53 protein-coding genes (1 of these 53 running past the window's edge) are annotated in these 57671 nt (G+C 49.2%); 19 read left to right on the top strand and 34 right to left on the bottom strand.

Annotated features, from left to right (window positions below; translation table 11 throughout):
• Both pheA and yjjX read left to right on the top strand, forming a co-directional pair.
• Positions 1-189, top strand: the 3' end of a protein-coding gene (pheA, locus tag P2G85_RS17570) for a prephenate dehydratase (RefSeq protein ID WP_275865370.1). 990 nt of this gene lie to the left of the window's left edge; 189 of the gene's 1179 nt are visible here — the last part of the coding sequence; its start codon lies beyond the left edge, outside the window; the stop codon is at positions 187-189.
• Between the two features lie 10 nt (positions 190-199).
• Positions 200-748 carry an inosine/xanthosine triphosphatase gene (gene yjjX / locus P2G85_RS17565; protein ID WP_275865369.1) on the top strand — a complete coding sequence of 183 codons (549 nt, stop codon included), beginning with the start codon at positions 200-202 and terminating at the stop codon, positions 746-748.
• An 80-nt stretch (positions 749-828) separates the two neighbouring features.
• Here the strand turns inward: yjjX and trpR are convergent, their stop codons facing one another.
• Complete coding sequence (gene trpR / locus P2G85_RS17560; RefSeq protein ID WP_275865368.1) at positions 829-1131, bottom strand: trp operon repressor; 303 nt, start codon at positions 1129-1131, stop codon at positions 829-831.
• A gap of 13 nt (positions 1132-1144) precedes the next feature.
• Positions 1145-3082, bottom strand: a complete 1938-nt coding sequence (locus P2G85_RS17555; protein WP_275865367.1) for a transglycosylase SLT domain-containing protein — start codon at positions 3080-3082, stop codon at positions 1145-1147.
• A gap of 320 nt (positions 3083-3402) precedes the next feature.
• On the opposite strand from P2G85_RS17555, the gene ettA reads away from it, so the two are divergent.
• The 3 genes from ettA (at position 3403) to P2G85_RS17540 (ending at position 6654) form a co-directional block, all read left to right on the top strand.
• Entirely contained in the window at positions 3403-5070 is a 1668-nt protein-coding gene (gene ettA / locus P2G85_RS17550; RefSeq protein ID WP_275865366.1) for an energy-dependent translational throttle protein EttA, read from the top strand.
• Between the two features lie 182 nt (positions 5071-5252).
• Complete coding sequence (locus P2G85_RS17545) at positions 5253-5621, top strand: PilZ domain-containing protein (protein ID WP_275865365.1); 369 nt, start codon at positions 5253-5255, stop codon at positions 5619-5621.
• 28 nt (positions 5622-5649) lie between these two features.
• Positions 5650-6654, top strand: coding sequence for a M23 family metallopeptidase (locus P2G85_RS17540; protein ID WP_275865364.1), 1005 nt, complete (start codon positions 5650-5652; stop codon positions 6652-6654).
• A gap of 79 nt (positions 6655-6733) precedes the next feature.
• Here P2G85_RS17540 and tyrA read toward each other — a convergent pair whose 3' ends face one another.
• From tyrA to nagZ, 3 genes are all read right to left on the bottom strand, one after another.
• Positions 6734-7861: a bifunctional chorismate mutase/prephenate dehydrogenase gene (gene tyrA, locus P2G85_RS17535; protein ID WP_275865363.1), complete on the bottom strand. Its 1128-nt coding sequence runs from the start codon at positions 7859-7861 to the stop codon at positions 6734-6736.
• Positions 7862-7887: 26 nt separating this feature from the next.
• Positions 7888-8961 (bottom strand): 3-deoxy-7-phosphoheptulonate synthase, encoded by a 1074-nt coding sequence (locus tag P2G85_RS17530; RefSeq protein ID WP_275865362.1) that lies wholly within the window; start codon positions 8959-8961, stop codon positions 7888-7890.
• Positions 8962-9173: 212 nt separating this feature from the next.
• The gene (gene nagZ / locus P2G85_RS17525) at positions 9174-10157 is read right to left on the bottom strand and encodes a beta-N-acetylhexosaminidase (RefSeq protein WP_275865361.1); all 984 of its coding nucleotides are present in this window, start codon (positions 10155-10157) and stop codon (positions 9174-9176) included.
• A gap of 100 nt (positions 10158-10257) precedes the next feature.
• Here nagZ and P2G85_RS17520 point away from each other — a divergent pair, with 100 nt between their 5' ends.
• A complete protein-coding gene (locus P2G85_RS17520) occupies positions 10258-11370 on the top strand; it encodes an anhydro-N-acetylmuramic acid kinase (RefSeq protein ID WP_275865360.1) in 1113 nt (370 codons plus the stop codon).
• 18 nt (positions 11371-11388) lie between these two features.
• A complete protein-coding gene (gene murQ, locus P2G85_RS17515; protein WP_275865359.1) occupies positions 11389-12315 on the top strand; it encodes an N-acetylmuramic acid 6-phosphate etherase in 927 nt (308 codons plus the stop codon).
• A 16-nt stretch (positions 12316-12331) separates the two neighbouring features.
• On the opposite strand, the gene P2G85_RS17510 is transcribed toward murQ, so the two are convergent.
• Positions 12332-12685 carry a DUF3179 domain-containing (seleno)protein gene (locus tag P2G85_RS17510; protein ID WP_275865358.1) on the bottom strand — a complete coding sequence of 118 codons (354 nt, stop codon included), beginning with the start codon at positions 12683-12685 and terminating at the stop codon, positions 12332-12334.
• Positions 12686-12821: 136 nt separating this feature from the next.
• Complete coding sequence (locus P2G85_RS17505) at positions 12822-13163, bottom strand: DUF2799 domain-containing protein (RefSeq protein ID WP_275865357.1); 342 nt, start codon at positions 13161-13163, stop codon at positions 12822-12824.
• A gap of 312 nt (positions 13164-13475) precedes the next feature.
• Here P2G85_RS17505 and P2G85_RS17500 point away from each other — a divergent pair, with 312 nt between their 5' ends.
• From P2G85_RS17500 to btsR, 3 genes are all read left to right on the top strand, one after another.
• Positions 13476-14960, top strand: a complete 1485-nt coding sequence (locus P2G85_RS17500) for a carbon starvation protein A (protein ID WP_275865356.1) — start codon at positions 13476-13478, stop codon at positions 14958-14960.
• A gap of 120 nt (positions 14961-15080) precedes the next feature.
• A complete protein-coding gene (locus tag P2G85_RS17495) occupies positions 15081-16745 on the top strand; it encodes a sensor histidine kinase (protein WP_275865355.1) in 1665 nt (554 codons plus the stop codon).
• 35 nt (positions 16746-16780) lie between these two features.
• Positions 16781-17509, top strand: a complete 729-nt coding sequence (gene btsR / locus P2G85_RS17490) for a two-component system response regulator BtsR (RefSeq protein ID WP_275865354.1) — start codon at positions 16781-16783, stop codon at positions 17507-17509.
• A gap of 39 nt (positions 17510-17548) precedes the next feature.
• Here btsR and ispH read toward each other — a convergent pair whose 3' ends face one another.
• The 6 genes from ispH to murJ all read right to left on the bottom strand — a co-directional run bounded on the left by ispH (position 17549) and on the right by murJ (position 25171).
• Positions 17549-18514: a 4-hydroxy-3-methylbut-2-enyl diphosphate reductase gene (gene ispH, locus P2G85_RS17485; RefSeq protein WP_275865353.1), complete on the bottom strand. Its 966-nt coding sequence runs from the start codon at positions 18512-18514 to the stop codon at positions 17549-17551.
• Between the two features lie 24 nt (positions 18515-18538).
• Positions 18539-18970, bottom strand: a complete 432-nt coding sequence (fkpB, locus tag P2G85_RS17480; RefSeq protein WP_275865352.1) for an FKBP-type peptidyl-prolyl cis-trans isomerase — start codon at positions 18968-18970, stop codon at positions 18539-18541.
• Between the two features lie 141 nt (positions 18971-19111).
• Positions 19112-19618 (bottom strand): signal peptidase II, encoded by a 507-nt coding sequence (gene lspA, locus P2G85_RS17475; RefSeq protein WP_275865351.1) that lies wholly within the window; start codon positions 19616-19618, stop codon positions 19112-19114.
• 73 nt (positions 19619-19691) lie between these two features.
• Positions 19692-22538 (bottom strand): isoleucine--tRNA ligase, encoded by a 2847-nt coding sequence (ileS, locus tag P2G85_RS17470; RefSeq protein WP_275865350.1) that lies wholly within the window; start codon positions 22536-22538, stop codon positions 19692-19694.
• Between the two features lie 64 nt (positions 22539-22602).
• The gene (gene ribF, locus P2G85_RS17465; protein ID WP_275865349.1) at positions 22603-23538 is read right to left on the bottom strand and encodes a bifunctional riboflavin kinase/FAD synthetase; all 936 of its coding nucleotides are present in this window, start codon (positions 23536-23538) and stop codon (positions 22603-22605) included.
• 70 nt (positions 23539-23608) lie between these two features.
• The gene (murJ, locus tag P2G85_RS17460) at positions 23609-25171 is read right to left on the bottom strand and encodes a murein biosynthesis integral membrane protein MurJ (protein WP_275865348.1); all 1563 of its coding nucleotides are present in this window, start codon (positions 25169-25171) and stop codon (positions 23609-23611) included.
• A gap of 293 nt (positions 25172-25464) precedes the next feature.
• Between murJ and rpsT the strand changes: the two genes are divergently transcribed.
• Positions 25465-25725 (top strand): 30S ribosomal protein S20, encoded by a 261-nt coding sequence (gene rpsT / locus P2G85_RS17455; RefSeq protein ID WP_164647432.1) that lies wholly within the window; start codon positions 25465-25467, stop codon positions 25723-25725.
• 103 nt (positions 25726-25828) lie between these two features.
• Here rpsT and P2G85_RS17450 read toward each other — a convergent pair whose 3' ends face one another.
• On the bottom strand, positions 25829-26125 hold the full coding sequence (locus P2G85_RS17450) for a metalloregulator ArsR/SmtB family transcription factor (RefSeq protein WP_275865347.1): 297 nt from the start codon (positions 26123-26125) through the stop codon (positions 25829-25831).
• Positions 26126-26250: 125 nt separating this feature from the next.
• Entirely contained in the window at positions 26251-27141 is an 891-nt protein-coding gene (nhaR, locus tag P2G85_RS17445) for a transcriptional activator NhaR (RefSeq protein ID WP_275865346.1), read from the bottom strand.
• 387 nt (positions 27142-27528) lie between these two features.
• Between nhaR and P2G85_RS17440 the strand changes: the two genes are divergently transcribed.
• Entirely contained in the window at positions 27529-28674 is a 1146-nt protein-coding gene (locus P2G85_RS17440; RefSeq protein WP_275865376.1) for a Na/Pi symporter, read from the top strand.
• A gap of 629 nt (positions 28675-29303) precedes the next feature.
• Here P2G85_RS17440 and P2G85_RS17435 read toward each other — a convergent pair.
• The 5 genes from P2G85_RS17435 to rppH all read right to left on the bottom strand — a co-directional run bounded on the left by P2G85_RS17435 (position 29304) and on the right by rppH (position 34636).
• Positions 29304-30155, bottom strand: coding sequence for a thymidylate synthase (locus P2G85_RS17435; protein ID WP_275865345.1), 852 nt, complete (start codon positions 30153-30155; stop codon positions 29304-29306).
• A gap of 9 nt (positions 30156-30164) precedes the next feature.
• Complete coding sequence (gene lgt / locus P2G85_RS17430) at positions 30165-30989, bottom strand: prolipoprotein diacylglyceryl transferase (RefSeq protein ID WP_275865344.1); 825 nt, start codon at positions 30987-30989, stop codon at positions 30165-30167.
• A 78-nt stretch (positions 30990-31067) separates the two neighbouring features.
• The gene (locus P2G85_RS17425; protein WP_275865343.1) at positions 31068-31859 is read right to left on the bottom strand and encodes a sulfite exporter TauE/SafE family protein; all 792 of its coding nucleotides are present in this window, start codon (positions 31857-31859) and stop codon (positions 31068-31070) included.
• A 6-nt stretch (positions 31860-31865) separates the two neighbouring features.
• Positions 31866-34112: a phosphoenolpyruvate--protein phosphotransferase gene (ptsP, locus tag P2G85_RS17420; protein ID WP_275865342.1), complete on the bottom strand. Its 2247-nt coding sequence runs from the start codon at positions 34110-34112 to the stop codon at positions 31866-31868.
• Between the two features lie 2 nt (positions 34113-34114).
• On the bottom strand, positions 34115-34636 hold the full coding sequence (gene rppH, locus P2G85_RS17415) for an RNA pyrophosphohydrolase (protein WP_275865341.1): 522 nt from the start codon (positions 34634-34636) through the stop codon (positions 34115-34117).
• 617 nt (positions 34637-35253) lie between these two features.
• On the opposite strand from rppH, the gene mutH reads away from it, so the two are divergent.
• Positions 35254-35928, top strand: coding sequence for a DNA mismatch repair endonuclease MutH (gene mutH, locus P2G85_RS17410; RefSeq protein ID WP_275865340.1), 675 nt, complete (start codon positions 35254-35256; stop codon positions 35926-35928).
• Positions 35929-35936: 8 nt separating this feature from the next.
• Here the strand turns inward: mutH and P2G85_RS17405 are convergent, their stop codons facing one another.
• Positions 35937-36248 (bottom strand): DUF6482 family protein, encoded by a 312-nt coding sequence (locus tag P2G85_RS17405; protein WP_275865339.1) that lies wholly within the window; start codon positions 36246-36248, stop codon positions 35937-35939.
• A gap of 154 nt (positions 36249-36402) precedes the next feature.
• Between P2G85_RS17405 and P2G85_RS17400 the strand changes: the two genes are divergently transcribed.
• On the top strand, positions 36403-37437 hold the full coding sequence (locus tag P2G85_RS17400) for an NADP(H)-dependent aldo-keto reductase (RefSeq protein WP_275865338.1): 1035 nt from the start codon (positions 36403-36405) through the stop codon (positions 37435-37437).
• A 75-nt stretch (positions 37438-37512) separates the two neighbouring features.
• On the opposite strand, the gene P2G85_RS17395 is transcribed toward P2G85_RS17400, so the two are convergent.
• From P2G85_RS17395 to xerD, 7 genes are all read right to left on the bottom strand, one after another.
• Positions 37513-37764 (bottom strand): DUF1127 domain-containing protein, encoded by a 252-nt coding sequence (locus P2G85_RS17395; RefSeq protein WP_275865337.1) that lies wholly within the window; start codon positions 37762-37764, stop codon positions 37513-37515.
• Positions 37765-38251: 487 nt separating this feature from the next.
• On the bottom strand, positions 38252-39586 hold the full coding sequence (locus P2G85_RS17390) for a sigma-54 dependent transcriptional regulator (protein WP_275865336.1): 1335 nt from the start codon (positions 39584-39586) through the stop codon (positions 38252-38254).
• A gap of 242 nt (positions 39587-39828) precedes the next feature.
• Positions 39829-41346 carry a lysine--tRNA ligase gene (gene lysS, locus P2G85_RS17385; RefSeq protein WP_275865335.1) on the bottom strand — a complete coding sequence of 506 codons (1518 nt, stop codon included), beginning with the start codon at positions 41344-41346 and terminating at the stop codon, positions 39829-39831.
• Positions 41347-41379: 33 nt separating this feature from the next.
• Positions 41380-42478, bottom strand: a protein-coding gene (gene prfB, locus P2G85_RS17380; protein WP_275865334.1) for a peptide chain release factor 2 whose coding sequence is annotated in 2 segments (ribosomal slippage) — positions 41380-42402 and positions 42404-42478 — 1098 coding nt in all. Because the reading frame shifts where the segments join, the coding sequence is not laid out codon by codon here.
• A gap of 172 nt (positions 42479-42650) precedes the next feature.
• Positions 42651-44390, bottom strand: a complete 1740-nt coding sequence (gene recJ / locus P2G85_RS17375; RefSeq protein ID WP_275865333.1) for a single-stranded-DNA-specific exonuclease RecJ — start codon at positions 44388-44390, stop codon at positions 42651-42653.
• A gap of 51 nt (positions 44391-44441) precedes the next feature.
• Positions 44442-45224 (bottom strand): bifunctional protein-disulfide isomerase/oxidoreductase DsbC, encoded by a 783-nt coding sequence (gene dsbC / locus P2G85_RS17370; RefSeq protein WP_275865332.1) that lies wholly within the window; start codon positions 45222-45224, stop codon positions 44442-44444.
• Between the two features lie 57 nt (positions 45225-45281).
• Positions 45282-46199 (bottom strand): site-specific tyrosine recombinase XerD, encoded by a 918-nt coding sequence (xerD, locus tag P2G85_RS17365; protein ID WP_275865331.1) that lies wholly within the window; start codon positions 46197-46199, stop codon positions 45282-45284.
• Between the two features lie 157 nt (positions 46200-46356).
• On the opposite strand from xerD, the gene fldB reads away from it, so the two are divergent.
• On the top strand, positions 46357-46875 hold the full coding sequence (gene fldB, locus P2G85_RS17360; RefSeq protein ID WP_275865330.1) for a flavodoxin FldB: 519 nt from the start codon (positions 46357-46359) through the stop codon (positions 46873-46875).
• A 77-nt stretch (positions 46876-46952) separates the two neighbouring features.
• Here fldB and brnQ read toward each other — a convergent pair whose 3' ends face one another.
• Positions 46953-48266 (bottom strand): branched-chain amino acid transport system II carrier protein, encoded by a 1314-nt coding sequence (gene brnQ, locus P2G85_RS17355; protein WP_275865329.1) that lies wholly within the window; start codon positions 48264-48266, stop codon positions 46953-46955.
• A 328-nt stretch (positions 48267-48594) separates the two neighbouring features.
• Here brnQ and P2G85_RS17350 point away from each other — a divergent pair, with 328 nt between their 5' ends.
• Both P2G85_RS17350 and srmB read left to right on the top strand, forming a co-directional pair.
• Complete coding sequence (locus tag P2G85_RS17350) at positions 48595-49314, top strand: tRNA1(Val) (adenine(37)-N6)-methyltransferase (protein ID WP_275865328.1); 720 nt, start codon at positions 48595-48597, stop codon at positions 49312-49314.
• Between the two features lie 104 nt (positions 49315-49418).
• Entirely contained in the window at positions 49419-50642 is a 1224-nt protein-coding gene (gene srmB, locus P2G85_RS17345) for an ATP-dependent RNA helicase SrmB (protein ID WP_275865327.1), read from the top strand.
• A 95-nt stretch (positions 50643-50737) separates the two neighbouring features.
• Here the strand turns inward: srmB and yaaA are convergent, their stop codons facing one another.
• Entirely contained in the window at positions 50738-51514 is a 777-nt protein-coding gene (yaaA, locus tag P2G85_RS17340) for a peroxide stress protein YaaA (protein WP_275865326.1), read from the bottom strand.
• Between the two features lie 108 nt (positions 51515-51622).
• Complete coding sequence (locus P2G85_RS17335; protein ID WP_275865325.1) at positions 51623-53059, bottom strand: sodium:alanine symporter family protein; 1437 nt, start codon at positions 53057-53059, stop codon at positions 51623-51625.
• Positions 53060-53781: 722 nt separating this feature from the next.
• Here P2G85_RS17335 and P2G85_RS17330 point away from each other — a divergent pair.
• Positions 53782-53967 (top strand): DUF3545 family protein, encoded by a 186-nt coding sequence (locus P2G85_RS17330; protein WP_275865324.1) that lies wholly within the window; start codon positions 53782-53784, stop codon positions 53965-53967.
• A gap of 242 nt (positions 53968-54209) precedes the next feature.
• Here P2G85_RS17330 and P2G85_RS17325 read toward each other — a convergent pair whose 3' ends face one another.
• The 3 genes from P2G85_RS17325 to nfo all read right to left on the bottom strand — a co-directional run bounded on the left by P2G85_RS17325 (position 54210) and on the right by nfo (position 56780).
• Complete coding sequence (locus P2G85_RS17325; RefSeq protein ID WP_275865323.1) at positions 54210-54761, bottom strand: hemerythrin domain-containing protein; 552 nt, start codon at positions 54759-54761, stop codon at positions 54210-54212.
• A 129-nt stretch (positions 54762-54890) separates the two neighbouring features.
• The gene (gene ung, locus P2G85_RS17320; RefSeq protein WP_275865322.1) at positions 54891-55577 is read right to left on the bottom strand and encodes a uracil-DNA glycosylase; all 687 of its coding nucleotides are present in this window, start codon (positions 55575-55577) and stop codon (positions 54891-54893) included.
• Positions 55578-55892: 315 nt separating this feature from the next.
• Positions 55893-56780, bottom strand: a complete 888-nt coding sequence (gene nfo, locus P2G85_RS17315) for a deoxyribonuclease IV (protein ID WP_275865321.1) — start codon at positions 56778-56780, stop codon at positions 55893-55895.
• Positions 56781-57105: 325 nt separating this feature from the next.
• Here nfo and grcA point away from each other — a divergent pair, with 325 nt between their 5' ends.
• The gene (gene grcA, locus P2G85_RS17310) at positions 57106-57483 is read left to right on the top strand and encodes an autonomous glycyl radical cofactor GrcA (protein WP_275865320.1); all 378 of its coding nucleotides are present in this window, start codon (positions 57106-57108) and stop codon (positions 57481-57483) included.
• Positions 57484-57671: the final 188 nt, after the last annotated feature.

Raw genomic sequence — 57671 nt, 5'->3', positions numbered from 1 at the left:
AAACTGGAATCGCGTCCTATCATGGGTAATCCGTGGGAAGAGATGTTCTACGTTGATCTCGAAGCGCATCTCGACTCAGAAGAAATGCAAAAAGCGTTGCTTGAACTGACCAAAATCACCAAGCACCTGAAAGTTCTGGGCTGCTACCCGAGCGAAAACGTCAAACCGACCCAGGTCAAACTGAACTAAAAGGACACCCATGAGCTCTGAGATCATAGTAGGCCAAAAGGTGGTGATAGCCTCACTGAACCCAGCCAAAATCAAAGCCGTGGAGAGTGCATTTTGCAGTGCATTCCCCGGGCAAACATTCGAGTTTACTGGTGTCAGCGTTGCGAGCCAGGTTGCCGATCAGCCGATGAGCAATGAAGAAACGCATCTTGGAGCCTTAAACCGAGTAAGAAATGCCAAAGCAGCACTGACTGATGGGGATTTCTACGTTGGCCTGGAAGCCGGCATTGAAGGTAGTATGACCTTTGCCTGGATGGTCATTGAATCGGACTGCGTCCGGGGAGAGTCACGATCTGCCAGCTTGATGCTGCCGCCTCTAGTACTGGAAAAGCTTCAAGATGCCAACGAATTAGGCGATGTGATGGACGAGGTCTTCGCAACCGATAATATTAAGCAAAAAGGGGGCGCGATCGGTTTGCTCACCCAGCACCAGCTGACGCGCAGCTCGGTATATCATCAAGCCCTGATCCTGGCCTTGATCCCCTTTACCAACCCGGATCACTTCCCGGTCAACTTATAGTCATAATTCGCCCTTAACAGGTAAACACATTAAGGGACGGGTCAGACAACCAAATAAAAAGGGCGGTATCACCGCCCTTTTTATTTTTTTTCATTATCGAGCAATGTCTTCAATGCCCGCTTGTCTGTATCAGATTTGGATTTCAGTTCATTCGAACCGCGAGTGATGGTCGCAATCCCTACCCCCAGCATCTGACTGATCTGGCGCTGGGATAACTCTCCTTTGAGTAGCTCATGGAAAATATTCACCCGCGCGATCAGGGCGTCCCTCTCATCTGGCGTCATCAACATTGTCAGCAACATCTCATGCTGCTGGTCTGCGACACTCGCCTTAATCAACTCAACGATCTGTTGCCAGTCTTTATACTCGGGGTCTTGTGACATCCAGTTACCTCTCTCAATACTTGGTATTGATCTCATGCTGATTCAAGAACGCACCGTCGATGCCCAGTAAATCACGATAATAGGTTTCAAACATTAATATGTTCTGTACATAACCTCGTGTTTCTTTAAACGGAATGGCCTCGATAAATGCATAGGCATCCAGTTTACCCTGGGTTCGCTCTCGCCACGTTTTTACTCGGTTAGGCCCCGCATTATAAGCAGCGAGCGCAAAAATACGATTATTATTGTAGTCCTCAAGTAATCCTTGCAGATATTGAGTACCGATTTCGATATTTTTCCCGACATTGTATAAATCGTCGCTATCCTGATAGCTCAATTGATACTTGTGCGCGGTGTACTTGGCGGTCGAAGGCATGATCTGCATAATTCCCCGCGCCCCAACCGGAGAGCGCGCCTCAACATCCAGTGCACTTTCCTGCCTGGCCAATGACATCAGGGTGATCGGGTCCAGACCATGTTTATCCGCATAAAAATTAAACCACCAGCGATGCGCGATCGGGAAGCGCAACTCGATGTTATCCCACATTTTGGCTTGAATGCTGGCTGTGACGGTTAAATGGTGCCAGCGCTTTGATGCCGCGTACGCCGCCAGCATGGATTTTTCATCTTTACTGACCCGTCCCAGCAAATACTGCCACTCACTTTTCGCCGCAGCAATTTTATCGACCGCAATCAACTCCTCAATCCGGACCAATGCATCCTGATAGGGCTGCAAGACTTTACGTTCCAGCTGAACTGAGCTCGAGGGATAGTTAAAGGACTGACCAATGCGATTAGCCGCTGCCACACTGTAAAAGTTACGCTGGCCCACCAGTTTACTTAAACGCTGCTTACCTTTTATTTCATCCCCTAACGCAATTTCACTGCGCCCGAGCCAATATTGCCAACGCAGTGAGGCCTGGCGTTCCGCGTCCAGCTTAGCGATCCACGCTCGCACGGCTTGCCAGTCTGCGTTTTGGATCGCTAGACGAATGCGCGTTTTTATCAAATCCGCGTCCGAGCTCTGCCCTATCACCTGATCTCGCCATACCGCCAACGCCTCCGATTCGGTACGGATCAGACGCAATGCAATATAGTCCGCCAAAGCCTGAGCTTGTTGCGCTGGGATCTGCTGCGCTTTGACTGCCCTGGCATACTGCGCTTGTGCCTGCTCAACGTTCTTTCTGGCCAGCTTCTTCAGTGCGTATTCCACTTGCGCACGATAGAAATCATCAGCTGGATGACGTTGAGCAAACTTGGCGACCTTCTCTGGTTGGTCAAACAGGGCCAGCATCTGCAGTGCCTGCTGCTGCGCCTTGTCTGCTTTTGGCAAAGTTTTGAGATAACGCATAAGGCGACCGTTACGAGCCTCAAATGCCAGCAGCATACGCTGCAAAATCAAGGCGTCGCTGCGTCGACCGGCCTCATTCCAGGCCTTAAACAGCGCATCGCACTCATCGGCAATATTCTGCCCGCGCAACCACATGCGCTCAGCCCCCTTAAACGCCGTCTCAGTGTTGCCAAGCTGATAATGAGTCCGGAAAAAAATACACTGGTAACGCTCGCCGACCGGCTCGCTACGCTGAAACTCAGCAATCGTCGACCAGGCTTGCTGGCGATAGAGATAGTCTAAATAAGGGGCACGAATACGTGTAGCGAACGGAAACGTCTGGTGTTGGTTGATAAACGCCTCTACCTGCTGCCAGGAGAGCTCTGGAAACTGCCGTAACAGTACCCGGTAATCGATATAGGGGGTGAGTGGGTAGTCGGCAATATTGGTTCTTATGGCATGATAAGCATCGATATTACGCTCATCGATCAGTTGCTGCGCCTGCTCATAGAACTCACGCTGCTTATTCAGGCTTAATGCTGCATCAGCCGAAAGACTGACACAGCACAACGTCATTGCGCAGCACATCTTCTTCGCCCACGGCGATAAATCAAATCTCATCGTTTCTTATACCCTCAGATGCGTCGATGCACCGACTTCGCTTGCATGCACAACCTAAAAGAGAGGAGGCAGAGCCCTGTATGCAATAGGCTCCGCGCGCTCTTCATCGTCACTACTTACCTGTCAGACATAGCGATACGATACACGTTGCAATAGCATCGCCAAATAACCAAAGTGTATACCTTAAAACTGTGAGTTTCCGGTCAACTGCAGATAAGAAAACCGACCAAACGCGAATTTCTTGCATTGCGGTAACAAAAGCCGGGCAGTTGGTATAAAATAGCCGCTTTACATGACAGTTAATTTAGGAACGATCGGCAATGGCTGAATACGTATATACCATGTCGCGGGTGAGCAAAATTGTGCCGCCCAAGCGTCAAATTCTGAAAGACATCTCCCTGAGCTTCTTCCCTGGTGCGAAAATCGGTGTTTTAGGTCTGAACGGCGCAGGTAAATCCACCCTGTTACGTATCATGGCAGGTATCGACACGGATATCGACGGTGAAGCACGTCCACAACCAGGCCTGAACGTGGGCTACCTGCCTCAGGAACCGGTTCTGGACGAATCAAAAACAGTTCGTGAAGTGGTTGAAGAAGCGGTTGCTGACGTTGCTGGTGCCATGAAGCGTCTCGATGAAGTATATGCAGCTTACGCAGAACCTGACGCCGACTTCGATGCGCTGGCCAAAGAACAAGGTGAGCTGGAAGCACTGATTCAAACCAAAGATGGCCACAACCTGGAGAACACACTAGAGCGCGCTGCGGATGCACTGCGTCTGCCAGAGTGGGATCAGAAGATTGCCCACCTGTCTGGTGGTGAACGTCGCCGTGTTGCCATCTGTCGTCTGCTACTTGAGAAGCCAGACATGTTGCTGCTCGACGAACCAACCAACCACCTGGATGCTGAGTCAGTCGCGTGGCTGGAACGCTTCCTGGTCGATTACACCGGTACGGTAGTGGCGATTACCCACGACCGTTACTTCCTCGACAACGCTGCGGGTTGGATTCTTGAACTTGACCGTGGTGAAGGTATTCCATGGCAGGGTAACTATACTTCTTGGCTGGAGCAGAAAGACGCCCGTCTGCAACAAGAAGCCTCACAAGAGAAAGCTCGTCAGAAAACCATTGAGAAAGAACTTGAGTGGGTTCGTCAAAACCCGAAAGGTCGTCAGGCGAAATCTAAAGCACGTATGGCACGCTTTGAAGAGCTACAAAGCGGCGATCACCAGAAGCGTAATGAAACCAACGAACTGTTCATTCCGCCAGGTGAGCGTCTGGGTGACAAAGTAATTGAAGTGAAGAACCTGACTAAGTCATTCGACGGTCGCGTTCTGATTGATGACCTGTCATTCAATATGCCTAAAGGTGCCATCGTTGGCATCATTGGTGCCAACGGCGCGGGTAAATCAACCCTGTTCAAGATGCTAAGTGGCACAGAACAGCCAGATTCAGGCACCATCGAAATGGGTGATACCGTAAAACTGGCGTCGGTTGATCAGTTCCGTGACAGCATGGACGATTCAAAAACGGTATTCCAGGAGATTTCTGAAGGCGCAGATATCATCAAGATCAACAACTTTGAAATTCCGGCTCGTGCGTACTGCTCTCGCTTTAACTTCAAAGGCTCAGACCAACAGAAAATCATCGGCGAGCTGTCTGGCGGTGAACGCAACCGTGTCCACCTGGCCAAGCTACTTAAAGCTGGCGGTAACGTGCTGCTGCTCGACGAACCGACCAACGACCTTGACGTAGAAACGCTACGAGCGCTAGAAGAAGCCCTGCTGGAGTTCCCTGGCTGTGCCATGGTGATCTCGCACGACCGTTGGTTCCTGGACCGTATCGCTACCCACATCATTGACTACCGTGACGAAGGCCAGGTCAACTTCTACGAGGGTAACTACACCGAGTACATGGACTGGCTGAAAAAGACCCTTGGCCCTGAGGCTGCAGAACCACACCGAATCAAGTACAAGCGTATTACCAAATAATCCTTGCTTGAATTATGCTCAAAGGTCGCTATCATGGCGACCTTTGTTGTTTGGGTCGCCAAAATGCTCTCAACGCAGGGCGAAGATACTTGAGCACTGCCGACACTTTTGCATAAAAAATGCACCATATGAGCACTCTTTGATATAGTATTTCGTTAATTTACTATTGATTGGAGAGGTTTATGACGGAACGCAGACGCTTTGCACGCATTATCCATCATGCTCCCGCACAGCTGCAGCAAGGTCAGTTGCACTTGGATGCCACTATCAGAGATCTTTCGCTGCACGGCTTACTGCTTGAATTGGCTGACACCGAGCCGCTCAATCGCCAATACCCGGTTACGGTTACATTTGCTTTTGCAGAATCGGAACAACGGTTAAGCCTGACCGCTGATATCGTGGATGCGGGGCCACATACCGCGCGGCTCAAAATAACTAGTATCGATATCAACAGCATTAGCCAGTTAAAACGATTTATTCAATTAAACATAGGTAATGATGAACTGCTGCACCGGGAGCTCGAACACCTCTCTGACTTAGGCTGCGAATGAGTCATTATCTGAAACAGTAACAATAACCATGTCAAAAAAAATCACAATGCAGATCCCGACCCGAAGAGGTGAACAGCACTTTCATTTGGGGCGAATCTCAGTCAGCGTAATCATATCCTCACTGCTTGCTCTGCCGCTCGTGGCCGGAGGGGCCTGGTACCTGCACCAGCAACAGACACAAAGCCAGTTATCACTCAGCCAGGCACTGACCCAGCTGGAGAATGAAAAAGCCGCTTTGGAAGCCAAATATCAAGAGCAACTCGATTCCAACCACTCATTGGCCCAATCGCTGAACGAAAAGAACAATCAGCTACAACTGCTGGGTAAACGGATATTTGACGTGGAATCAGTCCTGGGTATTACGGTCGAAGATTTCGACAGCGAAGACAATATCGCCCTTGAGGAGCGAATTGACGCCGCCGCGATCGATTCAGCGGTACGTGCGACCATGTTTCGTATGATCCCCAATGACAGCCCGATGACCTACCAACGTATTTCCTCCTCCTACGGCCGCCGGATCAATCCGATCAGCGGAAAGCGCCATGTCCATACCGGTATTGATTTGACCTGCAAGCCGGGTGAAGAGATATTAGCGCCAGCCGATGGTGTGGTGGAAACCGTCCGTCCGAGTAACAAAGGCTACGGCAACTACCTGACGGTCAGACACTCGTTTGGCTTTATGAGCTCCTACGCCCACCTAAAGCGCTTTAAAGTCAAAAGCGGCCAGTTTGTCAGCAAAGGTGACGTGATTGCCAACTGTGGCAACTCGGGTAACTCGACCGGGCCCCACCTGCATTATGAAGTACGCTTTTTAGGGCGAGCATTAAATCCGCAGTACCTGATGGATTGGACGCCAGAAAACTTCAATTACGTGTTTGAAAAAGAGAAAAAAGTCAAATGGGGTCCTTTGGTGCAATTAATTGACAACGTAGTGCGCCTGCAAATCAACCTGACCAACTCTCCGTATCAGGACACCAGTATCAGCACGGTCTCAAGTGAGGACTCAACCACAGCGCCAATCAATACCAACTAAGTGCATCGGTAACGATATTCTCCTCCACTGGAAACCAAAAGAGCAGCCCTTGGCTGCTCTTTTTTCGCTTCTTGATAAATTAGCCGCGATGAATATTGTCGTTGGCTTGCTTAAGCAGATTCTGACTCTCCAGCATAAACTGCTGGGAGTAATCGCCAAACCAGTCGCTGACCTGGTTGAAGCTCTCAACAAAACTCGCTTTGTCATGGCGCTCAAGTATTTGCAGTGCCTCACCAAAGCGCTGGTGAAAGCGCTTGATCATATCGATGTTCTCTTGTGAAGAGAGAATGATATCACCGTATAAATTGGGATCCTGACCAAACAAGCGCCCGACCATCGCCAGTTCCAAACGGTAAATCGGCGAACTCAAGGTTAACAGTTGCTCAATATTCGGATTCTCTTGACTCAGGTGCATACCGTAAGCAAACGAAGTGAAGTGGCGCAATGCCTGAATCAGAGTCATGCCATGATCATGCTCCTCAGCCTCAATCTGACACAGACTCGCCCCCCAAATACCAAACTGTTGTAACAACCATTGGTAAGCCTCTTTGCCGCGACCATCACAATAAACAATCACCTGTTTGGCCAGGCTGGGAACATCAGGACCAAACATCGGGTGCAAGCCAACCACCGGACCAGAATGAGTCCGCAACATCGCTTGCAGCGGCTTAGATTTAATCGAGGTAAGATCACATAAAATGCAATCTTCTGGCAAATTACTTAACTTAGCGATGACCCCTTCCGTCAGGTGGATAGGAACCGTCACCACCACTAGCCCGGCATCTGCTAATATCTCATCGGCGCGATCCCAGTCTTTGCTGCCCAGCACTTTCACTTGGTAACCTGACAGTTTGAACATCCGCCCAAACAGGCCGCCTAGTTGACCATGCCCACCAACAATGACGACAGAGCGCAACTCGGGGTTTAAACACTTAAAACCGGAATCTTTCTCACTGGCATAAGATTCACGCATCGTCCGGCGCAGGATGTCTTCAATCAGTTGTGGCGGCACTCCGATTTTCTCCGCTTCAGCCCGGCGGGACGCCAACATCGCCGCCTCACGATCCGGGGCATAAATCGGCAAGCCGTGTTGGCTTTTGACCTCCCCAACTTTCTCTACCAGCGCTAAACGCTGAGCCAAAAGCTCGAGCATTTGCTTGTCGACTGCATCAATCTGATCGCGTAACGCGTTAAGTTCAACTGCCATTGATGTTCCTTGAATAAGTTCCGTTTTTAGCCTTGTTGGCGGTTTTCCAGAAAAGGCACCAGCTCCTGGTGTGCATGGCATAATAGTGCCTCAGTTGCCTCCCAATTGATACACGCATCAGTGATCGACACGCCATATTGCATCTCTTCGCGAGGCAGCTCCGATGACTGGTTACCCTCATTGATATGACTCTCTATCATCAGGCCGATGATCGATTTGTTGCCTTCGCGGATCTGGTGAATCACATCTTCCGCCACCAACGGCTGACGACGGTAATCTTTGCGTGAATTCGCATGGCTGCAGTCAACCATCAACGATGCTTCCAGGCCTGATTTCGCCATTTCTTGCTCACACTCAGCTACCGATACCGAGTCATAGTTGGTCTGCTTACCACCACGCAGGATCACATGGCCATTCGGGTTGCCTTGAGTGGTCAGCAGTGCAACCTGACCTTCACGGCTGATCCCCATGAAACGGTGGCTGGAAGAAGCGGCTTGCATCGCGTTGATTGCGGTCGCCAGGCTGCCATCAGTACCATTTTTAAAGCCAATCGGCATCGACAGGCCACTCGCCATTTCGCGGTGGGTTTGTGATTCCGTGGTACGCGCGCCAATCGCGGCCCAGCTGAAGGTATCCGCCAGGTATTGCGGACTGATCGGATCGAGAGCTTCGGTCGCCAGAGGAATGTCCATCTCTGCCAGCTCAACCAGCAATTCACGCCCGACATGCAGCCCGTGTTCAATATCAAAGCTGCCATCCAGGTGCGGGTCGTTGATCAAACCTTTCCAGCCCACCGTGGTGCGAGGCTTTTCAAAATACACACGCATCACGATATACAGTTGATCGCTCAGTTGTTCAGAGAGTGCTTTAAGACGTTTGGCATAATCCTTTGCCGCCTCGATGTCATGAATGGAACAGGGGCCACATACAACAAGCAGACGATGGTCTTTTTTGTGAATGATATTGGCAATAGTTTGACGAGACTCTTGGATGAAACGACGTGCTTTTTCACTCAGAGGCAGTTTCGCTTTTAGCTCGTCAGGGGTAATAAGAACCTGTTCGTCGCTAATATTAATGTTGCTCAATTCACTTCTTTGCATAACTTTAACCTGTACATTTATTTTTACACCCAACCAAATCCCTGGCGAGGCAACTAAGCTTTCCCAACAAGATAACAGGACAAAAAAGAAAAACAACCGTAAACTCAGAAAAACATTAAGTGTAAACTAAAATTTACACCCGCAACAGGGAGCATTCCCTGCGGGCCTGAGAGCCGCGCTTTCAGCCATTTATCCGCCCTGATGCAAGCCCCCTACTCAGTCAAACGCTTCATCGCTTCACTGGCCGCTTTCCACTCCGGTGACAGTTTGAGCTCACTCAACGAAAAGCGCTGTTTTTTCCGCAACGCATCGGCCTGTGGCACAGAGGTGATCGGCAGGTGATCCAACACCGCAACTTGGGCATCTCGCTGATTACACATCAACAGCATGTCACAGCCAGCCTTAAGAGCCTGAGCGCCGCGTTCTGCTGGCCCCCCCATGATCGCCGCGCCTTCCATGGTTAAATCGTCTGAGAAGATCAACCCTTTAAACCCGAGCTGTTGACGCAGAATTTGCTTCAACCAATATTCAGATCCACTGGCCGGCTGAGAATCATAACTGGGGAAAACAACGTGAGCAGGCATCATTGCATCCAAAATGCCCGAGTCGATTTGCGCTTTGAAAATCGCCATATCTTGTTCAAAAATATCACTACGCAGGTCATATGGCGTTTCCAGGTGAGAATCCGCAATCACACCACCGTGCCCCGGGAAGTGTTTACCTGTGGTCGCCATACCCACGCTTTTCATCCCCTGCATATACGCCGTGCTATGACGCAGGATGGTCTCCATATCTTCACCGAACGCGCGGTTGCCGATCGCTCTGCATTGGTGACCTTTGTCCAGTACAGGGGCAAAGCTTAAATCAACATCGTGCGCAATCAGCTCCGCCGCCATCAGCCAGCCGCCCATCCGGGCCAGCTCTGCACTGTTGGGATGTTTTGCGTACTCAGCGGCAGCCGGAATCAATGAAAATCCCTCACGGAACCGCTGAACTCGCCCGCCTTCCTGATCGACGCCGATCAATAGCGGCCGCTTGGCCGCTTGGCGGATGGCTTGAGTCAGCGCTTGCAGTTGCTCGCTATCATGATAGTTACGCGTAAATAAGATCAAACCACCAACCGTGGGATGCTGTAAAATTTCTCGGTCTTCGGCAGTCAGTTCATAGCCTGCGACATCCACCCATAACGGCCCCATTTTTTCTCCTCAAAATCAGCGAAATATCTCGAACTCAATGAGGTTATTCGCTTCAGATTTGCTTTACAATAAGCGAATGCAAGAATTGATGAGATCGACTGTGAATCGTAACGAACTGTATATTGGCGTGATGTCAGGCACCAGCCTGGATGGTGTGGATACCGCGCTGGTTGAAATTGATGACATTGATGTTCACTTGCTCGCACATGACGATTACCCGATGCCTGCGCACATCAAACAAAGCTTATTGTCGGTTTGCACCGGCCAGGACACCAACTTACAAACTATTGGTGAACTTGATCATCAACTCGGTCACCTGTTTGCGGATGCGGTACTGCAACTGCTGGAAAAATCTGGCTATTCCGCACAGCAAATTCGCGCTATCGGTAATCACGGCCAAACCGTGTTCCACCACCCGGGCGGTAAATGGCCTTTTACCACTCAGCTTGGCGATGCCAACATCATCGCAGTAAAAACCGGCATCGATACGGTCGCGGACTTCCGTCGCAAAGACATGGCACTGGGTGGCCAGGGAGCACCACTGGTCCCGGCGTTTCATCACTGTATGTTTAGCATGCAAGACTCCACTACCGTGGTTTTAAACATCGGTGGCATTGCCAATATCTCAGTACTACACCCCCCAAAACCGGTCATTGGCTACGACACCGGGCCGGGAAACATGCTGATGGACGCCTGGTGTGAAAAGCATACCGCGCAAGGCTTTGATAAAGACGCGCAGTTTGCCCGCCAGGGAACGCTCAACCACATACTGTTAGAGCAGCTGCTGCAAGAACCTTACTTAGCCATGTCTGCGCCCAAAAGCACAGGTCGCGAACTGTTCAACATCGAGTGGTTACAGCGCCATCTCTCCGGGCATCATTTGCCAGCCGCAGACGTACAGCGCACGCTGTGTGAGTACTCGGCTGTCACCATTGCCAATGAGGTTACCAAGTTCACCGATGGAGCGCATCCTCAGCTGTTAGTTTGTGGCGGTGGTGCACGTAACCCGCTCTTGATGCAGCGCCTGGCTACATTGCTGCCACCATGGCACGTCGCCACCACCTCCCAGAAAGGGATCGACAGTGATTATATGGAAGCCATGGCATTTGCCTGGCTGGCTCAGCGGCGCATACACGGACTGGCCAGTAACCTGCCAGAGGTCACCGGAGCCAGTCGCCTGGCTTCACTCGGCGTGCTCTATCCAAAAGATTAATATAACCAAGGCTTAATTATGACTAACGATGCACTGATCAACGCACTGGCCCAATTAGTCTCTGAAGGACGTAATCCCGATACCATGGATATCGATTTGTTACCTTCAGGGGAAATTGTTCAACGTCTCAATCAACAGGACAAGCTTGTCCCTCTCGCTGTGGAAAAGGTACTCGCAGAGATTGCTCTTGCCGTTGATAAAATCGCTGAGGCGTTTAAAGTTGGTGGCAGACTGGTATACATGGGTGCCGGTACCAGCGGCCGTCTTGGCGTACTGGACGCTTCCGAGTGCCCACCGACCTTTGGCGTATCAGACCAAATGGTACTGGGACTCATTGCCGGTGGCCCTGAAGCGATCCTTAAAGCCAAGGAAGGGGCGGAAGATTCGCCTTTACTGGGCGAAAAGGATTTGAAAGACATTCAGTTCAACCAGCGAGATGTGGTCGTGGGTATTGCAGCAAGTGGCCGTACCCCTTATGTGATCGGCGGGCTGGAGTATGCCAATAAAATTGGCGCAACCACTGTCGCACTGTCGTGTAACCCAGATTCACCGATTGCCGATCTGGCAGATATTGCCATTTCCCCCGTTGTCGGACCGGAAGCCCTGACCGGTTCTACACGTTTAAAATCGGGCACGGCACAAAAATTGGTGTTAAATATGCTCACTACCGCCAGCATGATCCGCCTCGGTAAGAGTTATCAAAACCTGATGGTGGACGTGAAAGCCACTAACCAGAAGTTGGTGGCCCGGGCGGCGCGTATCGTGATGCAAGCCACGGAGTGTGACAGAACGCAGGCGATCAGCACTCTCAAACAAACCGACTACGACGTCAAACTGGCGATCTTAATGATCCTAACCGGGCTGGATATTCAAGCCGCGCGCCAACAGTTGCAGCAACAAAACGGCTTTCTGCGCAAAGCGGTGCAAGAACACCAACAAGACTAGCCGCCAGCGGGCCTGGTTACGGCACCGAATCCAGACACAGGTTATGGTGCCGAAGGCCAGAAACGCCAAACGAACGCGGTCTGCCATTCACGATCGCATCAAACACCATCGCTGTACCAAACAAGGGGCAGTAGGTCACCGTAACGGGCTCACCATTAAAATGGTCATTCACAATTTCATGCCAAATTAAGATTCGTAACGGGTAAGCGCGTGCTTTGCCGTCGCGGACAAGTCCGAGCATAATATCGTCATCGCGGAGATAATTAACCTGATTGGCAGGAACAAATTTCGGATGATCGATGGCTGGAATACCATCTCGAGGCGGCCCTCCGCGGAGAATATCTTGCTCAGGGACCAGCGCATCTGACAAGTTGAAACCATTCAGGCTCGTCGCCTAAATGGGGAAAGAGAAGCCAAGAAACAGCAAGAATGAAAAGAGCGCAATGGGCGTTTGCATAGACTACCCTCCAAGCGGGTTATCCTTAACGGTAGTCTATAAGACCGGATCAGTTGCTGTATTCGTTCCAGCCCCGCTGCCATTCCATGCGGAATTTCTGTGCTTGCTGGGTGCCTTCACAGACACCTTCATAATACTGGCCGGACAGGCCGATTTGGTAAGCGACATTGGGGTTGCAGTATTCTTCAATCCCTTTCAGGTATCCCTGATCGTAGTCACCTTGTCGGACACTCCCGAGCTTATTTAAAGCTTTGGCGGAGCGGGGAGTATGGCCCGCCACCCCATCCTGATAGCCAATTTGATACCAGTCACCTGACTGAGCAAGTTCTTGTGTCGTCGCCGTACAGCCCGCTAATAACGCGAGCACAATACCCAAGGTCACCTTTCGCATATTTTATCCTTAACTGTTTGTTTTCAATACAAGCTTATCACTAAATGGTCCACTTTGCCGCTTATCACAAGGTTTGGACACTCAGTTACCATACCAAACAAAGGTAAAAGCAACTCACCCTTGAGAGCCGGATGCCACCACCCAAAGTCTCCTTCAACCACTGAGCAAACGTTTAAACCACTTAATAGCCATAACGACCACTCACCACTCTATTCAGCCACTCATCCACTGAGTGAATGCATTTAACAAAACAGGCGAATACCATACATCCTGAGATTAAAATATGACCCTACCCAACCAAGGACAATTGCTATGATGTGGTTTCTAACCTGTGTCGCAGCCCTCATCGGCGGATACTTCATCTACGGCGCTTTCGTTGAGAAAGTTTTCGGTATCAATGAGAAACGCCAAACCCCTGCTCATACTAAAGCAGATGGTGTTGACTACGTTCCAATGTCAACCAAGAAAGTTTATCTGGTCCAGCTACTTAACATCGCTGGCGTCGGCCCGATCTTCGGCCCAATTATGGGTGCCCTCTACGGGCCTGCTGCGATGCTCTGGATTGTCGTCGGCTGTATCTTTGCCGGTGCGGTACACGATTATTTCTCTGGCATGCTTTCGGTACGCAACGGCGGTGCATCGGTACCGACCATCACCGGTCGCTATCTGGGCAATGGCGCAAAACACTTTATGAACATCTTTGCCATTGTTCTGTTGCTTCTGGTTGGTGTGGTATTTGTGTCTGCCCCGGCAGGGATGATCACCAACCTTATCAATGATCAAACCAGCCTGTCGGTCAGCATGACCACCATGGTTATTGCCATCTTTGCTTATTACATTATCGCAACGATTGTTCCGGTCGACAAAATCATCGGCCGCTTTTATCCACTGTTTGGTGCCCTGTTGATCTTTATGTCTGTAGGCCTGATGACCGCGATTGCTTTTTCCAGCGAGCATACTGTCATGGGTGAGTTCCAGATCAGTGACATGTTCACCAACCTGAACCCAAATGACATGCCTCTTTGGCCTGCACTGTTTATCACGATTGCCTGCGGTGCTATCTCTGGTTTCCACGCCACTCAGTCTCCATTGATGGCGCGTTGTATGCAAAACGAGAAAAACGGTCGCTTCGTATTCTACGGTGCCATGATTGGTGAAGGGGTTATTGCACTGATCTGGTGTGCGATTGCACTGTCTTTCTTTGGCTCACTGGACGCCCTGTCTGAAGCAGTGAAAAACGGTGGTCCGGGCAACGTGGTTTACAGCGCTTCATTTGGACTGCTGGGCGTATTTGGTGGTGTGCTTGCTTTCCTGGGTGTGGTTATTCTGCCTATTACTTCTGGTGACACTGCGTTCCGCTCAAGCCGCCTGATCCTGGCTGAGTACTTCAATATGGAACAGAAAACCCTGCGCAACCGCCTGCTGATGGCTGTTCCCCTGTTTGTTATCGGTGGGATCCTGACCCAAGTAGACTTCGGCATCATCTGGCGCTACTTTGGTTTTGCCAACCAGTCAACCGCAGTGATGATGCTGTGGACCGCATCGGCTTACTTACTGCGCCATAACAAGCTGCACTGGATCACGACGGTACCGGCTATGTTTATGACCACCGTGTGTGCAAGCTTCATCCTTAGCAACAGTACGCTTGGTTTCGGTCTGCCTGTTCAGATATCAACCATTGCCGGAATCCTGTTCTCACTATCAGTAGCAACTTATGTGATTAAAACCTCGAAAGGTAAAGGTGAGATAGACCTCGCCGACGAGGAGAAACCGCAAGCAGCCTCTGAAACAGCATAATCAATAATTTGCTTACAAACCGGTTTGCCATCACTGACTGGTTAAGATAAAGAGCCTGCCCATCGCAGGCTCTTTTTATTTGCCTTACAATAACATCATCAATTTCAGGTTAGGTTCGCTATGGAACTGGTTATATCTCTCTTACAGCAAATGTGTGTTTACCTTGTGCTGGCGTATATGCTGAGTAAAACACCGATCATCTTACCGCTGTTGAGTATCTCATCGCGGCTCAGCCACCGTTTGATCTGCTACGTACTGTTCTCTGGCTTCTGCATTCTTGGGACCTATTTCGGCTTACATATTAACGATGCGATCGCAAACACCCGCGCTATTGGCGCCGTAATGGGCGGGCTATTTGGCGGCCCGGTGGTGGGCTTTGCAGTAGGATTAACCGGCGGTATCCATCGATACTCGCTGGGAGGGTTTACTGACTTAGCCTGTGCCATTTCGACCACTGCCGAAGGCCTGATTGGTGGCTTGTTGCATGTATACCTGATCAAACGTAACAAAGGCACAATGCTGTTTAATCCAAGCGTAGTGTTCAGTGTCACTTTTGTCGCGGAAATCGTACAGATGATTCTTTTACTCGCCGTCGCCAAACCATTCGACCAAGCCTATGAGCTGGTCTCAGCGATTGCCGCACCAATGATTATCGCCAACTCAGTCGGTGCTGCGCTGTTTATGAGCATCCTGCAAGATCGTAAAACCATCTTCGAAAAATATTCCGCAACCTTTTCCCGGCGTGCATTAACCATCGCAGACCGCTCGGTGGGCATCCTCAGCAATGGCTTTAACAGCGAAAATGCCGAGAAAATAGCCCGCATCATCTATGAAGAAACCAAAGTCGGAGCGGTCGCCATTACCGACCATGAGAAAATTCTCGCCTTCATCGGTATTGGTGATGATCACCACCAACCCAACACGCCGATCTCATCGCAGAGCACCCTCGACTCGATGGCACAAAACGACATCATTTACCTTGATGGCAGTGAACGCCCTTATCAGTGTTCACTGGCCAAAGATTGCAAGTTGGGCTCTGCGCTGATCATCCCCCTGCGTGCCGGCAAGGCGGTGATCGGAACCATCAAACTGTACGAGCCGAAACGCAAGCTGTTTTCCACCGTCAACAAGTCGATCGCCGAAGGGATAGCCCAGCTTCTTTCCAGCCAAATCTTGTACGGCGACTACCAACAACAGCAAGCTTTGCTGGCACAAGCCGAAATCAAATTGCTACAGGCACAAGTCAATCCACATTTTCTGTTTAATGCCCTCAATACCATCAGTGCCATCATCCGCCGGGATCCGGACAAAGCACGGGAACTGATCCAAAACCTCTCCCAGTTCTTTCGCAGTAATCTAAAACAGAACATCGAAACGGTGACACTCAAAGAAGAGCTGGCCCATGTGAATGCCTATCTGAGTATCGAAAAAGCCCGCTTTACCGATCGGTTAGAGATCAACATTGATATTGCCCCGGACTTACTGGATATCCAGCTACCCAGTTTTACTTTACAACCTTTGGTTGAGAACGCGATTAAGCATGGTATTTCCAACCGGCTCGAAGGTGGTGTGATCAAAATATACAGTCAACCACACCGCCTCGGCGCCCGGATCACGGTCGAAGACAACGCCGGCAGTTTTACGCAACCAAACGCAAACCATTCCGGCCTGGGGATGGAAATTGTCGATAAACGCCTCACCAACCGGTTTGGACGTGACTCAGCACTAAAAATTCACTGCGAACCACATCAATTTACTAAGATGAGCTTTATCATTCCCAGGTAACGTAACTGGTGTACAGCAGTATAAGGGATAAACGGATGTTAACTGCACTTGTCATTGATGATGAACAGTTTGCTCGTGAAGAGCTGGCCGAACTATTAACCGAATCAGGCCAAATCGAGGTAATTGGCGAGGCTGCAAATGCCGTGCTGGGCCTGAAAAAAATCAATGAGCTCAAACCCGATGTGGTATTTCTGGATGTTCAAATGCCACAAGTCACCGGTATCGAATTACTGGGAATGCTCGATCCTGACAGTATGCCTTACGTGGTATTTGTCACCGCTTACGATCAATATGCAATCCAGGCATTTGAAGACAATGCCTTCGATTACCTGCTTAAACCGGTCGATCCTGCCCGGCTGACCAAAACCGTCAAACGCCTGAATAAAATGGTCACTCAATCGGCAATGCCTCAGCAACTATCAGCCATTACACCGGACAGCCTCAGCCAGATTCCCTGCATCGGCCACAACCGGATTGTGATCATGGCGACCGACAGCGTTGAGTGCGCCTACAGTGATATCAGTGGCGTACACGTTCGTACCGGCAGCCAGACTGCCAGCACCCAGCTGACCCTAAAAACGCTGGAGGGAAAAACCCCATTAGTGCGTTGTCACCGCCAGTACTTAGTCAACATTAAGGCAATCAGTGAAATCAAACTGCTTGAGAACGGACTGGCTGAAATCGTCACCCTGACCGGATTTGAAATTCCAGTCAGTCGCCGCTACCTCAAGGTACTGAAAGAGATGCTTGGTATCAGCCACTAAAAAGGCGACCCATGGTCGCCTGTATTTACTGTCACGCAATTAATCGACTTGCTTAACCTGCAGCTCTTTCGGTACTTCGAAAAACATATTTTCTTCGCGCCCCTGGACTTCTTCTACACTACCGGCACCACTTAACGCTTTCACCCGCTCGAGGATCTGGTCAACCAGCTCTTCCGGGGCTGAAGCGCCAGCGGTAATACCGACTATCTGCTTGCCTTGCAACCACTCCGGTTTGATATCTTCCGGACAGTCGGTCAGGTAACCCGGTGTGCCCAGTTTCTCGGCCAACTCTTTGAGGCGGGTTGAATTGGAGGAGTTTTTCGATCCCACCACAATCATCACATCCACCTCTTCGGCCAGTTCGCGCACCGCATCCTGGCGGTTTTGCGTGGCGTAGCAGATATCATCTTTACGCGGGCCCTGAATATCCGGGAACACTCGACGCAGCTCGTTGATGACATCTGACGTTTCATCTACAGACAGCGTAGTTTGGCTAACGTAATGCAGATTGGTCGGATCTTTGACCACATCTACCAGGCCTTGTACATCTTCTGGCTTCTCGACTAAATACATGCCGCCCATTTCACTGGAGTACTGGCCCATGGTTCCTTCCACCTCAGGGTGACCGGCATGACCAATCAAAACTACCTCCATATTACGGCGGCTGGCACGCGCCACCTCCATATGGACTTTGGTCACCAATGGACAAGTGGCATCGAACACCGTCAGGTCGCGAGATTTTGCTTCCTGGCGCACCGCCTGGGAGACACCATGAGCGGAGAAAATCACGATGTTGTTGTCTGGTACTTCGGTAAGCTCTTCGACGAAGACCGCTCCACGCTGTTTTAGGCCCTCAACCACAAAACGGTTATGGACCACTTCATGACGCACATAGATAGGTGGCTGATACATTTCCAGTGCGCGCTCGACGATACTGATCGCACGGTCAACACCAGCACAGAAACCACGTGGGTTAGCTAACAGGATTTTCATTGCATTGCTCATGGAGGTTATCTTTTATCTGGTTCGCTATTCTACTGACAAAATTTCGACTTCGAAAGTCACGTCTTGCCCCGCCAGCGGGTGGTTAAAATCCACCGTTACCGAATCACCGGCAATTTCAGTAATAATGCCCGGGATTTCCATCCCATCAGGGCCACTGAACGCCATTATAGTGCCGACTTCAACCTCAGCATCACCTACAAACTTCGCGCGATCCATATGATGAATATGATCCGGATTAGGCATGCCAAAAGCGTCTTCTGCGGGGAGCTCAATCGCCTTTTGCTCACCGGCTTGTAAGCCAAACAAGCACTGCTCGAAATTTTCACTCAAACTGCCATCACCCATTACAAATTTAGCAGGCTTACCCATGTTATGGGTGCTGTCCGCGACCGAACCATCTTTCATTTTTATGGTAAAGTGCAGGGTTACTACGGATTCATTAGTTATTGTTGTCACGTTACGGCTTCCTTGTTCTTGGGGTTATCCAGCGTTAATTAGTTTAATGGTTGAAAATGTACGCTGCTGCGCTCCAACATAATAAAAAGCGTCGCCCGAATCAACGGACGACGCTTAGGGTTATTCAATTTATCGCAAAGATCAGTTCGAAGATTCTTTTTTACGGAAACCATCGAGGATGATCATCGCCGCACCAATAACGATCGCCATATCGGCAAGGTTAAAGGCCGGCCAGTGATAGTTGCCCCAGAAGAAGTCCAGGTAATCCACCACAAAGCCGTGTACCACCCGGTCAAACACATTACCCACTGCACCACCAATGATCAGGGCATAAGCGATGTTGCTCCACTTCTCTGTCGCAGGCAGTTTGCTCATCCAGTAACTCAAAAGACCGGTCACCACAAAAGCGATAGCGGTGAACAGCCAACGCTGCCAGCCGGCTTGATCACTCAAGAAACTGAATGCGGCTCCGTAGTTATGCACGTACAGCAGGTTAAAGAATGGCAGCACCTCAATTCGGTTTGCCCATCCGTAGCCCATGTTATCCATCACCACCAGCTTAATGCCGATATCGGCCATAAAGACCACCACCGCCAACCACAGCCAGCGAACACCCGATTGCTTTAACGTCAGTGCTTTTTCACTCATTAGTCTACCTACAAACAGCCCCAGTAAATACTGGGGCTGTGAATTTTAAAAAAAGTTCAGTCTTGCTAGGCAATTACGCGAATTTACGTACTTCACCTTCACCTTCAACGTTCGACACACAACGGCCACAGATCTTCTCGTGACCTGCAATGGTGCCTACGTCTGGTGTGTGGTGCCAACAACGGTCACACTTCTCACCTGCGGCAGCTGAAACTTCAACGAACAAGCCGTCGATGTCTGTCGCATGCGCAGCGTCAGTCTTCTCACTAAGTGGTTTCACGTTTGCCGCTGATGTCAGCATGACAAAACGCAGTTCATCTTCCAGCTTATTGATTTTCGCCGCCAGTGCGTCGTCAGCAAATAGCGTGACTTCCGCTTGCAGTGCACCACCAATGGTTTTCTCTTTACGAGCATCTTCCAGCAGCTTGTTCACCGCGCCGCGAACTGCCTGGATCTCACTCCAGAACTCGTTATTCAGCTCTTCACCTTCAGCAAGACCAAACAGGCCATCGAACCACTCACCCGTAAATACGAACTTATCGCGACTCTCTCCAGATGGAAGTAACGCTGGCATTTCGTTCCAGATTTCATCTGCAGTGAACGACATGATTGGCGCCATCCAACGAACCAGTGCTTCTACGATGTAGTAAAGTGCAGTCTGACAGCTACGTTGCGCGTGACCGCCCTTCTTCGCTGTGTACTGACGGTCTTTAATTACGTCTAGGTAGAATGAACCCATCTCGATAGAACAGAACTGCATTAGACGTTGAGTTACCGCGTGGATGTTGTACTCATCGTACGCTTTGATGATCTCTTGTTGTGCTGCTAGTGCACGACCAACTGCCCAACGGTCCAATGCCACCATTTCCTCTGCAGGAACGATGTCTGTTGCTGGGTTGAAGCCGCTTAGGTTGGCCAGGAAGAAACGCGCTGTGTTACGGATACGACGGTACGCATCTGCAGAACGTTTTAGGATTTCATCAGAAACCGCCACTTCACCAGTGTAGTCGGTCGAAGCAACCCATAGACGCAGGATATCGGCACCTAGTTTGTTAGTTACGTCTTTTGGCGCAACCACGTTACCGATAGATTTCGACATCTTACGACCGTGACCATCAACCACGAAACCGTGTGTCAGTACTTGTTTGTAAGGCGCTTCATCTTTCATCGCGATAGATGAAATTAACGAAGACTGGAACCAACCACGGTGTTGGTCAGAACCTTCCAGATATAGGTCAGCGCTGTTGCCGTTGTACTCTTCACGAGCATCAACCACAGAAAAGTGAGTCACACCTGAATCGAACCATACGTCTAGCGTGTCGAGTACTTTCTCGTACTGTTCAGCTTCATCGCCCAATAGTTCAGCTGCATCAACATCCCACCATGCCTGGATACCTTTCTCTTCCACCAACTGAGCCACTTTCTCGATCAGCTCTAGTGTGTTTGGATGTAGTTCTGCGGTTTCTTTGTGAACGAACAGCGCAATTGGCACACCCCAGGTACGTTGACGAGAGATACACCACTCAGGGCGACCTTCGATCATACCTTCGATACGGCTTTGACCCCACTCAGGCATCCACTCAACGCTCTTGATTGACTCCAGTGCTTTAGCACGCAGGCCAGCCTGGTCCATAGAGACGAACCATTGTGGTGTTGCGCGGAAGATGATTGGTGTCTTATGACGCCAACAGTGTGGGTAGCTGTGCTCGTATGCGTGGTGGTGTAGTAGTGCACCTTTTTCTTTCAGTACTTCTACTACTGCATCGTTGGCTTTAAATACGTGCTGACCAGCGAATAGCTCAGTGTCCGGTAGGTAAACACCGTTTGAGCCAACTGGGTTCGCTACTTCCAGGTTGTATTTGTTACCAACCGCGAAGTCTTCCTGACCGTGACCAGGGGCAGTGTGAACCACACCGGTACCAGAGTCAGTTGTAACGTGATCACCCAGGATCGCCGGTACTGTGAAATCGTAGAATGGGTGCTTAAACTGAGTAAGCTCCAGATCCGCACCTTTAGCAAAGCCCAGGTTGTGGAAGTGCTCGATACCAGCACGGTCCATCACGTCTTTCGCTAACTCAGAAGCCACGATGATACGCTCAGCATTATCGCCCTCTGTTTGGATAAGCACGTACTCCAGGTCTTCACGTAGACATACTGCGCGGTTCGCTGGCAGTGTCCAAGGCGTGGTGGTCCAGATAACGATAGAAACGTCACCCTGACCTTCATGACCTTCGGTCAGTTCAAACTTAGACAGTAGTGCTGCTTCGTCAGCAGCTTTAAAGCGCACGTCGATAGATGGTGATACTTTGTCTTTGTATTCCACTTCTGCTTCAGCAAGTGCAGAGCCACAGTCGGTACACCAGTGAACGGGTTTGAAACCTTTCAGCAGGTGACCTTTGCTGGCGATCTTACCCAAGGCACGGATGATGTTCGCTTCAGTAGCGAAATCCATCGTGCGGTATGGCTTGTCCCACTCACCCATGATACCAAGACGTTTGAAGCTCTCTTTCTGACCTTCAACCTGACCTGCTGCGTAGTCACGACATTTCTCGCGGAACTCCGCTGCCGTCACTTTCTGGCCTGGCTTGCCGACTTTCTTTTCTACCATCAATTCGATTGGCAGACCGTGGCAATCCCAGCCTGGGATGTAAGGTGCGTCAAAACCTGAAAGTGTTTTGGATTTAATAATAATGTCTTTAAGAATCTTGTTTAGTGCGTGACCAATGTGAATGTCACCGTTCGCATAAGGAGGGCCATCGTGCAGTACGAATGACTTTTTACCTTTCTTGGCTTTACGGATTTCTCCGTAAAGATCTTCTTTGTACCAACGCTTTAGCATTTCTGGCTCACGATTAGCCAGGTTGCCACGCATCGGAAACCCTGTTTCAGGTAAATTCAGGGTATCTTTATACTCACTCATCGATTCTTAATTCCGTTATATTGGGCGAAAGTTAGACATTATGTTCAGCGGTGGAATAAACCGCTCAACTCTTAAGCTGACGCAGCCACACCCTTGCTGCCTCAGCATCCAATTCAATTTGTTGTTTCAGTGCATCAAACGACTCGAACTTTTGTTCGTCTCTTAGTTTGTGCAAAAGTACCACTTCTAGCTGCTTGCCATATAAATTGGCATGAAAGTCAAATAAGTGTACTTCTAACTGCTGGCGAACGCCATTAACAGTCGGCCTTTGGCCAATATTGGCCACACCGCCAACGGGCTTATCACCTAAACCTAAGGCTTGGACCACATAAACTCCGGAAACCGGAGACACACAGCGTTTTAGCGGAATATTCGCGGTCGGAAAGCCTATCGTTCTTCCCAACTTGCGTCCATGTGAAACGCGGCCACTGATACTGTAACCTCGTCCCAGCATATCCTCAGCGGCATGCAAATCATCGCGGTCCAGCGACTCTCGGATGGCGGTACTGCTCACGCGTAATTGCTGCAAACAGAAACTCTGGGTACTGACAACATCAAAGCCATACTGCTTGCCGGCTTGTTTTAGCATGGCAAAATTGCCGATGCGGCCTTTGCCGAAGCGAAAATCATCGCCAACAACCAGAAACTTAACACCCAAACGCTCGACCAACAAGTCACGGATGAACGCCTCAGCGGTCAGGCTGGCGAAATGGCGATTAAAATTCACGCACAACAGGCGGTCAATATCCAGTTTACTCAACTGGACATATTTGTCGCGCAAACGCGTCAGGCGCGCTGGCGCACGCTCCCGGGCAAAAAGCTCCATCGGCTGTGGTTCAAAGGTCATCACCACCGAAGGTAAGGACAGTTGCTCTGCACGTTCCGATACCTGCTGCAGTACTTGCTGATGGCCCCGATGGACGCCATCAAAATTACCAATAGTCAGCACGCAGCCATGATGATGTGGCTTAATATTGTGAATGCCTCGGATCAGTTCCATTGAATACTGCTATCTGCCTCTGTCTTTGCTTTACACCGTGTGAAACTGACGGATTATATACTAATCAACCTTACTCTGTCCCAGCTTTTAGGTCTTTTAAACGTATACCGAGTAAAAATACCATAATCAGATATACCGCAGCCCCCAGCGCAATCTGCAGTGCCAGCATACCCGCGCGGTAACTGAAGCTCCATTCCAGCCACACCGCCATCTCGTCCAACTGCCAAACAATCACGGCCACCATTGATGCGGCAGCTATCATCAGACGCACAACGAATATCACCGTATGCCGGGTGACCTGATACACCTTGGTGATATGCAGCCCCCGATACAGCAACGCCATATTGACAAAAGCCGACAACGCCGTGGCAATCGCCAAGCCGACATAGCCATAAAACCAGGCAAAAATCGCGTTAAAGACCATATTGCTGATCATAGCGATGATGCCGTACTTCACTGGCGTCTTGGTATCTTGGCGTGAATAGTAACCCGGCGCGAGCACCTTGATCAGCATGAAATTGAGCAAACCGGTTGCATAGGCGAGTAAAGAAAGCGACGCTTGATGCACATCCTGAGGGGAAAACTCCCCGCGCATAAACAATACCATCAGCATCGGCTTGGCCAGAACCATCAGCCCCAGCATCGCTGGCAGGCCGAGCAGCATCACCATGCGTACGCCCCAATCCATGGTATGCGCAAAACCATCACTATGCGCATCAACATGTTTACGCGACAACGCAGGCAGGATCACCGTCGCAATCGCAATGCCAAACAAACCTAACGGAAACTCCAACAAACGATCAGAGTAATAAAGCCAACTGATCGAACCGGTTTCAAGAAAGCTGGCAATAAAAGTGTCAAACAACAGGTTGATCTGGCTGACCGACACACCAAACAGTGCCGGGATCATTAAGGTGCGAATTTTCACAACCCCGGGATCTCGCCAGCCCCACTGTGGCTTCACCAGCACACCAGCTTTAATCAGAAACGGCAGCTGAAACAAAAACTGCACCACACCGCCGAGAAAAACCCCGATCGCCAGACCAATTTCCGGTTGCGCCAGATGCGGAGAGATAAACCACGCCGACAAAATGATCATCACGTTGAGGAACACCGGAGTAAAAGAAGAAACGGCGAACTTACCCAGCGTGTTTAAAATCGCCCCAGATAGAGCGACAAAGGTAATGAACCATAAATAAGGAAAGGTAATCTTGAGTAACATGCTGGCCAGTTCGAACTTCCCTGCCGACGGGCCGTCATTCACCCAGTCCAGAAACCAACCAAAGCCAAACAGAGCGGTCACCACGCCGGATCCCAACACCCCCAGCAAGGTCACTACTGAAACGATTACTCCCAGGGTGCCGGCTGCGCGTGCAATCAACTGGCGGGTCTTATCCATATCACCTGTCGCATGATATTCAGTTAACACTGGTACAAAAGCTTGCGAAAAAGCCCCTTCAGCAAACAGACGGCGTAAAAAGTTAGGTATTTTGTTGGCAAAAAAGAATACGTCGGCACTGGCGCCCGCACCCATTAAGTTTGCTACTACCACATCACGAACCAGGCCCAGGACGCGGGAAATTAATGTCATGGCACTCACAATCATGCCTGACTTGAGCAGTCGTTTACTCACTTTAACCTCGGAATATCACCAAAAGATAACCGCCCCTTAACCGCCAGGTCGGGAGGCGCTAGAAATAGGCAAAAAAATATATCCGCTTATTATGGGATCTGAGCGGATAATTATTAGCATTGGTCTAAAAATACTGTTAGAATCCCCGCCATCTTAACCGCGATAACCTCTCTTACCCAAATTTGTTTTGGTTTCGATGGGTTTTTGCACAAATCATTTGACATTTAGGCGCAAATGAGGGATATTCCTCGCCCTTAAATTGTCACAGAACTAAGTTTTTGGGAGTTAGACCCTTGGCAAATAGTAAATCTGCTAAGAAGCGCGCTATCCAGGCTGAGAAACGTCGTCAGCACAACGCTAGCCGTCGCTCAATGATGCGTACTTACATGAAGAAAACTGTTGCTGCTATCGAAGCAGGCGACAAAGAAGCTGCAACTGCTGCATTCGCTGCAGTTACACCACTACTAGACCGCATGGCAACTAAAGGCCTTATTCACAAGAATAAAGCTGCACGTCATAAGTCTCGTTTCGCTGCACAAATCAAAGCTCTTTAATCGAGTATTGATTACCCAGTGAAAGAAAAACCGGCATTTTGCCGGTTTTTTTATATCTGCTTAAAAGCAAAAAGCTGGACTAACCAGCTTTGCATTTATGCTCTTAATGGGCGCAGTACAAGCCGTGCAAGGTTTGGATCATCGCTTTGACTTCATCGCTTCTTAAGGTGTAGTAAACGGTTTGCGCTTCTTTGCGTGTTGCTACCAACTCATCACGACGCAACCAGGCCAGGTGTTGGGATAACGCCGACTGGCTCAGTTCAAGCTTGGCGCACAGCTCACTGACAGAAAGCTCTTGGTTGTGCAACATGCACAATATTTGCAGGCGTCTTTCATTCGCCATCGCTTTGAGTAGCACAACCGCTTTCGCGGAGTTTTTCTCCATGTCTTGTAAATTCATCTGTTGAACCTCTATTTACCACGCACTCTTCAAGCCAAGGGCAGTGAGCCGCCTTACACAGATCTTATAATATAGAGTTATAATTCTATTGATAATAATGCATTTGTTTCAGTGACGATAGCAGTTCAGTCAAACATTTGACTAAAGTCTGCATCACAGACGTTTTTCACTGCCGGATGCTGGATCATTCGTTCGGCGAAGATCACATAATATTCTTCTTTCAAATCGTCAATATGGCCGATCAGCTGCAGGCTGCGGTCATCTTCGATCTCTGACATGTAGACCGTGGGAGCCAAAAAAATCACATCATCATGATAACGGGCAAAGGCTTTCATTAACGCCACATCGTCAAACTCCCCCAACACATCAGGCTGTAATCCCTGCCGGTCAAACCACTGCAGAACTTTACGCCCCATGGCTGTCCGGCTGCCAGGAATAAGCAGTTTCTTTTCTTCAAGGATTTCCGGAAAGTTAACCTGTTCAATGTGTGAAGAGGCAAAAAAGCTCATCCGGCTTTCGCCAAGCTTTTTACTATAGAGACCCGGGCTTTGGGTCGAGTCCACCGGGCAATCAGACAAAATCATATCCAATTTATGCTGAGCCAGGCGCTCCAGCAACAACTCGTGGGTAGATTCGTAACAACATAAGTGAATGCTGTCATCTTCCGGCACCGTCGTCAGCAGCACTTTACTCACCAGTCGTTTTGATAATGCATCGGCAACACCAACTTCAAACAGAATATTAGAGTGCTGACTGTAATTGACAATATCCAGCATTTCATAACTCAGCCCAAACATACGATCGGCATATTTAAACACCAACTGGCCAAGCTCTGTCGGCTCTACGGTCCGGCCATTACGCTTGGTCAGCTTGCCTTTCATGCGCTCTTCCAGCGCTTTGATCTGCCCGGTCACTGTTTGTGGGGTCAAGAACAGAGCATCAGCCGCTTTGCTGACCGAACCTTGCTTACACACCATCCAAAAGTAATAAAGGTGGTTATAGTTTAAATGTGACATACCCAGTTCCAGATAATGACGATAACAATTCTTATATCAAATGTGACAGCAACAGACAATTAATTCGGCAAAACCTACCTATAAACCAAAAAAAAACAATAATTACCGAAACATTAAACTTCATAGTGTCATAAAACATGAACCCGGGCTCAGTTTTTTTCACTTTCACCACTCTTTATGCAACCACGCCAACCTTAATTAAATCAATTAAAATCAGAAACTTAAAACACTATGCTTTTGTCAGATTTGAAAAACCAATTGAAAGCAGACAAAAAATTTCCATCGCAATAGTTTTGTCATATTACTGAAATATTTCATCTCTAACATCGCCCACAGTTTCAACAACAGACCAAACAAAACATAACGCGGTCCACGGAGAAAATTATGATGAACCAAGCTACTTCAACAGCGGCGCCAATTCAGAGTACCACTCGCTGGCTACGCTGGGCTAACTTGGCATTCATGTTGTACTTGTTGCTACTGGCAGTATCTATGGTAGGTAGCGGCTTCAAATGGGCAACCGGCGATCAAGCCAAAGTCCTGTTTGAATTTGCCTCTCATCCTGTTGCAGGTTTGATGATCGGTTTGGTGGCCACGGCGCTGATCCAATCGTCCAGTACCGTCACTTCTATTATCGTCGGTCTGGTGGCCGGCGGATTGCCGGTCGAAATGGCCATTCCGATGGTCATGGGGGCAAATATTGGTACTACCGTAACCAATACGCTGGTTTCGCTGGGCCACGTACGTTGTAAAATTGAATTTAAACGTGCCTTTGCCAGCGCCACCATTCATGACTTTTTCAACCTGCTGGCAGTAGCGATCTTCCTGCCGCTGGAAATGATGTTTGGTATCATGGAAAAGATCTCGCACTGGCTGGTTTCACCGCTGCTTAATACCGGTGACATGAGTATCAAGGGCATCAACTTCATTAAGCCAATCACTAAGCCGGTTATCAGCGCGATTAAAGAGCCGTTGGGAACCTTTGGTGACACCATCGGCGGCATCCTGCTGATTGTGCTGGGTATTGCCACTATTTTTGTTGCTATTACGGTGATGGGCAAACTGATGAAGAGCCTGATGGTAGGCCGTGCACGTGACATCCTGAAAAATGCGATTGGTCGTGGTCCTATCCACGGTATCGTATCAGGTTCTGTGGTAACCGTACTGGTTCAGTCTTCTTCTACGACAACCAGCCTGATGGTCCCGCTTGTAGGCTCTGGTGTACTCAAAGTCCGTGATGTCTACCCATTCACCCTGGGTGCTAACATCGGTACGTGTATTACCGCCCTGTTGGCCGCAACCGCGGTATCTGGTGAGTTTGCGGTGTTTGCACTACAGATTGCCCTGGTTCACTTGACCTTTAACATTCTGGCGACCGTGTTTATCTTTGGTATTCCGTTCCTACGTGAAATTCCAATGAAAGGTGCAGAGATGATTTCAGAGATGGCAATTAAGAACAAAGCCGTGGTTCTGGGATACCTGGTATCCGTCTTCCTGGTGCTACCTGGTGCAGTTCTGGCGTTAACCGCTTAATAACCACACCATCGCTTATTGTTTCAGGCTCCACACTGTGGAGCCTTTTTTATGCCTGGAAGATTTTATTCTCTGGCAACAGGCTTGGTAATATCCTGAGTCGCCTCCTCTTAGCCCTGACCTCCCACGGCGTAACACACCGAAGCATCGCCCAATCATCCACTCGCTATCGATAAACGCCCGACTTAATTCATCACAGGCATCTGGATGCTCAGTAGCCTGGCACCTCTTAGCATCATGCAGAGCGAGTTAACTGCCTTTTACAACCCTCCATAAGCTGATTTCACCTTGTTTACAGCTCATCAGTCCCAAGGCCGTTTATACCAGCTGCCACCAGAAGAAATAGAAGCCCCCTGCGACAAAGCTTTCTGCGGATGTGATTCAGTCTTACGCTGACTTGCTCGAACGGCATAACAGGACAGGCATACCCGAGCCCCATCAGAACTCACTGCGGTATTAGAGAGAAGCAAATGGAAGAGCAATGACCAACGTGCCTGTCAGCTTGCATTCAGCCACCAAAGGGAAAAACCGGCTGACACACGCGAGCCAAGCAAACCCGCGTTAAGCGAGCTGATCACTGGGGTAACATAACCATCTGCAACAAAAAAGGCTCCAGAGGAGCCTTTTAATCAAACGGAAAACGGATACTGAATGGGGTCATGATGGTCATACCCCTCTACCCAAAAATCATCCAAAGTAACCCAGGTTTCCAGATCTTCCAGGGTTTTAATGTCTGGATTGATATGGAAAGTCGGCGCAGCCAACGGTTCACGCCTGAGCTGAACATCACGCATCAAAGCCAGTTGATCCTCATAGATATGCGCATTGACGATCTTATGAAATGCCTGCCCCGGTTTTTTTCCGGTAATCTGCGCCATGATCGCCAGGAACACGTACACCTGTACCATATTAAAATTCAGTCCCAGTGGCACATCACAAGAGCGCTGCGTACTGTTTAGATAGAGGGTATCTCCGAGCAACGAGAAATGGTGGCTGTACATACACGGGCGCAAGCAGCCCATGTGAAACTCGCCCGGATTGTAAAAATTAAGGATTTCACCGCGGTCATCCACACCGCGAGTCAGGTCATCAACAATTTTACGCAGCTGGTCAACATGACCACCATCTGGCTTGGCCCAGGCCCGCCCCTGTACACCATAAACCCGGCCCATATCATCCTCGCCCTGGCGGTAAGGATTATTCAGCCATGCCTCGTTCAGGTTGGCGTTGGCATCCCAGGTTTTGGTTCCCAGTTTGCGGAAATCCGCCGCATTGCCATAACCGCGAATATAACCCAGCAACTCAGCCACCGCGGCTTTCCAAAAACTCTTTCGTGTGGTCACCAGAGGAAAGTGTTGATTAGCCACATCATAAGTGAGATCGGCATTAATCACCGTCAGGCAGCGTTTGCCTGTTCGTTCATTCTCAATCCACTCACCTTGGTCAACAATACGCTGACAGAGATCTAAATACTGCTTCACACCAATTCCTTACTTCACCTGTTGTTTTGGTAACTCATCTTTATAGTGACCACGCTTGTATGCCCAAACCATCATCAGGCCCCCGATGAGCACCATAGGCAATGACAAAATCTGCCCCATGGAAATGAAGTCTCCAAACAATCCCAAGTGCGCATCTGGTTCACGGACATACTCGACAAGGAAGCGGAATGTACCATACCCGGCCAGAAATAGCCCTGACACCGCGCCGAGTGGGCGTGGTTTTTTAATAAACCAGTTAAGGATAAAGAACAGCACCACACCTTCGAGGAACATCTCATACAGCTGTGAAGGGTGGCGGGGCAAAGGGCCGCCATTCGGGAACACAATTGCCCACGGTACATCCGTGACGCGCCCCCACAGCTCGCTGTTCATGAAGTTACCTAAGCGCCCCATACCCAGGCCAAACGGGACCAGTGGTGCGACAAAATCCGCCACGCCGAAAAAAGTACGGCCATGTTTTCTGGCATACCAGAACATGGCACTGATCACACCAATCAACCCACCGTGGAACGACATACCGCCGGTCCAGACTTTAAACAAGTACAGCGGATCATCAAGAAACAGGCCGAAATTATAAAACAGCACGTAACCAATCCGGCCACCAAGCACCACGCCAAGAAATCCGGCAAACAACAAATCGGAAACCTGTTCACGTGTCCAGCCGCTGCCGGGTTTGTCGGCACGACGATTGGCCAACCATATCGCGAAGACAAAACCGATCAGATACATCAGGCCATACCAACGTACCGACACAGGTCCAATAGAGATTAATACAGGATCAATATTGGGAAATTGAATGTATCCCTGAGACATAAACCATTCTCTCAATAAAACAAATAAAACCAGCGGATCGCTCTCCGCAGGAAAACCTACATAGTAATAGAAATGCGCCTATAACAACATGGTTGTCGCAACAAACATCAAAAAGACGGAAAAAATCTTCTTCATTACAGCAGTCGGCAACGTAGTGGCGAAGTTCGCTCCGATTTTAGTGGTCAGCATCGAGGTCAAGGCAATTGCCAACAGCGCAGGCAAGTAAACATAACCCACACTGTATGCGGGCAAGCCCTCAATTTGATAACCGTGCAGAATAAAACCCGTCATCCCGGATATCGCAATCACACACCCACATACCGACGATGAGCCGACCGCCTTACGCATTTCAACCCCATGCTGGTTAAGAAACGGCACCGACAGCGAACCACCACCGATACCAGCCAAACTCGACACCACCCCGATACCGGCACCATACATCACCGTAACCGGGCTGCTTGGCATCAACTTGGTCGACTGCGCCTTGATCGAACGGAACATCTGAACAGCCAGGCAAAGGACAATCACGCCAAAAACTTTCGGTAAATAATGAGTAGGGATCGATTCCGCAACCACGGTACCTAAAAATCCGCCCACCACCACCCCCGGCATCAGCCACTTAACCACAAACATGTCCACGTTCCCGAGCTTTAGGTGGTTAAGCGCAGACGAACCAGAGGTCAGAATGATAGAAGCAAGCGAGGTAGCCAATGCCATATGCATGCTCATTTCTGGTGAAATTCCGGCAAGAGGAAGCAAGTAAAGCAGGGCCGGGACAACAATTAATCCGCCACCAATCCCCAACAGGCCTGCCATAACACCAACAAACGCGCCTAAGGCAAGTAATAATAAAAACAAAGAAATGGTCACGGTTACCTACTTTTTACCTGCGCGGACAAAGCCGGCAAATCCTTGCTGGATGAAGAAATCATGCATCATTTGATGGATCTCCTGCCCATACGATTTTGACATAGCTTGAGCTGCCAGTTGCTCCAGCTCCTGTTGCTTACTATGGCGGATCAAGTATTTAACCTTCGCCACATTGGAAGTGTTCATGCTCAGGCTAGTGTAACCCAACCCGAGCAATAATAAGGCTCCGAAGGGGTCACCTGCCAGCTCGCCACAAATACAGACCGGCAGCTGATACTGCTGGCACACATCATAAATCTGCTTCAGCGCCATTAACACTGCTGGATGCATCGATTCATAGACATCCGCCACCCGGGAATTGTTCCGATCCACGGCTAACAAATATTGGGTCAGATCATTGGTGCCCACCGACACAAAATCTACTTTATCGATAATGGCTGGCAGTTGGTACACCATGGACGGCACCTCAATCATCACGCCAATCCTGGGCATCTGAATACGTTCGTCCAACAGTACCACTTCATTATATGCCTGATCGATCAACGCTTTGGCATCGTCCAACTCTTTTAGCCCTGAGATCATTGGTAATAAAATGCTCAAGTTGGAACTCTCAGCACTGGCGCGGAGCATCGCTCGCAGCTGAATCAAAAAGATATCCGGATGGTCGAGGGTAAAGCGGATCCCCCGCCAGCCCAAAAACGGATTGTCTTCCTCAATTGGCAGGTAGGGCAGCGCCTTGTCTCCCCCTACATCCAGCGTACGCATAACGACTCGTTGATGGGGGTAGCTGTTCAAAATCGCGCGGTATTGGTGATACTGTTCATCTTCAGATGGAAAATGATGTTGAAGTAAAAAGGCAATTTCTGTCCGGTAGAGCCCCACCCCATCAACGCCTGCGTTGATGGCAATGTTGCAATCCGCACTCAGCCCGGCATTAAGCAGGATTTCCACCGGATGATCGTCCTGCGTCACTGCTGGCTTGGCGAGATCATTGTTCACCATAGTGAACAGCTCAGTTTCTTCACTGACCAGGCTGCGGTATTCACGCAGTAGTTGTTGATTTGGCTCCAGATATATCTCGCCGGAATAACCATCCACTATCCCGACTTTACCATTGACGGTATCGGTGTCGATATTAACGCCCATTATTGCAGGCACACCCAATGCTCGCGACAAGATCGCTGCGTGGGAGTTTGCCGCCCCCTCCAACGAGATAACCGCGAGTAAATGCTGTTTGGGAACAGACGCAAGCAGTGTCGCGGTGAGCTCATTCACCACCAAGATGACTGGCCGCTTAATCGCAGAATGCTCCTGCTCACTGTTATGCAAAAAGTACAGTAAGCGCTGACCCAGCTCGCGTACGTCCTGGGCGCGCTCGCGCAGATATACGTCCGACATACGCGCAAAGCGGTTCGAGTAAGTCTCTACCACTTGGCGCAGTGCCCAGTCCGCCCGGTCGCCTTTTTCGATCTGCTTCTTCAGATCGCCACGCAGCATTGGATCATTGAGTAAATGGGTAAACAGGTCAAAGATTGCCAGGGCGTCTTTGTTGATCTCACTGTCGAACTTTTTGCGCATACGGCGAAAATCATTCAACGCACGTTCAATCGCTACCAGAAGCAGCTCATGCTCACGTTCTTTGTCCAGTGTAGAGGCAGGAAAAACATCGGACAGGCTCGGTTGGGTATTATCAAACCAAAACTCACCAATCGCGACCCCAGTGGAAGCAGGAAGCCCTTTAATCACTGCCGGTTTCGATGCTAATTGCCAATGGCCCTGACTCTGGGCATGAGCAATTAACACGGCGAGCTGCGCCGACAAGGTGACCAGAAAAGACTCCTCCATTTCACTAAACAGGCGGGGAGCTTTCTGCTGGATCACCAGGACCCCTAGCACTTGCTTACGGTGAATGATCGGAGTACCGAGGAAAGAGTGGTAGATTTGCTCCCCCAACTGTGGGAAGAACTTAAAGTCTGGATGTTGGGAAACTTCAGCAAGGTTAAGTGGCTCAGCAGTGCGCTTGACCAACCCCACTAAACCCTCATTAAAATCAATATGAATACTATCGCCTTCAAAGCGCAGCCCCTTGGTCGCCATTAATTCAAGACGCTGCATTTCTTCATTGGCTAAGTAAACCGTACAACACTCAGTACACAGGGCCGCGCAAGTCTCCTTAACCAGAATATCCAATGCAAAATGCAGGTCTTCGACTCTGGAGACTTTTTCCACGATTTCCCTTAGCTGGCTGAGCATGTCTATCCTCTACGTTGTTTTTTTCTTTTCCCTTTCGTTTTCCGCTCTCGAAAAGGCATAGCTAAAGAAGCAAACTCTTTCATCGCGCGTCGATAAACATCACGCTTAAAAGAGACAACTTGCCGAACCGGGTACCAGTAGCTGACCCAACGCCAACCATCAAATTCAGGGGATTTTCCTCGTTGCATATTGATACACGACTCATCGCATTCCATACGCAACAAAAACCATTTCTGTTTTTGGCCGATACACACAGGCTTAGAGTCCCAGCGCACCAATCTTTTTGGTAGTTTGTATCTTAACCAATGCCGACTGGTGGCAATGATCTTAACGTCTTTCTTCGTTAGACCGACCTCTTCATACAACTCTCTGAACATCGCCTGTTCTGGAGTTTCACCATCGTCAATTCCCCCTTGTGGAAATTGCCATGAGTGTTGCCCGTATCGTTTAGCCCAGAAGACCTGACCATGGTTATTACAAATCACAATACCAACATTCAGTCGGTAACCATCGCCATCTATCACTGGCTAACCTCTATGAAAAATTTTCTATTACCATGATTTTTCCACATATCCCCAGCAGTAGCAAACTTACTGATGTGATGTACGCAAGATTTATTGTCATTCCACCATTATTGGATATCTTTTAACCAGCTTTTATTTTATCAACATAAGTTTGAGACATAGCCCACATTTATTCACCTTTTCTGTGAGTAACTTTGTGAAAAATTCCCCGCCAACTCATAACTCTTGATATTTCAACACGAGAAGCAAACACAACACAATCAAAGCAAATAAAATAAGCTATTGATAAATATTAAATTAATCAACATAAAACTTGGAGTGCGATCTTTTTCCTCCTGATGATCTTTTGTGCAAATACAGATCGGTTAAAGATCGTCCAATCTGGCATTTATCCACATCAGGAAGGTACATCTTCACAGCAAAGCAATAAAATCAAGCGAAAATGACAACAAAAAACCTGTTTATTCATCCAGTCCTGAGCGTGGTAGCCAATGCCCCCTGCCTGCCTGTGGATAAGTTATGCATGGATCATTTAACAGACAAACCAAACCAATTTTTGGCAAGGGATCTGAAGCAAAATTTGTTAGACTGGCATTTTTGAATACGGTGGGTTGATCATGAAACCAGAGCCACAATCTGAAGCTGAATTATTGCAACGGGCACAAGAAATTGCAGGCCTTACCTTCGCAGAGTTAGCAGAAGAAGCGGGAATGACGGTGCCAGATAACCTCAAACGCGACAAAGGCTGGGTTGGACAACTGCTTGAATGGCACTTAGGTGCGCCGGCGGGGAGCAAGCCACAGCAAGACTTCAGCCAGCTTGGGATCGAGCTCAAGAGCATCCCAATCGGCTATTCAGGCCGTCCTCTGGAAACCACGTTTGTTTGTGTGGCTCCCTTGACCGGCATCCACGGGCTTACCTGGGAGACCAGCCATGTACGCAACAAATTATCCCGCGTACTCTGGATTCCCGTCGAAGGGGAGCGTGAAATTCCGTTAGCTGAACGCCATGTCGGCAGCCCGTTAATTTGGTCTCCGGATGAAGCAGAAGAGCAGATCCTCAAAAATGACTGGGAAGAGCTGATGGAAATGATCGTCCTGGGTAAATTTGATCAAATTTCCGCCAGGCACGGCGAAGCGCTGCACCTGCGCCCTAAAGCGGCCAATTCCCGGGCGCTAACAGAAGCCTACAGCGCCAACGGCAAGCCGATCAAAACGCTGCCGCGTGGCTTTTATCTGCGAACTCAGTTCACTGAAGCGCTACTGCGTAAACATTATATTGCCAGCGCTTGATCATCGGTTTAGTGAGTCATCAGTGACAACTCAATGTCACAATAAGAGACCGAGCCTTCACTGCCGAATTCATCATAAGCATTATGTAAGCGTAAGTACGCCTTATCGATCCCTAACCGTAACAGCTCTTCTTTAACCAACTCCAGTGAACCGAAATGAAGCGTTTCTTCACCGTCTTTGATCGGTTCCAGTTGATGTTTGTATTCCACGGCTAACAAATAGTCAGAGACATCCGAACACCCTATAACAAAAACCTTCGGCGTCTGGTATGAGTCTTTGTGGTGGCCGTGCAACCACATATCCAGTTGATGCTTCTGCATACTCCACCTCCTTAACAACCTGCTTTAAGTGTAGTTAGGCAATTTATAGGTTTCGAGCCACTCATTCACGGAAACGTAAATCATTTGCGGTAGCGACTAAAAATCCCCTATATTGGAACAACTTGTTAAGTTGGCAATTCTTCAAGGAAGGGAAATGCAATACACAAAACTACCGCACTCATCACTTGAGATCAGTAAGATCTGCCTGGGTACCATGACGTTTGGCGAACAAAACACCCTAAGCGAAGCATTCGAGCAACTCGATTTCGCCGTCGATCATGGGGTGAACTTCATTGACACCGCCGAGATGTATCCGGTTCCTCCCACTGCGCAAACCCAAGGACTTACAGAACAATATATTGGTCAGTGGTTAGCGAAATCAGGCAAACGGGATAAAGTGGTCCTGGCAACCAAAGTCGCTGGCCCACGTAATGTGCCTTATATCCGTGAACAGATGAGTCTCAATCGGCGCCACATCCACACCGCAATTGATGACAGTCTGCAACGGTTGCAAACCGAGTATGTCGATCTGTATCAATTACACTGGCCACAACGACAAACTAACTGTTTCGGTCAGCTCAACTACCCTTACCCAGACCAACAGGAAGAAGTGACATTAATTGAGAGCCTCGAAGCTCTGACTGACTTAGTCAAAGCAGGCAAAGTACGCTATATCGGTGTGTCAAATGAAACGCCCTGGGGTGTAATGTCTCTGCTTCGTTTAGCGGAAAAACACGACCTGCCTCGGATCGTTTCAATCCAGAACCCGTACAACCTCCTCAATCGCAGCTTTGAAGTTGGCCTGTCTGAGATCAGCCACTATGAAGGGGTTCAGCTCTTGGCTTACTCACCATTAGCCTTTGGCTGTCTGAGTGGAAAATACTTAAATGACGCAAAACCTGCCGGGGCACGCTGCACAAAGTGGGAACGCTTTGCGCGCTACTTTACTCCGCAAGGCGTTAAAGCAACCCAAGCGTATGTGAGCCTGGCTAGAGACCATGGTCTGGATCCCGCGCAAATGGCCCTGGCGTTTGTCAACCAACGTCCGTTTGTCGCTGCAAACATCATTGGCGCAACCAACCTTGAGCAGCTTAAAACCAATATCGAGAGCATTAACGTCAATTTAACTGAAGAGGTACTGAGTGAGATTCAAGTGATTGGGACAACATACTCCAATCCTTGTCCATAAAAATCAAAAGTGTGGCTGGCCTGTTAGCCAGCCAACTCGCCAGACTAAACATAACTGTTTAGCCTGGCCTTAAGCTTACGTTGTTATTCGCGAGGTTAACACACGACGAAGATGACGGACCCGACGCTCTACTTTTACTGCATCAGGTATGGTTCCCCGCATTGAACGCCCTTCGTTATCCAAACCGATATCGCGTAATAAATAGACATTATTCCAAGGAATATCATGCGCTTCCCGGCGAAAAGCACGCTGCCAGTTTTTTTCATCACGTTTCAAATCTGCTTTTATCAGTAACGTAGCCAGTTTTAGGTATATAGAATGATGCATGATTTTTCTCCAATATATGCTGAATGAGCGACTGGGAAAAATAGCGAGATCTAGACGGAATAAGGCCGTTGGGAACTAAGCTGCTATTTTCCCGCAGCCTAGTAAAAATAGATAGGATACGGATTAATTAGTTTTCTGAGCCAGTGGTATCCTGCGCAACCACGGGTGAAACCGTGGCTAAAGCAGTCATACGATCAGCACAAGTAATATCAGTAACAAAATAATGTTTCATCTTGTGCCTCCTAGCTAAAATTAATCCGGTAAGAAATAGAGTAACTCATTGAGTTACGGTTAAATTGTATGCAACCATGAATAATATTCAAACCTTTTTTGCTGAAATAGTTAAAAACAAACCATTTGTCTGCATTTCAGTTGCATATACATTTAGCTATAACATATTCAGCCAAGGAATATATCATCGGGCACAGTTTATAAACTGCGCTCATTATAAAGGAGCCAACGGTGGCCCCTTTTTATCTGTTTCGATTTACATGGTCGGCTCAGAGATCAGATTATGCTTATTCAGTAAGCGGTACATGGTCGCGCGTGATATCCCCAGCTCTTTGGCCGCATTAGATACCTGACCGGCGTGAGACTCCAGTACTAGCAGTAATGCTTCACGCTCGCTTTTTTCACGGATCGCCTTCAGGCTGCGCCTCTCGTCGTTGCGCCGTGGCAAATCAAGGTGATACTCCTCAATCATTACACTGTCGCACATCAACACTGCGCGTTTTATCTGGTTTTTTAGCTCCCTGACATTGCCCGGCCAGCCATAACGGGTCAACGCCTTTAAGGCACTCTCCGAAAAGCTCTTAGCCTGGGAATTGTACTCGCGCGAAAAATCTTGCAAGTAATAACGTGCAAGCAAAGGAATATCACTGGCTCGCTCTTTGACACTCGGCACACTGATACGAAGCACATTGATGTAATGATACAACTCTTCATTGAAATCACCATCAATCAACGCTTTTTCCACATCCGATGAATGAGCCGCCAACACCCGCACATTGATGTGCTTGGAGCCATCAGGCCGATCAATCATCCCCTCCTGCAGAAAACGTAACAGATGATTTTGCTGTTCTTTCGGAATGGTCAGGATGTCATTAAACAGTACCGTGCCGCCATCCGCTTGTTCCAACAGACTGAGTTCACCGGATTCACCTCCCCCGACACCAAACACCTCCGCCTGAAAGCGCTGCCCATTCAGTGCCCGGCAATTAATAACAAAAAACGGCTTGTGGGCACGCGCAGACACTTTATGAATCGCCCGCGCCACGGCTTCTTTGCCCGCCCCATTTTCACCATTGATCAAGATACTCACGTCGGTCGGGCCGATACGCTTGATTTGCTCCCGCAGGCGCTGCATTGGAATTGACTCGCCAATCAGTCCCATATCTAAGCTGTTACCGAAATTGGGCCACACTTTCTTCTCTAACTTCAACATCCCCAGTTGATGGCCAATAGTGCTCAGTAACTGCGCATCCGGAATTGGAGCGGTAAAAAAGTCAATACAAAAATTAACGATGAACTGGCAAATGGTGTCTGAGCCTAATTGTGATTCCCGAATAAATGCTAACCAACGAACATGTTTATGTGAGCTGACCAAATTCGCTAATCCGTTCAGGCTAAATTCATCATGGCTGAGATCGACTATACCAATACAAGGACCAATCTCTTCCAGAAGTGTGTTAGCTTTACGCAGATCGCCAACCTGATGGCACTTCCACCCCACCTGTTCGAGGACGGACAACCAAGGTTCGTAGGTGCCGCCAACAACAACAAGCGATCCCGGTATAGAATCCAACTTAAACTGCCCAGCCATTTATAAACCCTTTAACATTGTTGATAGAATTTTGTTCTACAGACTACTGCTGTAAACGGATAACATTATCGAGACTCGTAAGCAATTCGTCTGTCTCACCCTTAAGACTATGCAATAGATAGTTATCTGGCGAATATATTAACCACATTATGCACCACAAAGTATGCAATCAGTTGATTCATTTCAATTTTTTAGTTACAAAAAAACCACCCGAAGGTGGTTTTTTGAACTCGCTGCCAGTATTAGCCTTGTGGGCGCATCGCTGGGAACAGGATCACGTCACGGATAGTGTGCGTGTTAGTCAGTAGCATAACCAGACGGTCGATACCGATACCCTGGCCAGCCGTTGGCGGCAGGCCGTGCTCTAGAGCAGTGATGTAGTCTGCATCGTAGAACATTGCTTCGTCATCACCTGACTCTTTCGCTTCCACCTGGGCTTTAAAGCGAGCGTCCTGGTCTTCGGCATCATTCAGCTCTGAGAAGCCGTTTGCCACTTCACGGCCACCAATGAAGAATTCAAAGCGGTCGGTAAAGAACGGGTTATCATCGCTACGACGCGCCAATGGCGAGATGTCAGCAGGGTAGCCAGTAATGAATGTCGGCTGGATCAGTTTAGGCTCGGCCGTTTCACCAAAGATCTCTTCCAGCAGTTGGCCACAAGTCCAGAACGGTTCCACTTCAACGTGAACCGACTTGGCGATAGATACCATCAGCTCACGGTTTTGCAGATCCTTCTCTGTCAGTGCTTGAATTTCTGCGTGATCAGGGTTGTAGTGTTTGATCGCTTCAAACATGCTCATGCGAGCATACTTGCCACCAAACTCAACCGTTTCGTCACCGTAAGGCATCGAAGTTGCACCCAGCACTTCAAGTGCCACAGAGCTTAGCAGTTCTTCAGTGAAATCCATCAGATCTTTGTAGTCCGCGTACGCCATGTAGAATTCCATCATAGTAAATTCTGGGTTATGACGAGGAGAAAGACCTTCATTACGGAAGTTACGGTTAATCTCGAATACGCGATCAAAACCACCCACAACCAGACGTTTCAGATAAAGCTCTGGGGCAATACGCAGGTACATTGGCATATCCAACGCATTGTGGTGAGTGATAAATGGACGCGCACTCGCACCACCAGGGATCACGTGCATCATTGGCGTTTCAACTTCCATGAACTGTTTAGAGATCATGAAGTTACGAATTGCAGACATCACCTTAGAACGTATAATGAATGCATTACGAGAATCTTCGTTAACGATCAGGTCAACGTAACGCTGACGGTAACGCATCTCCTGGTCAGTCAGACCGTGGAACTTCTCAGGCAGAGGACGAAGTGCTTTAGTGAGCAACTCGTACTCTTCCATGTTCACGTACAGATCACCTTTACCAGATTTGTGCAGTGCACCTTTAACACCGATGATGTCACCGATATCCAGGCCCTGGTACTTCTCTTTCAGCTCTTTTTGCACCACTTTGTCTGCGTAAGCTTGAATACGGCCAGAGGTTTCTTGAATTACCAGGAATGGACCACGTTTAGCCATGATACGACCAGCAATCGCAACCACATGGTTCAACTCTTCCAGCTCTTCCTTGGTCTTTTCACCGAACTCTTTTTGCAGGTCGCCAGCCAGGCTGTCACGACGGAAGTCATTTGGGTGGCCGTTTGCTGCGCAGCTCTTGCGAATCTCATCCAGTTTCGCACGACGCTCAGCAATCAGCTTATTTTCTTCTTGTATGGTTTCGTTTTGAATATCATCACTCATATTCGATGTACCCTGTATATGTCGGTGAAAAGCTTAAAGGCCTGATTTCAGGCTAGCTTCAATAAATTTGTCGAGGTCGCCGTCAAGCACCGCTTGTGTATTACGGTTTTCAACGCCGGTACGTAAATCTTTAATGCGCGAATCATCCAGGACGTAAGAACGAATCTGGCTACCCCAGCCAATGTCTGACTTGGCATCTTCGTTAGCCTGTTTTTCCGCATTTTGCTTGTGCAATTCAAGCTCAAAGAGCTTGGCTCGCAGCTGTTTCATTGCCTGATCTTTGTTCTTATGCTGTGAACGATCATTCTGGCACTGCACCACGGTGTTGGTCGGTAAGTGGGTAATACGTACCGCCGATTCTGTGGTGTTAACGTGCTGACCACCCGCGCCAGAGGCACGGTATACGTCGATACGCAGATCAGCCGGGTTAATGTCGATAGCAATGTTGTCGTCAACTTCCGGGTAGACAAACGCAGAGGCAAACGATGTATGGCGGCGGCCACCTGAGTCAAACGGCGATTTACGAACCAGACGGTGAACACCGGTTTCAGTACGCAACCAACCGTACGCGTACTCACCCGAGATGCGTACCGTAGCAGATTTCAGCCCGGCCACCTCACCTTCTGATACCTCGATGACCTCCGCTTTGAACCCTTTCGATTCAGCCCAGCGCAGGTACATACGCAGCATCATATTTGTCCAGTCTTGCGCCTCGGTACCACCAGAGCCCGCCTGCAAGTCGATGTAGCAGTCAGAGCCATCATGATCACCTGAGAACATACGGCGGAACTCCAGCTTCTCCAGCTTCTCTTCCAGCTCTGCCAGTTCAGGCTCGATTTCATCGAAGGTCTCTTGATCTTCTTCTTCCACAGCCAGCTCCAGAAGACCTTCTACGTCTTCGACGCCCTGTTCAAGCTGATCAATGGTTTCGACAACCGCTTCCAGCGATGCACGCTCTTTACCCAACGCTTGAGCGCGTTCAGGTTCGTTCCATACATCTGGCTGTTCCAGTTCTGCGTTGACTTCTTCTAGACGCTCTTGCTTGGCGTCATAGTCAAAGATACCCCCTCAGGACATTTGTGCGTTCAGACACATCCTGCAGACGGTTTTTAATAGGATTGATTTCAAACATGTTTGCTCGACATTGTAGAATAGAATTTAACCGAGAAATTCTACTCAAAAATGTGACAGAGATACAGGAAAATTTCCCGGCCGAAAGCAGTTGACCAAGAAAGAGACCACGGTCAAAAAATTTCAACCGCGGTTATGGAACTTCGTACCCTATAATGCTTCACACCGCAGTTTTAGTGGGCTTCAATATGATCAATCATCAATTGCAGCGACTGATTACCACGAAATTCGTTGATGTCCAGCTTATACGCTAAACGCACGGTTTTGACCGAAGCATCCGGCCAGCGACGTAAATCCACATTAAAAGCAATACCATCGATCATGATATTGGTCGGGTGGCCTTTGTATAATGGCTCAAGCATCAGTTTAAGGTGTTTTTCCCCCACCAGCTTTTGGTGTAGTACTTTAAACTGCCCATCAAACATCGGCTCTGGAAATGCCTGACCAAAAGGGCCGCCAGCGCGAAGGAGCTCAGCGATGTGCATGGAAAACTCTTCCGGCTTTAATTCGCCGTCGGACAAAATGATCCCTTTCAGGGCCGTTTCATCCAGCTCACGTTTCACTACCTCATCAAACAAGCGGCTAAAACGTGCGAAATCCTGCTCCATGATGGTCAGCCCAGCTGCCATTGCATGCCCACCAAACTTCAGGATCAAACCGGGATTTTGTGTATCAATGAAGTCCAGCACATCACGCATATGTAAACCAGGAATGGAGCGACAAGAACCTTTGATTGCCCCGTCACCGCCATCAGCAAACGCGATCACCGGGCGATGGAACTTGTCTTTGATCCGTGAGGCCAAAATGCCGATCACCCCCTGGTGCCAGTCACGCTGAAACAGGGCCAGGCCATAGGGCAGTTCAGTGTCCTCACCAAACTGAAGCCGCTCACAAAAGGCCATCGCCTCTTGCTTCATCCCTTCTTCGATTTCTTTGCGGGTCTGGTTGAGCCCATCCAGCTCACTGGCCATGCGGCGTGCAGCCTGGATGTTATTGCTCATCAGCAACTCAACGCCAAATGACATGTCATCCAATCGGCCTGCGGCATTGATCCGCGGCCCCAAAGCAAAACCAAAATCGGCCGCCATCAACCGACGCGCATCGCGCTTGGACACTTCAATCAGCGCCTGGATCCCCGGCCTTGCTTTGCCGGCACGGATACGTTGCAACCCCTGGTGAACCAGGATCCGGTTGTTCTCATCCAGCGGGACCACATCCGCCACGGTGCCCAACGCAACCAGGTCAATCAGTTCCATCAGCTTAGGCTCTTGCATCCCTTGCTGTACAAACCAGTTCAGCTTGCGCATGTGGACACACAACGCCATCATCAGATAAAACGCCACGCCCACGCCTGCCAGTGCTTTCGATGGAAAGGCACAGCTTTCCAGGTTAGGGTTCACCATCGCATCCACTTCCGGCAGTTCTTGTCCCGGTAAGTGATGATCGGTCACCAGTACCTGCAGACCATGCTGCTTGGCATGGCGCACCCCTTCGATGGAAGACACACCATTATCAACCGTCATGATCACTTCAGCGCCAATTTCCAGCGCCTGTTCGACCACTTCCGGACTTAAACCGTAGCCGTCTTCAAACCGGTTCGGCACCAAATAGTCCACATTGCGGCTGCCCAGCATACGCAGCGCCAGCACCGACAGGGCTGAACTGGTCGCACCATCAGCATCAAAATCACCGACCACGATGATGCGCTTTTGGTGTTGAATGGCAGTAAACAACAGCTCAACCGCCTGGTTGATGCCCCCCAGTTTCTGGTAGGAGTGTAAACCTCGCGCTGAGGTTTCCAGCTGCGCAATATCTGTGATGCCACGGTTAAGGTAAATTCGCTTTAAAATCGGAGGAATCGAATCAGGCAGCAGGGAAAAATCTGGCTCAGGACGTCGTTGGATTTCTATCATGGGGTAAAAAAGCCGGCTGAAAACTCAGCCGACTGCGCTCCTTAAGGATAATTATTTTGCTAAACGTTGCAGTAGCTGTGCCGGCGGCAGATAGCCACCAACCATTTCGCCATTAGGCAAGAAGATCGCCGGCGTACCGGAAATGCCCAACTCACGGCCTAGGTTATACTGCGCCGATACCGTTTCCTGACACTGAGCCAGATCGTTTTGCGGGGCATCAAACGTACGATTGACCTTAGCATTGTGCATTGCAGCCTGCGGATCCGCGGCACACCAGACGGTCGCCATCTGCTCCGCCACCGGGCTGTTTGCCCCCTGGCGAGGGTACGCCATGTAACGCACTGTAATGCCTAAGTCGTTATAGCCCTGCATTTGGTTGTGTAAGCGAACACAGTAGCCACAGGTAACATCGGTGAACACTGTGACCACATATTTTTCATTCTCAGCCTTGTATTCGATCGCACTATCGGCAAACTTGGCAATCTTTTCAGCGTTAAGCGGTGCCTGCCGCTCCGCCAGTACGTCTTTATAACCGCCGCTATCATCTAAGGCATACAGGGTACCGGCAATAAAATGCTCACCATCATTGGAAGCAAACAGCACCCCGCCGTTGGTTTGAATCTCAACCAAACCCGCCACATCCGACGCTTTCACGTCGTTGACCGCCAGCCCCAGTTTGGCAAACTTGGCTTTTAATGCATCTTCATCAAAGCTTTGGGTTGATGCTACTGCAGGCTGTGCCGCAGTATGCGTTGTTGCCTGACTTTCCTCGACCCCACATGCGGCCACGAAAAAGGGTAAAGTCAGCAGTGTAATTCGGCGTAATACGCTCATTCCATTCACCTTAAAATAAAACCAGTTCATCTTGCCAAAGCAAAGCAGTAATCATCATTATGCCCTTGGGTGATGTTGACTGTGGATTTGCTTCAAACGTTCAGTCGCCACATGAGTATAAATTTGCGTGGTCGATAAGTCACTATGCCCCAAGAGCATCTGTACGACCCGAAGATCCGCCCCATAGTTCAATAAATGCGTTGCAAACGCATGGCGCAACACGTGCGGAGACAACTGTTCAGTGTCGATCCCCGCGATCACCGCATAATGTTTGATGCGGTGCCAAAAGGTTTGCCGGGTCATTTGCCGGGCACGCTTACTGGGAAACACGATATCCGACGTGGTCTCGCCCAACAGAGCAGACCGGCCTTGCTGAATAAAAGTTTCAATCCAGTCGATAGCACTTTCACCCATGGGTACCAAGCGTTCTTTGCCCCCTTTACCGGTCACGCGCACCACCCCCTGGCGCAGGCTAAGGTTCTCCATGGTTAAGCTGACCAGTTCCGTCACCCGCAGACCAGTCGCATACAACAGCTCCAGCATGGCTTTGTCGCGCAACTCAATCGGGTCGTTGGGATCAGGGGCCTCCAGCAGCGCATCGACTTGCTCTTCACTGATGTCTTTGGGTAAGCGTTGCGGCAGCTTAGGGCTGACCAGCAACGCGCTCGGATCATCCGCACGCACTTTCTCACGATGCAGATACTGAAACAGACGACGGATCGCAGACAACATGCGCGCACGCGATGTCTGTTTGTAGTCCCGATCCGCTAAATAAGTTTGGTACTCTTGCAGGCCAGACAGACTGATAAAATCAAGCCGGTAGCTGTGATGATCCATCCAGGTAAGCAGTTTCATCAAATCATTCCGATACGACGCCAGGGTATTTTCCGATAGCCCGCGCTCCATCCACATCGCATCAAGAAACTGCTCGACCAACCCGAAGTCCTGTTGATTGACAGACGATTGTGCCGTCATGCCCGCTCCCTTACATGTTGATTCATACAGTAGTGAGAGTAATCCAGCGTCGAAGTGAATGCCATAAAAAATCCACCCTTGGACAATATTCGCTGCAATCTTCCGCTAATTATGCTTAGATTCTGCCATCGAAAGACAATTTCAGACGATGAATATAATGAAAATCGGACTCTTTTACGGCTCAACCACCTGCTACACCGAAATGGCAGCAGAGAAAATTCGCGCGATCATCGGTGAAGACCTGGTCGATATTCACAATGTGAAAGAGACACCACTCTCGTTGATGGCTGACTACGACTTACTGCTGCTCGGTATCTCAACTTGGGATTTTGGTGAAATTCAAGAAGACTGGAGTGCGATCTGGCAAGACATCGCCACCACCCCGTTACAAGGCAAAGTCGTGGCACTGTTTGGCTTGGGCGATCAGGAAGGTTACGGCGAATGGTATTTGGACGCGATGGGGTTGCTGCACGACGAACTCAAAGCGACCGGCGCGACCTTCATTGGCTATTGGCCGAACCAGGGCTACGAATTCGAAGCCTCAAAAGCCCTCACCGCTGACGGTAGCCAGTTTGTCGGCTTGGCACTGGATGAAGATTCTCAGTATGAGTTAAGTGATGAGCGAATTCATAGCTGGTGTGAGCAAGTGTTAACCGAATACCACGATACGCTGTAATTATCACGATTCCAATCACAAAAAGCCCGGTGAGAAACTCACCGGGCTTTTTTAGTTCATCGATTCAGCCGTTTGGCTTAAGCGGCCGTTTCCGCCAGTGTTTGTTGCGGTGCTTTCGCGACAAAGAACATGCACGCAATAGCCACAGCCGTCGGCAGCAACCAGCCCATACCAATGCTGAATAATGGTAGCATATCAAAAGCAGATACATCCACGCCGGTCACTTTAGCGGCATCAATCAGAGCAAACAGCAGCGACACCAGCAGCACTACCCGGTAAGCAGCACGTGGATTAGGCAGTTTGCTGCGTACAAACGTCAGCGCCACCAAGGCAATCGCCACCGGATACAGGGCAAACAGCACCGGTACCGACAAGGAAATCAGTTGTGCCAGACCAACATTAGCCACAACCGCACATGCCACACCATTGATAACCACCCAGGTCTTGTAAGACACAGAGGTCTTTGAACTGAAGAAATCAGAACACGCAGAGATCAGGCCAATTGCCGTGGTTAAACAAGCCAGCAGTACAATCAGTGACAAAACGATTTGACCATATGGACCAAACAACGCTTGTACATATTGGCTCAAGACCGCACCACCGTTATCGGCACCAGGTGCAACCGCTGCACTGGTCGCCCCGAGGTAGAACAGGGAAATGTACACAAACGCCAAACCTGCGGCAGCAATACAGCCGGCCCAAATCAGGTATCTGGTCGTCGCACTGCGCTCAGTGATGCCCTTACTGCGCAACGCATCCACCATCAGCATACCAAACATCAGCGAAGCAAAGGTATCCATGGTGTTGTAGCCTTCGAGGAAGCCTTTGGTCAGAGGTTGGGTCAGGTACTCACCCTGAGCTGCCAGCATTTCGCCTTGTGGATCAACAAAAACCCCAATCGCCAGGATCATTAGCCCCATAAACAGAGCCGGAGTTAATACTTTACCGATCACATCGATCAACTTGCCCTGAGACCAGGCAAAAAACATCGCGACGGCAAAGAACAGTACAGAAAAACCGGTAAGGTGAGCTTGCGTCGCGTCAATGAAGAACGGTTTCACCGCCATTTCGTAAGCGACCAGACCAGTACGTGGCGCCGCAAAGGCAGGGCCAATAATGATAAAGATCAGCACCGCCATCAGCACTGCCGCTTTTTTCGGTAAGTCTTGCGTCAAATGATCCCAAGAGCCCCCCGCTACAGCAATAGCAACGATGGTAATAAGAGGTAAACCTACTGCTGTTAACAAGAATCCCAGCATCGCTGGCATCAGATTATCGCCGGCCAACTGACCAGCCAATGGTGGAAAGATAATGTTGCCGGCGCCTAAAAAGAATGCAAATAGCATAAAGCCGACTGCAATAATATCTGTTAATTTTAACGTCTGCTTCACAGATACCCCTTGTCTAATGTTTAATTAATGTTGTGTATGCTTTGATCACGTTTGCATAACCAAGCGCGTTGGATAATCGTGATTCAATCTAATAAATTTCGCCGCATAATGACGAAACACTCATCATTTAGCAACCTTTAAGAAAAAAACACCACATTAATTTATATAACAAGCAAAAAAGCAGTTGATATCTCTGGCTTTAGAAATATAGTCAGACTTTTTCACCAACTAAATGCACTTACACTTTTTTAACCAGCAACACAACAATCTAAACAATTCACAAACAATAGATAAAATCACTCCAAAGAAAGGTAAAGCAAAAACAATCATGAAGAGTAGCACGCCAACCACCAAGGGCTTTACATTTAAACAGTTTTCCATCGCTGCTGGTGACAGTGGGATGCCCGTCAGTACCGATGGTGTCCTGCTTGGCGCCTGGGCGGCCTGCCGGAGTGATGGTCAGATCCTCGATATTGGTACTGGTACCGGCTTATTGGCATTGATGTGTGCCCAGCGTTTTTGCCACGCTCACATTACCGCCCTGGATATCGAACCCACTGCCATCGCTGCCGCGCAGGACAATTTCGCCCAGTCGCCGTGGCCAGAGCGCCTGGCTCTCAAACACCGGGATGTGCAGAGTTATGCACCGCCGGTACGCTTCGATAGCATCGTTTGTAACCCGCCATATTTTAACTCCGGCGAGCAGGCTAAACAGACTCAGCGAGCCATCGCCCGCCATACCAGCAGCCTGCCGCATGATAAACTGCTGGAACAGTGCGCACGCCTGCTCACACCGGATGGCAGCGCAAGCTTCATTCTGCCCATTATCGAAGGGGAACGGTTCATCACCATGGCCACAAACACTGGTTGGCATCTGACCCGTCGCTGTCAGGTAAAGCCTTCGACAAAAAAACCGGTTCATCGGCTGCTGTTTGAACTGTCCCGCCAGGCACGCCCATTACAGGAAGAAAACCTCACCATTCATACTCAACATGGCTACAGTGAGGCGTTTATTCAGCTAACCCGCGGGTTTTACCTTAAGATGTGAAATAACATGTGATCCTTATCAAGGATCACTTTATACTATGCGGCCTTAATTTCTATGCTATGTTGGCAAACCATTAATCAAGCCTTGCTTGTGGAGAACTCATTGTGATCAGAACCTTTGCTGAACTGGATCTAGACCCAAACCTACTAGATGCTATTGAAGAGATCGGCTACGAACGCCCGACCAAAATTCAGGCAGAAGCAATTCCACAAGCGTTGGATGGTCGCGACATTCTGGCGTCCGCACCTACCGGCACTGGCAAAACCGCAGCTTTTGTCCTGCCCGCCCTGCAATACCTGCAAGACTTCCCACGCCGCAAACCGGGGCCGGCTCGGATCCTGATCCTGACTCCAACCCGTGAACTGGCGATGCAGGTTGCCGACCAGGCGCGCGCTCTGGCAAAGAACACCAAACTGAATATTTTCACCATCACCGGCGGAGTACAGTATCAGGAACACGCTGACATCCTGGCCACCACCCAGGATATTGTCGTGGCCACGCCGGGCCGCTTGAGAGAATACATCGACGCAGAACGCTTTGACTGCCGTGCAATCGAGTGGCTGATCCTCGACGAAGCGGATCGCATGCTGGACATGGGCTTTGCTCCTACGGTAGACCGCCTGTCAGCCGAATGTCGCTGGCGCAAGCAAACCTTGCTGTTTTCCGCCACCCTGGAAGGCAGGGGTGTAGAAGGCTTCACCGCAGATCTACTAAATCAGCCAGCTGAAATCGATGCAAAATCACCATTGCGTGAGCGTAAAAAGATCGCTCAGTGGTACCACCGCGCCGACGACGCCGAACACAAGCTTGCCCTGCTAAAGCACATCATTACCCAGCAAGCAGAGCGCAGCATCGTATTCCTCAAAACTCGTGAACGCCTGGCTGAGCTGCGTGCTCAACTCGAAAGCGCACAAATCCCCTGCGCGTGGATCCAGGGTGAAATGCCTCAGGACCGCCGTAACAATGCCATTTCCCGCTTCCGTGACGGTACGGTAAACGTGCTGCTGGCGACCGATGTGGCTGCACGTGGTATCGATCTGCCAGACGTATCCCACGTCATCAACTACGACTTACCTCGCACAGCGGATGTCTACCTGCACCGTATCGGCCGTACCGCCCGGGCCGGGAAGAAAGGCAACGCCATTTCACTGGTCGAGGCGCATGACCAGCCAATGATGGAGCGTGTGGCACGCTACGTGAAAGAAGACATCAAAGAGCGCTTTATTAAAGAAATGCGCCCGAAACACAAAAAGCCGGTGTTCAAAAAGAAAAAGAAAAAAGACGACAAGAAAAAAGCCACTAAAAAGAAAACCGCGAAGAAGAAATAACCCAGGCCGGATGTGGAATCCAGTTCATATAATCGGAAAAAGGGTTGGCATCGCCAACCCTTTTTTGTCTCTGTAGCACGGCACGACGTACAGCATCAATGTTGTTCTTCGCGCTTAAATACCAGTTCTGTCGGGGTCGACTCTTCTTCCACAAAGTAGTAACCCGCCGTGTTGAACCGGGTAAGCTCGGCCACGCTCTCAATACGATTTTCGATGATGTAACGCGCCATCATGCCACGCGCTTTTTTCGCATAGAAGCTGATCACCTTGTACTGACCGTTCTTACCGTCTTTGAAGACCGGTGTGACCACTTGTGCATCCAGAGACTTTGGCTTTACCGCTTTAAAGTACTCATTGGATGCCAGATTGATCAGCACATTATCCCCCTGAGCGGCAATCGCCTGATTCAGCTTGTCGGTTATGACCTCCCCCCAAAACTGGTACAGGTTGCTGCCTTTTTCATTCGCCAGTTTCGTGCCCATTTCCAGCCGATAAGGTTGCATCAAATCCAGCGGTTTCAGCACGCCATACAAGCCGGAAAGCATGCGCAGGTGCTGCTGCGCATAGTCAAAATCCGCAGCGCTGAAGGTTTCCGCCTGTAAGCCGGTATACACATCACCCTTAAAGGCCAGAATCGCCTGACGCGCGTTGTCTGTGGTACAGGTTTCACTCCACTCCTGGAATCGGCCCACGTTCAAATCCGCGATCTTGTCACTCACTTTCATCAGTGAAGCAACATCGGCCGGCGTAAGCTGGCGACACACGTCAATCAACTGCCTGGAATACGCCATCAATTCAGGCTGGGTGTACTTATCTGTGGCCAGCGGGGACTCATAATCGAGTGTCTTAGCAGGAGAAATAACTATAAGCATGACTTTCCCTTTTCTCGTTATATTTTTGTCTAGGGTACAAAAAAAGCCATGCATTGTCTGCATGGCTTTGGGTATTGCTTTAATTGTTCAATTCGATTAACGCAAACGTTAGTCGTTAATTTTATTGTTATCCCAAATGCCGTCTTCGAGTTGCGACTTCAGCTCAGGGAAATCATTCACATCAAATGTCGGCACCTTACCGGCATCGAGCTGACGGTTATAATCTTTGGCCAGCTTAATCACAATTCCTGACAACAGCAAAATTGCCACCAGGTTAACAATCGCCATTAAGCCCATCGACACATCCGCCATCGACCACACCACCGGTAATGAGGCCATTGAACCAAACATCACCATTCCCAGGAACACCAGGCGGAACACGTTCAGGCCGGCTTTATGATTGTGCTCGAGGAAGAGCAGGTTGGTTTCTGCGTACGAGTAGTTAGCAATGATCGAAGTAAAGGCAAAGAAGAAAATTGCCACCGCCACGAAAACAGCGCCCCAGTCACCCACTTGCGAGCTTAATGCACGCTGGGTCAGCTCAATCCCGGTCACTTCCGTCGCCTGACCGACGTACTCACCGGACATCAGGATGATGGCGACGGTCGCAGAACAGATCACAATCGTATCCATAAACACGCCCAGCATCTGCACGTAACCTTGTGAAGCCGGGTGTGGCGGATAAGGCGTCGCTGAAGCCGCGGCGTTCGGTGCCGAACCCATACCCGCTTCGTTTGAGAACAGGCCCCGTTTGATACCGTTGAGCATCGCCTGGGCAATCGCATAGCCCAAACCACCAGCTGCCGCTTCCTGAAAGCCAAACGCGCTCTTGAAGATCAGCGTCAGAACCGCGGGTAGTTTCTCAATATTGGCAAACATCACAAACATCGCCAGAGCCAGATACGCCAGCGCCATGATCGGAACGATCAGCTCAGCCACACGTGCGATCCGCTTAATACCACCAAAAATCACCACTGCCGACAACACAACAATAGCAATGCCCACGTAAAGGCTTTCCCAGCCAAAGGCATTCCCCATCGCATTGACAATTGAGTTGGCCTGTACGGCATTAAATACCAGACCAAATGCAATGAACAGGCAGATCGAGAACACTACGCCCATCCAGCGCATGCCCAGGCCTTTCTCCATGTAGTAAGCAGGGCCACCACGATAGTTACCGTCATCATCTTTGGTTTTATAGAGCTGCGCCAGGGTACTCTCGGCAAAAGATGTCGCCATCCCCAGCATGGCAATAAGCCACATCCAGAAAATTGCCCCCGGACCACCAGCGGTCAGCGCAACAGCAACCCCTGCCATATTACCCGTACCGACACGTGCAGCAAGGCTGGTACAAAGGGCTTGAAAAGAAGAAATACCGGCTTTGTCTGCTTTACGACTGTTCTTCAGCACCGAGAACATGTGGCCAAAATGACGGAATTGGATAAAACCCAGTCGAACCGTGAAGTAGATACCTACCCCGACCAAAAGATAAACCAGAATCGCCCCCCAAAGGAGATCATTCATCAAATTGATTAAGTCTGTCATGTGTACCTCAAAGTGAGTTGCGCCAGTCTGTGCTTCCCAGCCATCCACCAGATTGCCTGCCAAGTGTCAAAGGAGTGCTTGGCTTTCGAGTAGTGTTTTTGTGCAATCCAGAATCGTAAACGTCGCATCATGCATCCATTTTACGTACTAGCGTATTTTTTGACGGGGCGGATAATGCAACCTAGGCAAGCAAAAATCAATATGCAACCATTTGGGCACATTTGTTATTTTTCACTATAAAATCACCAAAAATTAACATATAAATCATAAACACTCGCCGAGCAGCGCAACATCCAACCAACAAAAACACCACATTCCAAGCCACTTTACCAGTAACAAAACCACATACGGTAAAAACAGGCCGAAGCCAACGGTTTCAAGGCATAACAGCATGTTCACCCAGATGAACGCGGCAGTACCGAGCAATTTTCAACCAAGCAACTGTTATGCAACCCCTGCAAGTCAAACCGGTACCAATTACCAACCTCGAATTAACATCCCCCACAGCACGATTTAATCGTTTTCTTTTGTTTAAGCGCTTATTTTTTACTCACCCCCCTGGCGCCCAAAGTGTGATTCTGAGGGAATATTTGCGCGAAAATGTCATGATAGCGACACAAATGAGAAATAAATCATAGTTATTCTCACGGTGATTGTGGTACTTAAAATGCTCCACAGGGACACGTTTTTAACCGTGATATGAGAGAAAGGTAAGGTGGCTTATGGAAGGCTTTCAACTGGATGACTTATTTGCTCTGGGCGCAGCATCAACAACCAAATCTCGCGCCAAACCCGTAAAACGCAAGTGGCGCGAAATAGAAGAAATGAACGACCGCCGCACTCTGCTTAAAGAGCTACGCGAGCTTGATGTGTGTAATGATTACACCCTTGATGACATTAAACTGTAATTGATACGAAAGGCACCGCGAAGGTGCCTTTTGTTTATTCACCGCCTGGTGTCACTGCCCGTGATGAACTGTAACATACGTTACAATTCGGCGATTCTCACCAAGTGAGAATAACCTTGCTTTTTAAACTATATTCAGCGGGTTCAAGAGACAAAAAAATTTTGTCGCTTTCTCAATATATAAGAAAGCGCCAAAATCAATCACGGCAGGCTATGAACTTAGCGTCTTTTGGCTCAGTCTGATCAGATGTATTCAAACTCACTCTGGCGGACGCGCTCTGCCAACTGTTTATAACGGTCAGCGATGGTATCACCAAAGACCGGGTCGTCCTCATTTTCTTCCCACTGACTTTCGACCGCCTGCCAATCTTCGGTGGTGAACAACTCTTCAATCAGCGGCAACACCTGACGCTCTTCTAACTCAAGGTGGCGTTTTTGCGAATCAATAAAGTCCGCCAGATGGCGGCTGAACACTTCTTGAGGCACCACCGCATCCTGTAAGATCATCTCGACCACACTGGCAAACTCTTTGGTTTTTTCCGCCAGCTCGATATGCTCTTGTTCCAGGTTCTCGATGGTTTTCTGTTGGCCATAATGCTCCAGAAAATAATGATAAAGAATGTCCTCTTTCGGGTGATGGATCTTTTCTGAATGACTGGACAAGTAGTCGACAATCTCACCAACCAATGAATAATTTATCGGACGCTCCTGTTCTATTTCGTTGAGCTTGTGGCGCAATATCGCCAGCAAACGAACCATGTATCCATGTTCGCGCCGAATTCTTTCGATCATCATAGCGTCTCTCCTTAACCTATAACTCTGCTAAGTTTATATGAGAAAAGGATACCCGGCCTCGACAGCGCTCAAAAAAGCCGCAAAACCTGATCAAAAACCACCCACTAAGTCATTGATTCTTTAATTGCCTCACACTTCAGCTACCAATGGTAAGTGCCAGTTAATCGCTTGTTTTCCTTGTTGTTGTAGCAGTAGATTCGCCTGGGAAAAATGCCCGCAGCCGAAAAAGCCCCGATGGGCTGACAACGGTGATGGATGAGGTGCGGTTAAAACATGGTGCTTGGTTCGATCAATAAAACGCCCCTTTTTTTGCGCGTGCGCGCCCCATAACAGGAACACCACCCCCTGCTGATGCTGGTTAATCAGCTCTATCACCCGATCAGTAAAGGTTTCCCAACCCGTTTTTGCATGCGAGTGCGCTTTTCCCTGCTCGACTGTCAGCACCGTATTAAGCAGCAACACGCCTTGTTCGGCCCAGCTCTGCAAATAACCATGCTGCGGGATCTGAAAGCCGTCAACATCCTGTGCCAGCTCCTTGTACATATTGACCAGTGAAGGGGGTGTTTTCACCCCCGGTAGAACGGAAAAGCACAAACCGTGGGCTTGGTTAGGTCCATGGTACGGATCCTGACCTAAAATCACCACTTTGACATCACTAAACTCGGTAAAGCGAAACGCATTAAACACATCTTGCGCCGGGGGGAATATGGCTTTGCCAGCGGCACGTTCAGACTCTACAAATTGCATTAATTCAATAAAGTAATCTTGCTTTTTCTCTTCGTCGAGAAGCTCGTGCCAAGTCAGGGAGTGATTCATGAAAATTCCTGTGTTTCGCGGTTGTAAGGCGGATATGAAGCGATATTCTAACCAGCTCAGCGGCAACAGACAAAAACTAACCTTTCAGAATTCAAAGTCAGCAACAGGGTCTCAATATCGTTGTGGGGTCCGATGATGCCCCTGACCTGAAATATGCCGGTTGGGTGCAGGAAAACGGGACGGGCGACTGGGATTCGCCGCGGGGGCAACAGGAACGGTTCTCGACATAGTGGCATCCTCCTCTCTATGGTATGCACTCAGCGGACAGCTGGTAATAAAACATAAGAAAGAAAGATGCCAACTTTCACCCGCCGGTTAAGTCGGCGTACCGGCAGCGCGATGGTAATGACGTAATGCCTCGATTTCCCGCCGCCAGATATCAGGATCAATTGTCTCTAAAATCAATGGCATAGAATCAAAACGCGGGTCTTTTGCAATATACTCAAAGCAACTCCAGCCGATAGTACCCTGGCCCAGCGAGTGATGACGATCCACTCTGCTGGAAAATTCCACTTTTGAATCATTCAGATGCATTGCCCGTAAATAGTGCATCCCGACGATGCGATCAAACTCCGCAAAGGTACGGTCACAATCTTCTGCGCTACGCAGATCATATCCGGCACTAAAAGTATGACAGGTGTCCAAACACACCCCTACCCGCGCTTTATCTTCGACCTGTTGAATGATCTCGGCTAAGTGCTCAAACTTCCAGCCTAAGTTAGTACCTTGTCCGGCGGTGTTCTCAATCACCGCAACTACTTCCGGGACAGCTTGGTGCGCCAGGTTGATCGACTCGGCGATAGTGGCAAGGCACGCCTGCTCTGATAGCTTGTTTAAATGACTTCCCGGGTGGAAGTTCAACATCGTCAGGCCAAGCTGATGGCAACGTTGCATTTCATCAATAAATGCCGCGCGGGATTTATTGAGCTTTTCTTCTTCCGGCGCACCTAAATTAATCAAGTACGAATCATGCGGCAGGATCTGCTCGGCGGCAAAGCCCAGCATCTTACAATTGGCTTTAAACGCTTTGATGGTACCGGCTTCCAGCGGTTTAGCCCGCCACTGGCGTTGGTTTTTGGTAAACAGGGCAAACGCATTGGCACCAATTTCACGGGCGCGTAAAGGCGCTTGTTCTACCCCACCCGCAGCCGAGACATGAGCGCCAATAAACTTGTTTCCAAACTGGTTTTTGATGTTTGTCATTAAATCACTTTTGACTTTCAGTATAACCACCCAAACACAGGCAGTTATGTTAACGAGGTTAAGTTTCCGCCTTTAAATGTAGTAAAATTACCACAAATTACACATTAAACTATTTTTGATGATATCAAATATATCGCAAAAATCATGTTTTATAAGCTTTTGTTGATTTAAAACAAAAAATTTACCTTCAAATAATTAAGGTTTTTAGTTGTAATTTGACCTAAATCAATATTATTATAGTGGATATTAGCTATATAATACTCAGCTCAACAAAATTTGAAAATTAACACCAATAAATGCCACACAAGTGGACTAGGAGAAAGTGATGATCCAAGGTATCCAAATTACTAAAGCAGCAAACGACGAACTACTGAACTCCATCTGGCTACTAGATAGCGAAAAAAATGAAGCACGTTGTGTTGCCGCAGTCTCTGGCTATGAAGCTGACCAAGTGATCGCCATCAGTGACCTGGGTGAATACGAAAGCCGCGAGGTTGCCATCGAAACCGCACCCCGCATCGAAGGCGGTCAGCACCTGAACGTCAACGTGCTTAAGCGTGAAACTCTGGAAGATGCCGTCGCGAACCCAGAAAAATACCCTCAACTGACCATTCGTGTTTCGGGTTACGCAGTACGCTTTAACTCATTAACTCCTGAACAGCAGCGTGATGTTATCGCACGTACTTTCACTGAGTCTCTGTAATCACGAACGATTCCGGCAGATATTAAAAAGCGGCGCTCAAGGAGCGCCGCTTTTTTTAATTCAACTGTTCCGTCCTAAATAAGGTTGACACTTTCCAACCCCAAAATTGGAGAGTGTTATGAAATCAACAAATAAAAGAACTCAGCGCGATTATTCCCTCGCTTTTAAACTCACCGTAGTGGATGAGG

Origin of the sequence: Vibrio sp. CAU 1672 (assembly GCF_029223195.1) — a bacterium.
Classification (GTDB): domain Bacteria; phylum Pseudomonadota; class Gammaproteobacteria; order Enterobacterales; family Vibrionaceae; genus Vibrio.
The sequence above is the reverse complement of the archived record's forward strand: the minus strand, read 5'-3'. Positions and strand labels throughout refer to the sequence as shown.

Coding starts and splice junctions, on each gene's coding strand:
- ribF (WP_275865349.1), bottom strand. CDS start 23,538: ATGGAACTGATCCGAGGCATTCACAATATTAAGCCACATCATCATGGC.
- ettA (WP_275865366.1), top strand. CDS start 3,403: ATGGCTGAATACGTATATACCATGTCGCGGGTGAGCAAAATTGTGCCG.
- P2G85_RS17545 (WP_275865365.1), top strand. CDS start 5,253: ATGACGGAACGCAGACGCTTTGCACGCATTATCCATCATGCTCCCGCA.
- tyrA (WP_275865363.1), bottom strand. CDS start 7,861: ATGGCAGTTGAACTTAACGCGTTACGCGATCAGATTGATGCAGTCGAC.
- P2G85_RS17390 (WP_275865336.1), bottom strand. CDS start 39,586: ATGGCTGGGCAGTTTAAGTTGGATTCTATACCGGGATCGCTTGTTGTT.
- P2G85_RS17500 (WP_275865356.1), top strand. CDS start 13,476: ATGATGTGGTTTCTAACCTGTGTCGCAGCCCTCATCGGCGGATACTTC.
- P2G85_RS17555 (WP_275865367.1), bottom strand. CDS start 3,082: ATGAGATTTGATTTATCGCCGTGGGCGAAGAAGATGTGCTGCGCAATG.
- btsR (WP_275865354.1), top strand. CDS start 16,781: ATGTTAACTGCACTTGTCATTGATGATGAACAGTTTGCTCGTGAAGAG.
- lysS (WP_275865335.1), bottom strand. CDS start 41,346: ATGAGTGATGATATTCAAAACGAAACCATACAAGAAGAAAATAAGCTG.
- P2G85_RS17540 (WP_275865364.1), top strand. CDS start 5,650: ATGTCAAAAAAAATCACAATGCAGATCCCGACCCGAAGAGGTGAACAG.
- lgt (WP_275865344.1), bottom strand. CDS start 30,989: ATGTCTCAGGGATACATTCAATTTCCCAATATTGATCCTGTATTAATC.
- dsbC (WP_275865332.1), bottom strand. CDS start 45,224: ATGAGCGTATTACGCCGAATTACACTGCTGACTTTACCCTTTTTCGTG.
- P2G85_RS17400 (WP_275865338.1), top strand. CDS start 36,403: ATGCAATACACAAAACTACCGCACTCATCACTTGAGATCAGTAAGATC.
- fldB (WP_275865330.1), top strand. CDS start 46,357: ATGAAAATCGGACTCTTTTACGGCTCAACCACCTGCTACACCGAAATG.
- P2G85_RS17440 (WP_275865376.1), top strand. CDS start 27,529: ATGAACCAAGCTACTTCAACAGCGGCGCCAATTCAGAGTACCACTCGC.
- nagZ (WP_275865361.1), bottom strand. CDS start 10,157: ATGGGGCCGTTATGGGTGGATGTCGCAGGCTATGAACTGACTGCCGAA.
- nfo (WP_275865321.1), bottom strand. CDS start 56,780: ATGACAAACATCAAAAACCAGTTTGGAAACAAGTTTATTGGCGCTCAT.
- ptsP (WP_275865342.1), bottom strand. CDS start 34,112: ATGCTCAGCCAGCTAAGGGAAATCGTGGAAAAAGTCTCCAGAGTCGAA.
- ung (WP_275865322.1), bottom strand. CDS start 55,577: ATGAATCACTCCCTGACTTGGCACGAGCTTCTCGACGAAGAGAAAAAG.
- recJ (WP_275865333.1), bottom strand. CDS start 44,390: ATGATAGAAATCCAACGACGTCCTGAGCCAGATTTTTCCCTGCTGCCT.
- lspA (WP_275865351.1), bottom strand. CDS start 19,618: ATGAGTGAAAAAGCACTGACGTTAAAGCAATCGGGTGTTCGCTGGCTG.
- trpR (WP_275865368.1), bottom strand. CDS start 1,131: ATGTCACAAGACCCCGAGTATAAAGACTGGCAACAGATCGTTGAGTTG.
- P2G85_RS17350 (WP_275865328.1), top strand. CDS start 48,595: ATGAAGAGTAGCACGCCAACCACCAAGGGCTTTACATTTAAACAGTTT.
- nhaR (WP_275865346.1), bottom strand. CDS start 27,141: ATGTCACATTTAAACTATAACCACCTTTATTACTTTTGGATGGTGTGT.
- P2G85_RS17335 (WP_275865325.1), bottom strand. CDS start 53,059: ATGACAGACTTAATCAATTTGATGAATGATCTCCTTTGGGGGGCGATT.
- yaaA (WP_275865326.1), bottom strand. CDS start 51,514: ATGCTTATAGTTATTTCTCCTGCTAAGACACTCGATTATGAGTCCCCG.
- yjjX (WP_275865369.1), top strand. CDS start 200: ATGAGCTCTGAGATCATAGTAGGCCAAAAGGTGGTGATAGCCTCACTG.
- mutH (WP_275865340.1), top strand. CDS start 35,254: ATGAAACCAGAGCCACAATCTGAAGCTGAATTATTGCAACGGGCACAA.
- murQ (WP_275865359.1), top strand. CDS start 11,389: ATGACTAACGATGCACTGATCAACGCACTGGCCCAATTAGTCTCTGAA.
- grcA (WP_275865320.1), top strand. CDS start 57,106: ATGATCCAAGGTATCCAAATTACTAAAGCAGCAAACGACGAACTACTG.
- ileS (WP_275865350.1), bottom strand. CDS start 22,538: ATGAGTGAGTATAAAGATACCCTGAATTTACCTGAAACAGGGTTTCCG.
- P2G85_RS17530 (WP_275865362.1), bottom strand. CDS start 8,961: ATGCAAAGAAGTGAATTGAGCAACATTAATATTAGCGACGAACAGGTT.
- P2G85_RS17395 (WP_275865337.1), bottom strand. CDS start 37,764: ATGCATCATTCTATATACCTAAAACTGGCTACGTTACTGATAAAAGCA.
- xerD (WP_275865331.1), bottom strand. CDS start 46,199: ATGACGGCACAATCGTCTGTCAATCAACAGGACTTCGGGTTGGTCGAG.
- P2G85_RS17325 (WP_275865323.1), bottom strand. CDS start 54,761: ATGATGATCGAAAGAATTCGGCGCGAACATGGATACATGGTTCGTTTG.
- P2G85_RS17495 (WP_275865355.1), top strand. CDS start 15,081: ATGGAACTGGTTATATCTCTCTTACAGCAAATGTGTGTTTACCTTGTG.
- ispH (WP_275865353.1), bottom strand. CDS start 18,514: ATGAGCAATGCAATGAAAATCCTGTTAGCTAACCCACGTGGTTTCTGT.
- P2G85_RS17405 (WP_275865339.1), bottom strand. CDS start 36,248: ATGCAGAAGCATCAACTGGATATGTGGTTGCACGGCCACCACAAAGAC.
- P2G85_RS17450 (WP_275865347.1), bottom strand. CDS start 26,125: ATGAATTTACAAGACATGGAGAAAAACTCCGCGAAAGCGGTTGTGCTA.
- P2G85_RS17505 (WP_275865357.1), bottom strand. CDS start 13,163: ATGCGAAAGGTGACCTTGGGTATTGTGCTCGCGTTATTAGCGGGCTGT.
- P2G85_RS17330 (WP_275865324.1), top strand. CDS start 53,782: ATGGAAGGCTTTCAACTGGATGACTTATTTGCTCTGGGCGCAGCATCA.